The organism is Anaerostipes stercorihominis (assembly GCF_057535655.1).
The window spans coordinates 115,343-173,013 of sequence record NZ_BAAJCL010000001.1 but is presented as its reverse complement, the minus strand read 5'-3'; the positions used below and the strand labels follow the sequence as shown (position 1 = coordinate 173,013).

The window sequence follows — 57,671 nt, the reverse complement described above, 5'->3', positions numbered from 1 at the left end:
GAAGAAAATGATTTTCAGTTGGTAAAGAAACCAAGAGTGGGTCTTTATGTAAAAGAAACTCAGGAAACCAGACGGTTTATTCGGGAACTGGTGGAGCTGGATCGCAATCAGTTTGGATACTCCAAAGAGGAACGACAGGGAAGAATTATATCCAGTCTTCTGATGGCAAATGAGCCGCTGAAATATTTCTACTTTACATCCCTTTTTCACATTTCGGATGGAACCCTAACAAGTGATTTGGATGAAATCGAACAGTGGATGAGTCATTATAATTTATCCTTGCAGAGAAAACCGGGCATAGGCATTTATTGGACCGGAAAAGAAGAGGATTACCGTCAGGCAGTTACAATGGCGATGCGAAAGAAACTGGAAGGTCATTGGTTGTCGGAGCTTCTTACGAATGAGAAACTTCGGCAGGATGGTTCATTCTTGAATTTGAAGCAGGAATTTTTCGATGAAACCCTGTGGATGATTCAGGAGCTGCAAAAGCTTTTAAACATTCAATATACAGAGCGTTCCATTCGGCAGTTATCTTTGTATTTTATGGTGGCAAAAAGCAGGATTGAAAAAGGACTTGAAGTAGAGGGCAATGAGAAAAATCTTGCGTCCATGATGCATCTTCCGGAATGTCAAATGGCAAACTGGATTGGAAGCAAAATAAGTTACGCTGTGGGACATCAGATCTCAGAAGGTGAAATTTACTGCATTGCGATGCAGCTTTTGACAGCGAAGATTTGGAAAAACAAGCATGACAGCAAGTATGATGAAGAGAGTTTCAGAGTTCGGCAAATTGTGATTAAGATTACATTGAATATGGAAAAACTGCTGGATATGAATTTTCTGGGGAATACTGTTTTGATTGACAGTCTTTGCAATCATATGAAACCGGCGATGAATCGGATTCGAGCGAAGATTTTTACAGAAAATACACATATGGAAATGTTAAGAAAGAAGTATGAAGATGTTTATCAGGCAGTAAAGAGATCATGTGAGTTCTTAAAAGAGGAGCTGAAAGTTTCTGAAATCTCGGAAGAAGAACTCGGATTTATTGCGATGTACTTTTGTGCTTTTATTGAAAAGCAAAAGGAAGAGGAGAAAAAAATTCGTGTGTATGTTGCCTGTCCCCATGGGATCGGAACATCGCAGATGCTTTCTGTTTCCTTAAAAAGAGAATTTCCTCAGATAGAGATTCAGAAAGTGATTTCAAGTGCAGATATTCGGGTGGAAGAACTGTCTCGTAATGGGATTGATCTTGTAATTTCTACGACACAACTGGATCTTGATTTTCCAAATGTCTATGTGAGTTCCATGCTTACCGAAACTGATAAAGTGATGGTAAAGACAGCATTGGCAGAGGTTCAGAAATCACCTTGTCAAAAACAGGCAAAAGAGGTATTGAAGCCAAAAAAAATCGGCAAATACCATATCCAGTATATGGTAACGCTCGGGCAGGAAATTTTGCAGGTTCTGGACAATATTAAGATTTCCAATGGAGAAAATCTTCAAAGGAAAAAGGATTTGATTGACTATGCGGGGACTGTTTTTGCCAGAGATGATAAAGCTGCCAGGATCATTACGGCAGAGCTTTATCAGCGAGAAGAGATTTCCAGTACCTATATTCCCAATATGGAGGTTTTGTTTTTACACAGTGAAACCAAAGGCGTAAAACATTGTCGCTTTGGCTATATTTATTTAAAGGAACCCATTGTGGAACAGGGTTCGGTGATTCGCGGGGCACTGCTGATGCTGATTCCAAAGGTCACAGATCAGGTGATTTATCGGGAAGTGATGAGTGAGGTCAGCGGGGCTCTGGCTGAAAAAGATCAGATTATTACATATTTGTTCCATAAAAATAGAAAAGCCGTGGAGGCCGAGTTAGAGGCCAGTCTCGGCAGCTATTTTGAAAAGATTATGAAAAGAAAATGAGAAATTAAGATAAGGAGGATTTACAGCATGAAAAATGGATTACAGAAATTCGGTAAGTTTTTAAGTGCGATGGTGATGCCGAACATCGGTGCGTTTATTGCATGGGGATTTATTACGGCACTGTTTATTGCAGATGGATGGATTCCCAATGAGAAGCTGGCTTCGATTCAGCCTTATATGTTAACCTTTCTATTACCGATCCTAATTGCTTTTACAGGAGGAAGGCAAGTCGGAGGTGACCGAGGAGGTGTTATGGGTGCCATTGCAGTCATGGGATGCATTGCTGGTGTCGGCGGCTTCGACGGACAGCCGATGCTGATGGGAGCCATGGTAATGGGACCATTTGCAGGATGGGTAATTAAGAATTTTGACAAAGCAATGGACGGACATATGCCTGCAGGGTTTGAGATGCTGATCAACAACTTTTCTGTGGGGATTCTGGGGATGATCGTTGCGATTATCGGATATTTTCTGATTGGACCGTTTATGTCAGCTGTTTTGGCAGTGCTGACCGCAGGGGTCAATGTGTTAGTAGATGCCAATCTTTTGCCTCTGTCAGCAATTTTTATTGAGCCGGCAAAAGTCTTATTCTTAAATAACGCGCTGAATCATGGTATTTTTACACCAATCGGAATCGAACAGGCAAAAGAAGCCGGAAAATCAATTATGTATATGCTGGAAGCAAATCCGGGACCGGGACTTGGGGTATTAATCGCATATATGCTGTTTTCCAAAGATAAGGTTACAAAATCATCAGCTCCGGGTGCTATTATTATCCATTTCTTCGGGGGAATTCATGAGATTTATTTTCCTTATGTATTGATGAACCCGATCATCATTATTGCTCCGATTGTAGGAAATATCTGTGCAATTACGTTCTTTAGCATTACGGGATGCGGGCTGGTCGGACCATCATCCCCAGGATCAATTATTGCCTATCTATCCATGTCACCGAGAAGTCAGATGGTTTTGACAGTGATCGGTGTTATCATAGCAACAGGGGTATCTTTCCTGATTGCCGCTCCGATTGTTCGTATGGCAAACGGAAAGAGTCTTGAGGATGCTCAGAGTGATATGGCAGCTAAGAAAGCAGAATCTAAAGGTGCTGTTTTAGAAGCGGGAGAGAAAAAGAATGCGGATGAGGTCAAGAAAATCGTGTTTGCCTGTGATGCCGGAATGGGTTCTTCTGCAATGGGAGCTACAAAATTCAGGAATCGTGTAAAAGCAGAGCGTCCGGATCTTACAGTAATCAATACTTCTGTGGACAATATTCCGGCAGATTGTGATATTGCAGTTGTTCAGGCAGTATTGGTGGATCGTGCAAAAAAATCTGCTCCGCAGGCGCAGATGGTTGTGATTAATAATTTCCTTCAGGATCCGAATCTGGATGCCTTGTATCGTCAAGTAACATCAGTTTCTTCTGTTCAGAATCAGACGGCAGTTACAGCAGAGGAGATTCCGGCTGAGGAAGAAACCTCTCATAGCCAATCTAAAATTTTGGTAGAAGAGGGAATTAAGACCGGATTAAAATCTGTGGACAAATATGAAGCGATTCGCGCAGCGGGAAAATTATTAAACGAATTGGGATATGTAGAGGAAGAGTATATTGAGGCAATGGTCAAGAGGGAAGATACGGTAAGTACCTATATGGGTATGGGCGTTGCAATTCCTCACGGAACTGGAGATGCAAAAGAAAGAGTCCAGAAAACAGGAATTGTAATGCTGCAATATCCGGATGGTGTAGATTTCGGAGATGAAAAGGCGCAGCTGGTGTTTGGAATTGCAGGAATTGGAGATGAGCATTTGGGCTTGCTTGCAAAGATTACAGAAGTCATAGGGGATGAGGAAAAACTTCAGCAATTAAAAAATACAAAAAATATTGATGAAATTATGGAAATGTTTCGTTCATAAGGAACTGATAACAGGAAAGAACAATGATTTTTTAGCTTAGGAGTGAGAAAAATGAAAAAAGCAATTCAGTTTGGAGCAGGAAATATAGGACGTGGATTTATCGGAGGATTACTTTCAAAAGCAGGATATCATGTGGTATTTGCAGACGTCAATGACCAGATTATTGATAAAATCAATGAAGATGGGAAATATACCATTTATGTAAAAGATGTGGAAAGCAAAGAGATTGTCATTACAGATATCAGCGGCGTTAATTCTGCGAAAACGGAATTAATTGATGAAATGAAGGAGGCACAGCTGATTACGACAGCAGTTGGTCTTCGGATTCTTCCGATCATTGCACCGGCGATTGCAGAAGGTATCAAAGTAAGAAAAACATCAGGGGCAGAAGAATTCTTAAATATTATTGCATGTGAGAATGCCATCAAAGGAAGTTCTCAGCTTAAGGAAGCGGTTTATGGGCATCTGAATGAAGAAGAAAAGGCATATGCAGAAAAATATGTGGGATTCCCGGATTGTTCTGTTGACCGCATTGTACCTCCAGTTCGTCTTGATAATCCGATTGATGTAGTGGTAGAGAACTACTATGAGTGGAATGTAGAAGAAGCGTCCTTTAAAGGTGAGGTTCCTCAAATTGAAGGAATGAATCTTGCAGACAATCTGATGGCTTACATTGAAAGGAAACTTTTTACTTTAAATACAGGACATTGTATTACCGCTTATCTTGGCAACTATAAGGGGTATAAGACCATTGACGAAAGTATTGCAGATGAAGAAATTTTAAAAATTGTGAAGAAGGCAATGCAGCAAAGTGGAATGGCATTGGTTCACAAATATGGATTTGATAAGGAGACACATTTTCAATACATTGAGAAAATTTTAAATCGATTTAAAAATCCGTATCTGGTTGATGATACAGCGCGTGTCGGAAGAGAACCTTTGAGAAAGCTGAGCGCTGCAGATCGTCTGACCAAACCGACGATGACTGCGCTGGAATATGATTTGCCGGTGGATGCGCTGCTTACAGGAATTGCGGCGGCATTAAAATATGAGAATGTAGAAGATCCTCAGAGCGTAGAGCTTCAGGATAAAATTCAGACATTGGGCGTAAAAGAAGCGCTGAAAGAAGTTTCCGGAATTACAGAGGATAGAGTTCTTGAAAACGTCATTAAAATTTACAATGCAATGTAATGTTTTATAAAAGAAGCAGGATTTTCCGGTGAAAATGACCGGATGATCCTGCTTGCTTTTGGATAAAATGAGTCTTGAAATTCCCTTCCTTAGGATTTTATTTCTTCAATTCCCGTAATGTCCGGGATGCACATCATGGAATAATTGGTGTGATAGATGACAAACCCCGGTTTAGATTTTGGAGGTTTTTTTAATTCTTTTCGCTGTATATAGTCAATTTCGACTTTCGGAGCCTGGCGTCCTTTGGAGTAGTAAGCGGCAAGGCGTCCGGCTTCCTCAAAAGTTGCGTCCGGTAAAGTTTCCGCTTGTTCTTTTCGTACAATGACGTGAGAACCCGCCATGTTTTTTGCATGAAACCACCAGTCTCCTCCATTGGCGAATTTAAAACTCAATTCATCATTTTGGTAATTATTTTTTCCCACATACATATGAAAGCCATCGGAGGAAAGAAAGTGGAGCGGTTTAGATTTGGAATTTTTTTTGTTTCCTTTAGAACCGCGTTTTTTTATGTAGCCGAAGTCTGTCAGTTCTTCTTTGATTGCCTGTAAATCTTTTTCATTTTCGGACAGTGCCAAAGCGGTGGCGATGGAATCCAAATGATCTAAATCTGATTTTGTTTCTAAAGTTAACTGAGAAAGCGCTTCATAGGTGCGTTTCAGTTTGTTGTATTTTTCAAAAAATTTCTTTGCGTTTTCCAGAGGAGAGATGGAAGGATCCAGAGGAATGGTGATTTCTTCATCGGTGTAATAGTTAGTGCAGGTTAGCGACTTTGCATTTGGCTCTAATTGATAGCCATAGGTTTGTGTGAGTTCTCCGTAAATTCTGAATTTTTCTCTTTTTTCAGTGTCTTTTAACTGGCGAAGCTGCAAATCATATTTTTTACTGGTCCGTTCCAGAGAAGTCTGTATAATTTTGCGAAGATCAGAAGATTTTTGTTTCATTCGTGTGTATTTTTCTTTTTCACGATAATATTCTGTGAGTACGTCAAAAATGGAGTTAAATGTTTTGACGGTACAGTCAGGATACGAAGTTAAAGGAATGCAGGAGAATTCCTTTGGTTCCTCATTTTGATAGAGGATGTTGGGGATGTATGCCTGATCTTCGATGAGGGTTTTTAATTTGATCAGTTGTCCATAGAGACCTGCAGCATCAGCTTCGGACAGAGAACTGGTAGATGCATTTCCATCCAGGCCTGCCCGGTCACATAACTCATTGGCAATCAGAGGGCTCATACCAGTAATCGAAGTGTATAAAGCTTTGCAGAGATTGAGTGGTTTCGTAAGGATTTTCCCGTAAAAATCTTCTGCTGTCAGAGTCATTAGGGATTGCTTTTCCTTAGAAGGGGGATAGGCGTAGGTTCGTCCCGGCAAGACTTCGCGCACAGAGCTTATGTTGGCAGAAATGTGTTTGATGCTGTCCAGAATGATGTTATCATCGTTTACAAAAATAATATTGCTGTGCTTTCCCATAATCTCAATGATCAGCCGTTTTTGACAGACATCACCCAATTCATTGAGATGTTCGATGGTGATCTCAATAATTCGTTCAAAATTAGGCTGAGAAATTTTGAGGATACGACCGCTGCCAAGGTGTTTTCTTAACAGCATACAAAAATTAGGAGCCTGCATTGGATTTTCTTTGGACTCCATGGATAAATAAATCAGAGGAAGAGATGCGCTGGCAGATAGATGCAGCCTTGAGGTAACTCGCTCTTTTTTGATGACCAGCGTGATTTCATCTGCTTCTGGCTGATAAATTTTATAAATGCGTCCTCCGATGATTGTATCGTTTAACTCTTTTGTAATATTTGAAATGACAAATCCGTCAAATGCCATAATAGGACCTCCTGATGATGTATTGAACCGATGGATTTTTTCGGTTTGTCACACAATTATAACAGATTGTGGAAAAAGTATAAAGATAAAATCCAGGATTTAACGGCAGTTCCTTTGGATGTGGTATTGTAATTCGGGAATTTTCTATTTATAATATTGATAAACTTTTGAAAACAGGGGCAGATCATTTAAAAATGGAGGAAAGAATTTTGAGAAAAGAAGCATCCGTCAAAGCTTGGAGAGAATTGTACGATATTACGCAAAAATTAAAGGAATTAGAACCTTGGAATACTTTGGGAAATAAGGATTTAATTGCTATTGTTCCAAAAGGAAGAAAGGACCCTGTTTTCTGCAGCATCATGGGAAAATACGGCGAAGATCAGGGGATTGCAGCATTTGAAGGATATGAAGGACTTGGGGATTTTTATATGATCGCAGGATCCGACGCGTGTGATCTCCCTGCGGAATATTTGATCAATGAACATTCCAGCCTCACGTGTTTTGTTGGAAATATGATGAAGGTTCCAAAAAAACAAAAAGAGGTCATTGATCGCTTGGATCTGCGCTTTAAAAATATTGAAAGCTGGATTTACTTTTTTTCCTATAAAAAAGGATACCAGCCATATCTGTTAGACGCTGATGAAGTGGAATTGCTGACAGAGGTATATGAAAATCTGTATATGGCAGTAAAGGCAGTGCAGGAAGGGAAAGTAACAGCAGATTTTGAGCAGGGAGAGGGAATCATTCGCAAATACAAGGAAGAGACAGGAACATGGGAAATGTTTTCCACAAAATTTCCTGTGGTAGAAAAAGAATTCCCGTCGGTGATGCTGGAAGATGAAAAGCTGAGAGAAGACCTGAAAAAATCTCCGGCGCTGGATCTGACGGTTTTGCTGGATTTTGCATATCTTCCGGTTTATGTGGAAGAAGATGCGGGAGATCGTCCGAGGAATCCGTTGATGTTTATGGCGTTTGATGAGAATCATGATGAAGTGATAACGATGGATGTGCTGCAAGAAGATGACGATGAAATTGGCAGAGCACTGGGATTTTTTATAAGTTTTACACAGCAGCATGGAAGAATCCAAACCATTAAGGCAAGAAATCCGTGGATCTTTGGCGCTCTGGAAGATATTTGCAGGGAGTGCGGGGTGCAGCTGGTTTATGATCCGGTGGAAAAGCTGGATGATGTCCGGGAAGAAGTTATTCGCCGGCTTTGAGTTTTGTTTTATGCCGGCGTATAGTTGACAAATGGAACAATCCTTGGTAAAATACAGAAAGATTTCACGTGTTAGCGAAGTAGCACTTTAATTTGATGAAGTATTAAGGAGAAGATTAAGATGAATAAAAAGAGAGTTCATACACCGGAAGGAGTCCGAGACGTTTACGGCATGGAATGTGCGCAGCGAACGAAAATGAAAGAAAAATTAAATAGAGTTTTTGCCTCCTATGGATATGAGATGATTCGGACACCGGGATTTGAGTTTTTTGATGTGTTTAACAGTGAAAAAGGAACTGTCTCCTCCAGAGACATGTTTAAATTTTTTGATCGGGAGGGGAACACTCTGGTTCTTCGTCCGGATATTACTCCATCCATCGCCAGATGTGTTGCAAAATACTTTCATGAAGAGGAAATGGGAATTCGTTTGTCCTACGGAGGAAATGTATTTTTAAATAATTCCAGTTATCAGCTGAAATTAAAAGAAACCTGCCAGCTTGGAGCAGAGCTGATCAACGATGATTCCATTCAGGCGGACAGCGAAGTCATTGTCATGGCAATTGATTGTTTTTTGGCTGCAGGGCTTCGTGATTTCCGTATTTCTATTGGAGAAGTTGAATTTTTTCAGGGATTAACTGACTCTATCGAGGAAGAAGAGGTAAAAACGTCACTGAGAGAGTTTATTTTAAATAAAAATTATTTTGGGTTGATGGAATACGTGGAAACCTTGGATCTTTCAGAGAAGGTCAAAGAGGTGTTTTTAAGATTTAATGAGCTGAACGGGGATGTTGAAATTTTAGACCAGGCGGAGGAGATGGTTGACAACGAAATTTCAAAGAAAGCCATTGAGCGGCTTCGGAGAGTGTATGATATTCTGAAATTATATGACAAAGACCAATATGTAAGTTTTGATCTCGGGATGCTGAACAAACATAATTATTATACCGGAATTATTTTTAAAGGATATACTTACGGAACCGGAGATGCTGTGTTAAAAGGCGGACGTTATGATAATTTAATTGAACAATTCGGGAAAAAGGCGCCTTCCGTAGGTTTCGCCATCGTATTGGATGAATTAATGATCGCGCTTGGAAGACAGGGAATTGCCATGGAGGCAGATCATACGGACGTGATGATTTTGTATGCCGATCAATTAATGAAAGATGCAGTTGTCAAAGCAGGGGAGTTGCGAAGGCAGGGAAGATCGGTAGTTTTGGAGCGGAAAAAGAAAGAGATCAGCACAGAAGCGTATGAGCATTATGCGAAGGAGCATAAAATAGGAGAAATTTTATACTTTGTTTCGTAATAGAATCAGTGAAAGGAAGGAAAACATACATGAGATATATTACATTTGCATTAGCCAAAGGACGACTGGCAAAAAAAACTTTATCCTTGCTGGAACAGATTGGAATTACCTGTGAGGAAATGAAGGATGAAAAAACGAGAAAACTGATCTTTGTCAACGAAGAATTGAAGCTGAAATTTTTCTTGTCAAAGGCAAGTGATGTTCCGACTTACGTAGAATATGGTGCGGCAGATATTGGTGTGGTGGGAAAAGATACCATACTGGAAGAGGGAAGAAATCTCTATGAGGTACTGGATTTAAAGTTCGGTGCGTGTAAAATGTGCGTCTGTGGACCGAAAGAGGCAAAAAAATATTTAAACAGCAATGAAATGATTCGTGTAGCGTCGAAATATCCGCATATTGCGAAAGAATATTTTAATAATGAGAAATTGCAGACGGTAGAAATCGTAAAATTAAATGGTTCGGTAGAACTTGCGCCAATTGTCGGTCTCTCAGAGGTGATTGTTGATATTGTAGAAACTGGAACGACTTTGCGGGAAAACGGTTTGGAAGTGCTGGAAGAGATTTGTCCGCTGTCAGCAAGAATGGTAGTCAATCAGGTGAGTCAGAAGATGGAACAGGAGCGGATTAGTAAAATCATTGTAGAATTAAAAAAACTATTGGATGAAAAGAAATAACGGGAGAGATCAATATGAGAATTGTAAAAATCAATAAAGATTCCATTGCCAATATTTTATCGGATCTGTTAAAGAGGAATCCCAATCAGTATGCAGGATTTCAGGAACAGGTGGATGCAATCATTGAAAATGTAAAAAATCAGGGAGATTCCGCAGTTTTTGATTATACAAAAAAATTTGATGAAGCTGTGATCAGCAAAGATAATATTCTTGTGACGGAAGAGGAAATTAAAGAAGCCTATGCGCAGACGGATGACAAATTGATTGAGGTGATTCGCAAAGCAATTAAAAATATTCGTGATTTTCATGAAAAGCAAATACAAAAAAGCTGGTTTGAAACAAGGGAAGACGGGGTGATGCTCGGACAGAAAGTAACGCCGATGGAAAGCTGCGGTGTTTATGTCCCGGGCGGCAAAGCGGTGTATCCGTCCTCTGTTTTAATGAATATTGTACCGGCCCATGTGGCAGGAGTAAAAAATATTGTGATGACGACTCCTCCGGGAAAAGATGGGAAAGTGACAGCCAGTACGCTGGTTGCAGCAAAAGAAGCGGGAGCAGATAAGATTTATAAGGTCGGAGGAGCGCAGGCAATTGCGGCTTTGGCATTTGGAACAGAGTCGATTCCGAAGGTGGATAAAATTGTAGGCCCGGGAAATATTTTTGTGGCGCTGGCAAAGAAAGCTGTGTATGGAAATGTAAGTATTGATTCCATTGCCGGACCAAGCGAAATTCTTGTGTTGGCAGATGAAACTGCAAATGCCAGATATGTGGCAGCGGATTTGTTATCTCAGGCGGAACATGATGAGATGGCAAGCGCCATTCTTGTGACGACCAGTGAATCACTGGCACAGGAGGTCTCCAGAGAAATTGATGGATTTTTAAAAGAGCTTTCCAGAAAAGAAATTATGGAAAAATCACTGGACTCTTTTGGATATATTTTAGTTGCGGATGATATGAAAGAGGCGGTCGATACTGCCAATGCCATTGCTTCAGAGCATTTGGAAATTATGACGGCAAATCCTTTTGATGTGATGACAAGAATCAAAAATGCCGGAGCCATTTTCATTGGAGCTTACAGCTGTGAACCGTTGGGGGATTATTTTGCAGGTCCCAATCATGTGCTTCCGACCAATGGAACTGCCAAATTTTTCTCGCCGCTTAGTGTGGATGATTTTATAAAGAAATCCAGTGTGATATATTATTCAAGAGAAGCGTTGGAACCGGTTCATAAAGACATCGAATTTTTTGCCTGTCAGGAACAACTGACAGCACATGCAAATTCGATGAAAGTGCGATTTGAAAATAACGAGGAAGGATAGAAGGATGAGCAGAACAGTATCCATAGAACGAAATACCAGCGAAACAAAGATTTGCCTGACGTTGAATCTTGACGGCAATGGAATTACAAATATTCACACGGGAATCGGATTTTTTGATCACATGTTAAATAGCTTTGCGCGTCATGGCTTTTTTGATCTTGATGTGACAGTGGATGGAGATTTGCATGTGGATTGCCATCATACAATAGAAGATGTGGGAATTGTATTGGGAGAGGCGATTGGAAAAGCAGTGGGGGATAAAAAAGGAATCAAACGCTATGGTTCTTTTTTGCTGCCGATGGATGAAACCCTCATGCTTTGTGCTGTAGATCTGTCCGGACGTCCATATTTGGTGATGGACTGCGACTTTACGGTAGACCGTGTGGGAGAATTTGATACAGAAATGGCAAGAGAATTTTTTTATGCTGTTTCTTATAGCGCAGCGATGAATCTGCATTTGAAAAAGATGTGTGGAGAGAACAATCATCATATGCTGGAAGCCGCATTTAAAGCTTTTGCCAAGGCGCTGGATGAGGCAACCATGACAGATCCGAGAATCGGAGATGTTCTGTCTACGAAAGGAGCATTATAATGAAGTATACGACATTGATTCCATGTGTGGATGTCAGGATGCCTGTGGAATCTGCACAACAATATAACCATACCGGAGCGGATGCCATCGGATACTATGAAGAAAAGGCATCTATTGAGACGATTAAAGAGATAAAAGCAGTTATTGATGTTCCTCTTTATGTCGGCGGCGGGATTAAGGACTTAGAAGATGTAAAAAAAGTTTTATATGCGGGAGCGGATAAAGTCTGTATCGGGAAGGCAGTACAGGTGGACAAAGACATTGTGAAAAAAGCCTCCGACCGTTTTGGAAAATCTCAGGTGATGGTTTCTATGAATCCTGACAAACTCGATGATCCTCTGCATTTTGCAAAAGAAATGGAACGTTTAGGTGCAGGAGAACTGCTTATTTTAACGGAAGATGGGTATGATAAGACTGCCGGATTTATTCAAAGTCTGAAAAATCAGATTTCCATTCCTGTCATGATGAGTGTTTTGCGGAAAGAAGATGTTTTGGAGGCGGCACAGGCTGCTGATCATGCGCAAAGCATTGCGATTACAGGAGATCAACCGTTTTCCGTGCTGGAACTAAAGAAATTTTGCCGTGAACATGGAATGGATGTGTCCACGCTGAAAAGTCCGATTCCGTTTGAAGCGTTTAAATTAAACAGCGATGGAATGCTGACAACGGTTGTGCAGGATTATAAGACCAAGGAAGTGCTGATGGTTGCATATATGACAAAAGAAGCTTTTGAGCAAACGGTAGAAACTGGGGTTATGACATATTACAGCAGGAGCAGAGATGAACTTTGGGTAAAGGGAGAAACTTCAGGGCACTATCAATATGTTAAATCTTTGTCCATTGACTGTGATAAAGATACTTTGCTGGCAAAGGTTCGGCAGGTGGGAAACGCCTGTCATACGGGACATTCTTCCTGCTTTTTTACAGATCTTGTAAAAAAAGAATATAAGGATGACAATCCAATGAATGTATTTCAGGATGTTTATGATGTCATTTTGGATCGCAAGCTGCATCCTAAAGAGGGATCTTATACCAATTATCTTTTTGAGAAAGGGATTGATAAGATTCTGAAAAAAGTCGGAGAGGAATGTACAGAGATTGTGATTGCTGCGAAGAATCCGGATCCGGAAGAAATGAAATATGAAATTTCTGATTTTCTGTATCATTTGATGGTACTGATGGCAGAGCGTGGAATGACTTGGGAGCAGGTAACCCGTGAGCTTCTGGAAAGAAAATAATTGTTTTTCGGGAATTGATTTGGTATAATCGATTCTATAGGATGAAGGAGGCATGATATGACAGCGTTTTTATCAGAACTCATTTCTTACGTATTGAAGTTTGTGATTCTCATGGCATGTTCTGTGGGAGGCGTCTTTTTTGGAATGCAGCGTGCAAAGAAGAAAAAGAAATCCATTTAGACAATACGGATTTAGAAGGCGATTTTTTTAGCTGCATGGGAAAGTGATTCTTATGCAGCTAAAAAAACGCTTTGTGATATCCGAAGCTGTGCGCGCAGTGCGTGACCGCCATATTCCGATCAATCATTAGTTACATTTAGGAGGATGAAGAATTGAAAGCATATGGAGTGAATGAACTCAGAAAGATGTATCTTGATTTCTTTGAGAGCAAAGGTCATCTGGTAATGAAAAGTTTTTCCCTGGTGCCCCAAAATGATAACAGTTTGTTATTAATTAATGCGGGGATGGCGCCATTAAAACCATATTTTACAGGACAGGAAGTGCCGCCGAGGACAAGAGTTGCCACCTGTCAGAAATGTATTCGGACCGGAGATATTGAAAATGTCGGAAAAACAGCGAGACATGGAACCTTTTTTGAAATGCTTGGAAACTTCTCTTTTGGGGATTATTTTAAGCATGAAGCCATTGCCTGGTCTTGGGAATTTTTGACAGAATTTGTGGGATTAGATCCGGAGAGGCTTTATCCTTCTGTCTATTTAGAAGACGATGAAGCTTTTGAAATCTGGGAAAAAGAAATAGGAATCGCTCCGGAGCGTATTTTCCGTTTTGGAAAGGAAGATAATTTCTGGGAACACGGAGCAGGTCCCTGCGGTCCGTGTTCTGAAATTTATTATGACCGCGGAGAAAAATATGGCTGCAAAGAGCCGGGATGTACGGTGGGATGTGAATGCGACCGTTATATGGAAGTATGGAATAATGTATTTACTCAGTTCGATAATGACGGACACAATCACTACACGGAATTAGAAAATAAAAATATTGATACGGGAATGGGTCTGGAACGTCTGGCAGTGGTTGTACAAGATGTGGATTCTATTTTTGACGTTGACTCCATCAAAGCGATTCGGGATAAGGTTTGCGAAAAAGCGGGAGTGATTTACGGCAAAAACTACGATCAGGATGTTTCAGTTCGTGTGATCACTGATCACATTCGTTCTGCTTCTTTTATGATTTCCGATGGAATTATGCCGTCCAATGAAGGAAGAGGCTATGTGCTGCGCCGCTTGATCCGGCGTGCGGCAAGACACGGAAGAATGCTTGGAATGAAAGGACTGTTTTTGGCAGAATTAAGTAAGACTGTGATTGCAGAATCCAGAGACGGATATCCGGAACTGGAAGATAAGGCAGAATTTATTTTTAGAAATCTGACGCAGGAAGAAAAACAGTTTAACAAGACGATTGATCAGGGGCTTTCCATTCTTGCAGATATGGAAAAAGAAATGAAAGAAGCTGGAAAGAAGGAACTGGATGGAACAGATGCCTTTAAACTTTACGATACGTATGGTTTTCCGCTGGATCTGACGATTGAAATCCTGGAGGAAAAGGGATTTACCGTGGATCAGGCAGGATTTGAGAAGGAAATGCAGATCCAGAGAGAAACTGCCAGAGGAGCCAGAGCTGAAACAAATTATATGGGAGCAGATGCCACCGTCTATGAGCAGCTGGATCCGGCAATGACTTCGGAATTTTTGGGATATGATGAATTGACCTGCGAGGGAACGATCACGGCGATGACAACGGAGACAGAGGTTGTGAATCAGTTGATAAAAGGTCAGAAAGGCACTTTGATTGCGGACCAGACGACTTTTTATGCTACCAGCGGAGGACAGGAAGCAGACAAAGGTGTTATTTTAAGCGACAGTGCATCGTTTGAAGTCGAGGATGTGGTGAAACTTTCCGGTGGGAAAATCGGACATGTAGGATGCGTGGTGGATGGGGTCTTTGCCTTAGGAGACCGGGCAGTATTTCATGTCAATGAAAAGAACCGCAGTCAGGCACAGAAAAATCACAGCGCAACACATTTGCTTCAAAAAGCGCTCCGGGAAGTTCTTGGAACACATGTAGAGCAGGCTGGTTCTTTGAATAATGCGAAACATCTGCGCTTTGATTTTACTCATTTTTCTCCGATGACAGCCGAAGAGATCCGAAAAGTAGAAGAGATTGTAAATTCTAAGATTGCGGCAAATCTTCCGGTAGAAACAAAAGTTATGTCCATGGATGAGGCGAAGCAGACGGGAGCTATGGCATTATTTGGCGAGAAATACGGAGATGAAGTCCGCGTGGTATCCATGGGAGATTTTTCTGTGGAGCTGTGTGGAGGAACGCATGTGAAAAATACAGGAACAATTACGGCATTTAAGATTTTATCAGAGACAGGTGTGGCCTCAGGAGTTCGTCGAATTGAGGCAATTACCGATCAGGGAGTATTTGATTACTATGATCGGCTGGAGGGACAGCTCAATGAAGCGGCAGAAGCACTTAAGACCACTCCGGCAGGAATGCTTAAGAGAATTGGATCACTGTTGCAGGAAGTGAAAGAGTTGAAAAGTGAAAATGAATCATTAAAGAGCAAGCTTGCCAAGGATGCTTTAGGGGATGTTATGGATCAGGTGATAGAAGTTCAGGGCATAAAACTTCTTGCTGCTGCTGTGGAAGATGTCGATATGAATGGTCTCCGCGAGCTGGGCGATAACCTGAAAGAAAAACTGGAAGAAGGAGTTGTCGTGTTAGCTTCATCGAAAGCAGGAAAAGTATTTTTAGTTGCCATGGTAACCGAAGGTGCAATGAAAGCAGGGGCTCATGCCGGAAATCTGATCAAAGCCATTGCCGGGTGTGTCGGCGGAGGCGGAGGCGGACGTCCGAATATGGCGCAGGCAGGAGGAAAAGATCCTTCCGGGATTGCAAAAGCTGTGAAAAAGGCGAAAGAAGTCTTAGAAAGTCAAATTTCCTAGTTGACGAAATTCAAAAATATGGTATAATAGTCTAGTGCAAAAAAATAAAACCCAAACAGTCCGATGCACAAGTACAAGACTGGAGGGGAGGTCGGGAATAGAATGTCTAACGTAATCGTTAAAGAAAATGAATCTTTAGATAGCGCTCTTCGCAGATTTAAAAGAAATTGTGCGAAAGCAGGAATTCAGCAGGAGATTCGTAAAAGAGAACATTACGAGAAGCCAAGTGTAAGACGAAAGAAAAAGTCTGAAGCTGCTCGTAAGAGAAAATCAAAATAATTGAAGATAAAGCATCATCTATCTGGAAACAGGTATATGGTGCTTTTTTTCTGCATATATTAAACCAAATGCCGCCTTTGGAGGGATTTCATGAGGAAAAAACCGAAAGAAGCCATTGCAAAAGGTCTTTCGCTTCCAAGAGATGTGGTATTCGGTGATTTTATCATTACATTGACAGGGAATCAAGAAGTCTTGATTGAAAATTATCGGGGAATTCTTTCTTATGATGATCAGAAAATTTCGATTCAAGGAAATCATGTAGTGCTAAATATCTGCGGCAGTCATCTTGCCATTGACTATTATTCACAGGAAGCTATGAAGGTTCTTGGCAGGATAGAGCGGCTGGAATACATATAGGGGGAGCAAAAGGTGATAAGATTACTGCATTTTCTATTGGGAAGATTGTATTTTGAGATTCATGGCCAAAATGTGGAACGTTTTCTGAATTTGTGTGCAAAAAATAATCTTGTGCTGTGGGACTTAAAACCCTGTGATGGAGGGTATTGTTTTTTTGTCCGGAGAAAATCACGGGATATGCTGATGGCGTTGTCTGAGAAAACGAATTTGGAGCTTCATGCAATCAAAAGATCGGGACTTCCCTTTTTTTTATCGGAATATCGCAGAAGAAAGGCATTCTTTTTTTCTGTAATTCTTGCGGCGATGATGATGTTTGCATTCAGTCAGTTTATGTGGGAAATAACCATTTCCGGAAGCGAGGTTTATTCAGAAAGTGAAATTTTAAAATATGTCACAACAAATTTTTACAAGCCCGGAACACTCAAGCAAAAGATTGACTGTAATCGACTGGAAGAGCACCTGAGAGAAGATTATGATGAAATCGCATGGGTTTCCTGTTCCATACAGGGAACAAGACTTCATATTGAGCTAAAGGAGACTTTGGATCGAAAAACAAAACAAAATCCGAAAAAACCGTGTGATATTGTAGCAAATAAATCAGGAATTATTACAGGATTATCTGTGAAAAGCGGAACGCCGCTTGTGGCAGTTGGAGATAGTGTGAAAAAAGGGACCACTCTGATTTCCGGTTTGATTTATTACTATAGTGATGACTTTCAGGTGACAGAAACGGATAAGATCAAGGCAGACGGCGAGATTACCATGAGGACCAAGGAAACTTATAAAGAGGCGATTCCTGTGGAATACTATGAGAAAAAGACCGTCAAAAAGAAGACAAGAATTAAAAGCTTCTATGCAGGAACTTTAAAACTCAAACTGCCGGGAAAAGAACCAAAAGGTCACGTAGATATTGTTGAAAAAAAATATCCATTAAAGCTGGGAAGTTCTTTCTATCTTCCGGCTGGAGTTTATGTGAGAACCTATCAATCCTATCAGGCGGAGAAAAAAATACAGACAATGAAGCAGGCAAAGAAAATGCTTCGTGAAAAATTTCAACAATATTTAAAAAAGAAAAAGAGGGATGGGGTTCGGGTCGTACATCATGAAATTGAGTATCGGAAACAAGGAAATGAATATATTGCTGAGGGAAACGTTATTCAGGAAGAAAAAGTTGGGAAAATTCGCAACATTCGTTCGCTGACCAAAAAGCAGGAAACCCAGATTGCTCCGACAACGGCGCTTCCGCAATAAAAGAAAGAGGTGTTGAGTTGAAAAACTTTCTTGCAGATGTTAAAATACAAAAGAATACAGATAAAGGAGCTTCAAAGATGAATCCAGTTGAAATTGAGATGAATTTCCCGGCAGAGCATGGTGGAAATGTATTTGGCCAATTTGATGCCTATATGAAAAAGATTGAGAAAACACTGCATGTCAGTTTGATTCTGCGGGGAGACCAGTTAAAATGCATAGGGAATCAAGCAGCAGTGAACCATGCAGTTTCTGTAATCGAGGAATTGTTAGAATTATCCAAGAGAGGGAATGTGATTACGGAACAAAATGTAAATTATGCACTCTCCTTGTCAATGGAAGATCAGCCTGCAAATCTGCTGGAGCTTGATAAAGATGTTATTTGTCATACCGTCCAGGGGAAAGCAGTCAAACCCAAAACTTTGGGGCAGAAACAATATGTGGAGGAAATCCATGATAAAATGATAACGTTCGGAGTCGGGCCTGCCGGAACAGGAAAGACATATCTTGCCATGGCTATGGCAATTACTGCTTTTAAAAGTGATGAAGTAAATCGTATTATTCTGACGCGTCCTGCCATTGAGGCAGGAGAGAAGCTGGGGTTTCTTCCGGGAGATCTGCAGAGCAAAGTTGATCCGTATTTGAGACCACTGTATGATGCACTGTATGAAATTCTCGGGGCAGATGCATTTATGAAGAATATGGAAAAGGGACTCATTGAGGTGGCGCCTCTTGCCTATATGCGCGGTCGGACGCTCGATAATGCTTATATTATTTTGGATGAGGCACAAAATACAACGCCGGCACAGATGAAGATGTTTTTGACGCGGATTGGATTCGGATCAAAAGCAATTATTACCGGAGATTTAACGCAGAAGGATTTGCCGTTTGAGAGCATTTCCGGATTAGAAGAAGCCCTGAAGGTTCTTGGGAAAGTCAAAGAGATCGGAATTTGCGAACTTACAAATAAGGATGTGGTCAGACACCCGTTGGTACAAAAAATTGTTGCGGCGTATGATAAATACGAGGAGACAAAAGCTGTAAGAAAGAATAAGAGTGCGAGAAAAAACAAAAGATAAGGAATGCTATGAATATAATGATTGAAAAGGAATACGAAGGAGAGATTGGAATCTCTTATGAGAGGATTGCAAAGGAAGTCATAGAGACTGCGATTGATTATGTGCAGTGTCCCTATGAGTGCCGGGTCAATCTTCTTTTGGTAGACAATGAGACCATTCATCGAGTCAATCAGGAAACAAGACAGATCGATCGTCCCACCGATGTGCTGTCATTTCCAATGGCAGAGTATCCTCACCCGGCAGATTTTTCGGAAATTGAAAAAGATCCGATGGCATTTGATCCGGAGAGCGGAGAGTTTCTTCTCGGGGATATTATGATCTCCATGGACAAAGTATGGGAGCAGGCGAAGAACTATGGACACAGTGCAGAAAGAGAGTATGCTTTTTTGATTGCCCATAGTATGCTGCATCTTTTTGGATACGACCATATGAAAGAAGATGAACGGAAGGAGATGGAGCAAAAACAGGAAGAAATTCTGATAAGGACCAGATATACAAGAGATGAAAGAGGTTTGGTATGAGCAAAAGCAGGAAAAACTCATTTTTATTGCAGGGGATGATTCTGGCAGGAGCATCCATTTTGTGCAGAATCATTGGACTTTTGTACCGAAGTCCCCTTTTTGGGATTATCGGAAAAGCGGGTGTGGGATATTATAGTGTTGCATATAATATCTACAATATTATTTTGCTCATATCTTCTTTCAGTATTCCTCTTGCGGTATCAAAATCGATTTCAGCCAGACTTGCCAAGAAAGAATATATCAATGCCCAAAGAATTTTTTACGGGGCTTTGATCTATGCTGCGGTTGTGGGAGGAATTGCATCGCTGGTTGCATGGTTTGGTGCGCCGGTTTTTGTCGGAGAACAAAAAGGAGCAGTTCTTGCGCTGCGGTGTATTTCTCCGACTATTTTTTTCTCTGCGGTGTTAGGCGTGCTTCGAGGATATTTTCAGGGGCATAACACAATGGTTCCCACCTCGATTTCTCAGATTATAGAGCAAATCTTAAACGCAATTTTCAGTATTTTGATGGCATATGTTTTGATTCTTCCATTTCTTCCATCGGAAAAAATTACTTATGCTATAGCAAGTCATGGCGCGGCGGGAAGTGCTATCGGAACGGAAGTCGGAGTGATTACTGGTCTGATCTTCTGTTTGATTATTTACAAACTATATCATCCGAAAATAAAAATTCAGATGCGCCACGATAAGACGAAATATTTAGAATCTTATCACAGTATTTTGAAGATTCTTTTGCTGACAATTACGCCGGTGATTTTAAGTACGGCGATTTATAATTGTTGTCCAACCATTGACATGACTTTGTTCAGCTCGATTTTGGTTGATAAGGGGATGAAGTCTTTTCAGGTTTCGGAATTGTACGGTGTTTTTTCCGGACAGTACAACGTACTGATTAATATTCCGCTGGCGATGGCATCGGCATTGACCAATGCTGTGATTCCCAATATTTCCGGCGCATATGCCCTTGGTCAAAAGAAAAAGATGAATGAAAATATCCAGATGGTCATTAAATTTACAATGATGATTGCAATACCCTGTGCCGTTGGTTTGGGTGTGCTGAATGTACCGATCAACGGACTGATTTTCGGAGTTGAAAACGGCGTTGGTCTGGGAGCCGGGCTTTTACGTGCAGGGGCTGTCTCTGTAGTGTTTACTTGTATGTCCACCGTCTCCAATGGTATTTTACAGGGAATGGATAAGATGAAAGTACCGATTTATCATGCTGCAGTTTCTGTTTGCGTGAATGTGGCAATTTTATATGCATCGCTGAAACATACGAATCTGAATGCCTATACATTGGTTTTGGCAACTACTGGATTTTCGATTGCTATGAGTTTTTTGAATGCAATGTCCATTCGCAAGTACAGCGGATATCGTCAGGAATTTTCCCAAACCTTTCTAAAGCCGGCTGCCAGTGCTTTGCTGATGGGAGCTGTGGTTGGATTGATTCAGTTTGTCACATTTAAGGTTCTTCCTTTTGGAAGAATGAGTTTTGTAGTATGTTTAGTTATTGCCATTCCTCTTGGGGCATTGATCTATTTTGCAGGTGTGATCGGACTGAAAATGTTTACAGAAGAAGAACTTCGCAATATTCCAAAAGGAACAATGATTATCAGACTTGCGAAAAAATTAAGGTTATTATAAAGCAGTTCTCAAATGTGATTTGAATGATCTGAAGGACGGCAAAGGAAATTTCTTTTTTGTATAAAATACATTTCTTTGGAAATAATGAAGCCAAAGGAGTGGTTTTTGTATGAATAAAGTAAATAGATTTTTATTAATTTATATTGTGATTATTACAGTTTTGTGCGGGTATATGTATTATGCGGCTTTCTACAGGAAAGATGCAGGAAAAAATGAGCAGATTCATCAAGTGCAATCGACGGTAACAGAAACAACGACAAAGGCTGTAAAAGCGACAACGGAGAAGAAGATCACCTATGGACTGAAAATCAAAGACGGAACGCTTGTGGTGATTAATAATCAGACAAAAGAAGTATTTGAATATACCGATATGAAAAAGGAAGACCTGCCGGAAGACATTTTAAAAATGCTGCAGGACAAAACTATATTTAAAGATCAGGAGGAGGTATATCATTTTCTAGAGTCTTATAGTAGCTAGCATTTGGAAGATGTCGTGCAGCTGGATATTGGGAGGATAAAAATGAGATATGATGCGATAGTGGTTGGCGGCGGAGCTTCCGGAATGATGGCAGCAATCACGGCAGCGGAAAATGGAAAAAAGATTCTTTTGCTGGAACGGATGGATAAATTAGGGAAAAAAATTCTTGCAACCGGAAACGGGAGATGCAATTTATCCAATGAAGTTTTGGATGAAACGTCGTATCGAGGGACACTTCCCCATTTTCCGTATCGGCTGATTGAAAAATTCGGACTTTCGGAACTGATTCAATTTTTTGAAGCTCTCGGGATGTTGGTAACCCAGCAAAATGGATATTATTATCCGGCATCGTTTCAGGCATCGACGGTAGTGGATGTGTTGAGTCAAAAAATACGAAGTCTGCCAGTTGATGTTATAACAGGTTTTGAAGTCGAGAGCGCGCAAAAAAGAAAGGATTGTTTTTATGTTTACGGAAATGGGAAGAGGTATCAGGGAAACCATTTGATTTTGTCAACAGGAGGCTGTGCCCAGGAAAAACTCGGAAGCAATGGAAGCGGCTACCGTCTGGCGAAAGGATTTCATCATAAGATTACAGATATCTTTCCCGCGCTTGTAGCTCTGGAAGCCAGAGAAAATGATTTAAAACAGACGGCAGGGGTCCGTAACGTTTGTGATCTGACGGTATGTGTGAATGGAGAAGTTCTTGTCACGGAACGGGGGGAAGTCCAGTTTACAAAGTATGGGATTTCCGGAATTCCGGTGTTTCAAATCAGCCGCTTTGTGATAGACGAGATTCGTAAAAAGAAAAAAGTAACGATTTTTTTAAATCTCATGCCGGATATGCTGACGCTGGAGGAAACGGCAAGAGACTTTTTAAAAAAGTGCAGATATAAGACAATCGAAGAATTTTTTCAGGGATTTTTAAACAAAAAGCTGGTATTTTGTTTATTGAAACGATTAAAAATAAAGCCGGAACAATCAATCAAAGAGCTGCAGGAAAAAGATTTTCTCAAAATACTTGGGTTGATACAGAGATTTCCGGTGGAAATTAGCGGATACAAGGGATATGATATGGCACAGGTAACTGCCGGCGGAGTGTCAACGAAGGAGATCATTCCTGAAAGCTTAGAATCGAAAATTCTTCCGGGTTTGTATATGACAGGAGAATTGCTGGATGTGGATGGAACCTGCGGCGGATATAATCTCCAGTGGGCTTTTACCTCCGGATATATTGCCGGAAGTCAGATATAGAAAAAGAAATCATAAGATTCATATATAGAAAAAAGAAATCCGGCGTGATATAATGAGCGTTAAAGATAAGATGTTTGTCAAAAATGTTTTGGGAAGGATGAGCGGGATGCCCGCAGATAATAGAAATTTATGATTAGAATCAATCAGTTAAAACTGCCTGTGAATCACAGGGAAGGGCAGTTGGAGAGAAAAATAAAAAAGAATGTAAAAAATGCGTCGATTCGGACATGGAAGATAGCAAAAAGATCAATTGATGCAAGAAAGAAGGAAAATTTATCTTATGTATATGCCATTGATGTGGAGCTTGAGAAGGGACAGGAGGAACAGCTCTTAAAAAAGATAAAAAATCGTAATATTCAGAAAATTACGAAACAAGAGTATCATTTTCCAAAAAACAAAAGGCAATGGCAGCATTCTCCTATTGTCGTCGGTATGGGTCCCGCAGGTCTGTTTGCAGCGCTGATGCTTGCGCGGGCAGGTGTTTGCCCGCTTGTATTAGAGAGGGGAAAGGATGTACTGGAACGGACGAAAGACGTAGAACATTTTTGGAAAACAGGAGAGCTGAATCCGGAATCCAATGTTCAATTTGGAGAGGGAGGCGCGGGAACGTTTTCTGATGGGAAATTAAATACTCTGGTCAAGGATAAGCTTGGAAGGAACCGCTTTGTTTTGGAAACGTTTGTAGAGTTTGGAGCCCCCAGCGAAATTTTGTATGAAAGTAAACCTCATATCGGAACAGATCTCCTGCGGGATGTTGTTTTTCGGATGAGAGAAGAAATCCAAAGGCTGGGAGGAGTCGTGAGATTTGAGACGAAGGTAACGGATGTTGAGATTCGGAATCATGCGGTGTGTGGCGTGATGGTCAACGGGAAAGAGAGGATTCCCTGTGAGACTGTAATTTTAGCGCCGGGGCACAGTGCAAGAGATACTTTTGAGATGCTGCATCGCAGGGAAATTATGATGAATGCCAAAGCGTTTGCAGTCGGACTGCGTGTAGAGCATCCCAGAGAGATGATTGATCGGTCTCAATATGGCAGGGAAGCGGAAATATACCATCTTCCTGCCGCACCCTATAAATTGACCTACCATACAAAAGCAGGTAGAAGCGTTTATTCTTTCTGCATGTGTCCTGGCGGGTTTGTCGTCAATGCTTCTTCGGAGCCGGACAGGCTGACGGTGAATGGAATGAGCAACTATGACCGGGCAGAAAAAAATTCCAATAGTGCGATTATTGTAGGGGTGACACCGGATGATTTTATCCAGGACGGTCCGCTGGCTGGAATTTATTTTCAGCAGTTTTGGGAGGAGAAAGCCTATCAGGAAGGGAGAGGCAAAATTCCGGTACAGCTTCTTTGTGATTTCCGGAAAAATCAAAGATCGAAAAAATATGGAAAAATTGAGCCCAATACAAAAGGAGAAACATCCTTTGGAAATCTCAGGAATTGTCTTCCGTCGGCTGTATGTGACGCAATTTGCGAAGGAATGGAGTTCTTTGAAGGAAAGATTCAGGGATTCAATCGGGAAGATACGATCTTGTGCGGGATCGAGGCAAGGACTTCTTCTCCGGTTCGGATTGAGAGAGATAAGAGTTTCCAGAGCAGTGTCACCGGGATCTATCCCTGTGGAGAGGGCGCCGGGTACGCAGGAGGCATTACTTCTGCGGCAATGGATGGAATCAAGGTGGCAGAGGCTGTCGTCACAGAGCAAAAACTATGAGGAGAAAGAAAATAAAATGCTACATAATCGTGAAAAACTAAAAGATAAAAAGAGAGTCATAATTAAGGTTGGAACTTCATCGTTGATTCATAAATCGACCGGAAATCTTAACTTATTTCGACTGGAAAAGCTGGTAAGGGTACTGACGGATCTTCATAATAGCGGAAAAGAAGTGATTTTAGTATCCTCCGGAGCCATTGGTGTGGGATTTAAATCTCTGGGACTTTCAGGAAGACCCCAGTCGCTGCCATTGAAGCAGGCATGTTCTGCGGTCGGACAAGGGCAGCTTATGATGATTTATCAAAAGCTGTTTGCGGAATATAATCAGGGATCGGCTCAAATTTTGATCACAAAAGAAACAATGTTAAATGATGAACGACGCTTTAATGCAAAGAATACATTTGATCAGCTTTTGGAGTTGGGGGTCATTCCAATCGTAAATGAAAATGATACAGTATCCACAGAGGAGATTGAATTTGGTGATAACGATACATTATCGGCAGTGGTGACGGCGGTGGTCGGCGGAGATCTCTTGATCTTATTGACCGATATCGACGGATTGTATACCGATGATCCTCACAAAAATCCAGGCGCCAAATTAATTTCAGAGGTTGAGGAAATCAATGAAAAGATTGAGGAGATGGGAAAAGGTGCTGTAACAAAGGTAGGTACCGGAGGAATGGCTACGAAAATTGCCGCAGCCAACATTGTAACAGATGCAGGGGCGGATATGGTGATTGTCAATAGTGAGCACCTGGAAAATGTAAACAGAGTAATGAGCGGAGAAGAAATCGGTACTTTGTTTTTAGCCCACAAACGTCCTGATTTTGATTTTAAGCAATATTTAACGGAGCGCCCATATTTTAAGAAAGGTTAAGCAATGAACGAGAAGAAAATAAAAAGAATTAATGAGCTGTATCATTTGCAGAAGTCTGTAGGATTGACGAAGGAGCAGGAAAAAGAACAAAAAAAACTGCGTCAGGAATATATTCAGGCAGTGAGAGCAAATTTGAGAGGACAGCTGAATCATATCAGCATTCAAAATGAAGATGGTTCCATTACACCATTGAAACCAAAAGGACTGAATTAAAAGGAGGTTTTTATGTTAGAACAAATGGGAAAGCAGGCAAAAGAAGCGTCCGTAATTCTCGGCCATGCTCAGATTGAGGAAAAAAATGCGGTTTTGCGGGAAGCGGCAAAATGTTTGATTCAAAATCAGGAATACATATTAACAGAAAATGCCAAGGATGTGGAGAATGCCAAGGATCAGGGGATGACGGAGGCTTTGATTGACCGGCTGTCCTTAAACACGGATCGAATTGAAGGGATGGCAGAAGGTCTTCGACAGGTGGCAGAATTAAATGACCCGATTGGAGCAGTGCAGCACATGAATAAGACGCCCAATGGACTGCTGATTGGAAAGAAAGTGGTTCCGCTGGGCGTTGTGGGAATTATTTACGAATCCCGTCCAAATGTTACGGCAGATGCCTTTGCTCTTTGCTTTAAAACGGGAAATGCTTGTCTTCTTCGAGGTGGAAGCGATGCAATTTATTCTAATATGGCAATCACAAATGTGATCCAAAGCGCACTGGAGTCTCTTCATATGCCAAAATACAGTATCCAATTATTGACAGATACCAGCCGGGAGACTGCTACAAAGATGATGCAGATGAATGAGTATTTGGATGTGCTGATACCGAGAGGAGGAGCCGGGTTAATTCAGAGTGTCGTGAAAAACAGTACGGTTCCGGTCATTGAAACTGGAACAGGAAACTGTCATGTTTATGTGGATGAGTTTGCAGAGAAGGATATGGCAGTCCAGATTATTGTAAATGCGAAAACACAGCGGCTCGGAACATGCAATACTTGTGAATCCGTTGTTCTGCACCAGGGGATTGTAAAAAGTCACGGTCCTGCAATTATAGAAGCTCTTTTGGAGAAGGGAGTTCAGGTTCGCGCAGACCAGGAGGTTTGCGCATTGAATGAAAACGTTATTCCTGCCACAGAAGAGGATTGGGGAACGGAATATCTGGATGCTGTAATTTCTGTGAAGACAGTGAACAGTTTTGATGAAGCGGTTGCTCACATCAATCGGTATAACACCGGGCATTCAGAGGCGATTGTTACCAATTCTTATCAGAATGCACAGGAATTTTTAGATCGGATTGATGCTGCGGCAGTTTACGTCAATGCCTCCACCAGATTTACGGATGGATTTGAGTTTGGATTTGGTGCGGAAATTGGAATCAGCACACAAAAGATCCATGCGAGAGGTCCGATGGGATTGGATGCATTGACAACAACAAAATTCATCATTTACGGAAACGGACAGATCCGCAAATAGGAAATAGATGGGATGCGAAATGTTTTTTACAAAAATTTAAAAAAACATTGAAAAAAAAAGCGGATTATGTTATATTAGGAATGTGTTCAGAGGAGTTTTCATTTTGCGTGGAAACTCTTTTTTTACGCGATGGGAAAAAATGTAAAAGAGAAAGGAAGGCTTAAAATGGCATTGTTTACATTCAGTGGCGGAGTTCATCCGGATGATGGTAAAGAATATGCAAAAGATTCACCGATTTCCGAATATCTGCCAAAAGGAGATGTTGTTTTACCTTTGGGCCAGCACATTGGCGCCCCTGCAAAACCAGTAGTGAGCAAAGGGGATCATGTCCTTGCAGGTCAGAAGGTTGCAGAAGCTGGAGGGTTTGTATCTGCAAATATTTTCAGCTCTGTATCAGGAACTGTAAAAGCGATTGAGCCAAGACTGACTCCTGCGGGAGCAAAAGTCAACTCAATTATCATTGAAAATGATGGAGAATTCAAAGAGGCTGAGTTTCAGTCTGCGCCTTATGAATCCATGACAAAGGATGATGTTTTGGCGGCGATTAAGGAAGCCGGCATTGTCGGATTGGGAGGCGCCGGATTCCCAACTCATGTAAAATTAACACCAAAAGATCCGGATGCGATTGATTATATTATTGTAAACGGAGCCGAGTGTGAGCCTTATATTACCGGTGATTACCGTATTATGATGGAAACACCGGAATTATTGATCGAGGGATTGAAAATCGTGCTTGACTTGTTCCCGAAAGCAAAAGGAATTATCGGTGTTGAAGATAATAAGAAGGATGCGATTGCAAAGGTGGAAAGCCTGGTAAAAAATGAGGAGCGAATTAGTGTGGCATCTCTGAAAACAAAGTATCCACAGGGAGCAGAGCGTTCTTTGATCTATGCCACTACCGGAAGAAGTATTAATTCCAGTATGCTTCCGGCAGATGCAGGATGTATTGTAGATAACGTAGCGACCATTGTGGCAGTTAAAGAGGCTGTAAAGGATGGGAAACCGTTATTTCAGCGTCTTGTGACGGTGACGGGAGATGCGATTAAGAATCCGAGCAATTTCATGGTGCGTACCGGTACCAACGTAAATGAATTGATTGAGGCAGCCGGCGGATTCAAAGAGCAGCCGGAAAAAATTATTTCAGGCGGACCGATGATGGGAATGGCAATGTTTACTACAGATGTTCCGGCAGTTAAAACATTTTCATCATTTTTAGCGCTGACAAAAGATGAAGTTTCCGCAAACGAACCAAGTAATTGTATTCGCTGCGGAAGATGCGTCAGTGTCTGTCCTCAAAAATTAATGCCTGCGAAATTATCTGTATTGGCAGATCATAACCAGTTTGATGAGTTTGAACAGCTTTATGGAGCTGAGTGTGTAGAATGCGGATGCTGTTCTTATATTTGTCCGGCAAAGCGGAATCTTGCGCAGTCTATGAAGACAGGTCGGAAACAGGTATTAGCAAACCGTAGAAAGAAATAAAGGAGAGAGATACATATGAGCGAATCATTATATCATGTGTCAGCCAATCCTCATGTGAGAGATAAAGGCTCAACACAGAAGATTATGCTGGATGTCATAATCGCATTATTACCTGCTACGATTTTTGGTATCTATATCTTTGGTGCGCCTGCGGCAGTAACAATTGCGGTTTCGATTGTGACTTGTGTTGCAGCAGAGTATATCTATCAGAAATTAATGAAACAGCCGATTACAATTCATGATTTGAGTGCGGTGCTGACAGGACTGCTTCTGGCGCTTAACTTGCCTTCAGAAGTTCCGTTCTGGCTTCCGGTTATCGGAGGATTGTTTGCAATTATTGTTGTAAAACAGTTATTTGGCGGACTGGGACAAAACTTCATGAACCCTGCATTGGCAGCAAGATGTTTTTTAATGATTTCTTTTGCAGCAAGAATGACAACTTTTACTTATGACGGTGTTACCACTGCGACTCCCCTTGCTGTGATGGAACAGGGAAAAGCTGTAGATGTTATGAAGTCTTTCTTAGGATTTATTCCGGGAACAATTGGAGAAACTTCTGCTTTACTATTGATTCTTGGAGGCGTTTATCTGGTAATTAAGAAAGTAATTTCACCGTTAATTCCATGCATTTATGTTGCTGTGGTTGCTATTTTTGTACTGATTTTCGGAAATCAGGGATTTGATCTTTCTTACATGGCTGCGCAGATCTTCAGCGGCGGATTAATGCTGGGTGCTATTTTTATGGCGACGGATTATGTAACTTCTCCGATTACCAGAAATGGAAAAATTATTTACGCGGTAATTCTTGGAATTCTGACCGGATTGTTCCGTCTGTTTGGACCGATGGCAGAGGGAGTTTCTTATTCCATTATTATTGCGAACTTACTGGTACCTTTGATTGAAAGAGTCACAGCGCCGACTCCGTTTGGAATTGTGAAGAAAAAAGGGGGAAAAGGCAATGAATAAGAGTATTATTTCAGATTGTATTAAATTGTGCTTGATCACAGTAATTGCCGGATTTCTTCTGGGACTGGTATATAATGTGACAAAGGAGCCGATTGCAGCACAGCAGGAAAAGACAAAGCAGGAAGCTTATAAAGCAGTTTTTCAAGATGCGGCAAAGTTTGAGACGGTAAAGCTAAATCAAAAAGATGTAGCGAAGGTTTTGAAGGCAAACGATCTTGGACAGAATACAATTACCGAAGCTGCAAAAGCAGTGGATGCAGACGGGAAACAGCTGGGGTATGTTTTCTCTGTGACGAATCCGGAGGGATACGGCGGAGATATTTCGCTGTCTGTGGGCGTCAGAGATGACGGAACCGTCAATGGATACGAGACTTTGACAATCAGTGAAACTGCCGGTCTTGGTATGAAAGCATCGGAAGATGAATTTAAAAATAATTTTAAAAATAAAAAGGCTGATAAATTTGAGGTTGTAAAAGATGGCTCCGGCAAAGATGATGATACAAAAATCGATGCGATCAGTGGTGCAACAATCACAAGCCGTGCGGTAACAAGCGGCGTCAACAGTTGCGTTGTATATGCAAAAAGCCTGAAGGGAGGGAAATAAAAATGAAGATAAATCCGATCGAACGTTTGATGAACGGTATTGTGAAAGAAAATCCTACCTTCGTTTTGACTCTTGGTATGTGTCCGACATTGGCTGTTACAACCTCTGCCGTCAACGGAGTGGGGATGGGATTGTCAACGACCGTCGTTTTGATGTTTTCCAATATGGTAATTTCAGCACTTCGAAAAGTAATCCCTGATAGAGCCAGAATCCCGGGATATATTGTTGTGATTGCTTCTCTGGTAACGATTGTACAGTTTTTATTGGAGGGCTACGTGCCTTCGGTATATTCTGCGTTAGGGCTTTATATCCCGCTGATCGTAGTAAACTGTATCATTCTTGGTCGTGCAGAAGCCTTTGCAGCAAAGAATGGTCCGGTGACCTCGTTCTTTGACGGGCTGGGAATGGGACTTGGATTTACCATTGCACTGACCCTAATCGGCGCTTTTCGCGAACTTTTGGGAGCAGGACAGATTTTCGGTCAGCAGATTATGCCGTCTTCTTATGAACCGATTACGATCTTTATTCTGGCACCGGGCGCTTTCTTTGTTCTGGCATGCCTGATTGCCGCACAGAATAAAATTAGAAATAAAAAGAGAAAAAAGGGTCTGCCGGTACATCCGTCTGCCGGATGCGGAGATTGTGCATCCTGTGGAAACCATGCCTGCGGTACCAGATTTTTCAATCTTGATGCAGATATGAAACAAGAAAAAGAAGGGGGAAGATAGAAATGAAAGATTTATTGTTAATTGCTATCGGTTCAGCCCTGGTAAATAACGTTGTATTGAGCCAGTTCCTGGGATTATGTCCATTCCTTGGAGTCTCAAAAAAAGTAGACACTGCCGCGGGGATGGGAGTAGCGGTTATTTTCGTTATTACCATTGCATCTGCTGTAACGAATTTAATTTATTCCTTTATTTTAATACCAACGAATCTGGAATATTTGCAGACCATTGTTTTCATTCTGGTTATTGCTGCACTGGTACAGTTTGTAGAGCTGGTGTTAAAAAAATCTATGCCGTCACTTTATGAAGCTTTGGGAGTATATCTTCCGCTGATTACAACAAACTGTGCGGTACTTGGAGTTGCTTTGACAAACGTTCAGAATGATTATGGATTTGCAGCCAGTATTGTAAACGGAATTGGTATTTCAGTCGGATTTACCATTGCCATTGTGATTCTGGCAGGAATTCGTGAGAGAAATGAACACAATAATATTCCGGAATCCTTTCAGGGAATGCCGATCACTCTTGTTACTGCGGGGCTGATGGCAATTGCCTTTTTTGGATTCTCAGGAATTATATAGGAGGTAGTAAGAATGGATATAACAGCAATTATTCTTGCGGCCGTGATCGTTGGAGGAACCGGATTGGTCATTGCAGTTTTGCTTGGAATTGCATCTGAGAAGTTTAAGGTTCCGGTTGATGAAAAAGAAGTCGCTGTCAGAGCCGAACTTCCGGGAAATAACTGCGGAGGCTGCGGATTTGCAGGCTGTGACGGACTTGCAGCGGCAATTGCGGCAGGCGATGCACCGGTAAATGCATGTCCGGTGGGAGGTGCGCCGGTGGCGGAGAAAATCAGCGCTATTATGGGTGTAGAAGCAGGAGATTTTGTGAAACAGGTTGCGTTTGTAAAATGTGCGGGAACCTGTGAGAAAGCAGCGGATAAATATCAGTACGACGGAGCTCTCAGCTGTGTTGAAGCGGTGAATGTGCCGGGTGCGGGACCAAAGGGCTGTGAGTACGGCTGTATGGGATTTGGGAGTTGTGCCAATGTTTGTCCGGAAGACGCTATTGAGATTATAAACGGCATTGCCTGCGTTGATCAGGAGGCATGTGTAGCCTGCGGAAAATGTGTAGATATTTGTCCAAAGGGATTGATTGAATTAGTGCCATATGATAAAAAATGTAAGGTTCAGTGTAATTCCAAAGATTTTGGAAAAGCCGTAATGTCTGTCTGCAAAGCCGGATGTATTGGATGTCGTGCCTGTGAGAAGGCTTGTAAGCTTGGAGCCATTACCGTGGAAAATAACATTGCTCAGATTGATTATGATAAATGTGTGGGTTGCGGATTATGCGCGAACAAATGTCCAAAAGGAATTATTACAGGGAAAAAAGAAAATTCATAAGTTGTCGAAACGCAAAGGCAGGAGCAAAGCAAATGTTTGCTCCTGCCTTTTCGCATAATTTTCAGGGAAATAGAATATAACAGAAAAAAGGATATTTTTATGAAATTTCTTGAATTGAGACAGAAGGATGTTATAAACTGCAACACCGGAGAAAAATTAGGTTTTGTCATTGATCTTGACTTCGAGGTGAAAACGGGATTAATTTGTTATCTTTTGGTTCCGAGAGCAACGAAGATGCTCAATTGTTTCGGGAAAAATCAGATTTATAAGATTCCTTATAAATGTGTGGTGCGAATTGGGAGAGATGCCGTTTTGGTGGATATCAATGAAAAAGAATGTCTGAAATAGAAGAAAGTCTTTTCATTGATTCTAAAAAATGTTATACTGCAAGCAGAAAAAAACGGAGGTAACAGAAGAAAATGAAATGTCCATACTGTGGAAGTGAGAATTCCAGAGTTGTTGACTCGAGACCGGCTGAAGACAATAATGCCATTCGCCGGCGGAGGCAGTGTGATGACTGCAGCAAACGGTTTACAACTTATGAGAAAATTGAGACAGAGCCGTTAAGTGTGATCAAGAAAGATAAAACGAGACAATTATATAACCGCAACAAAATTCGGCATGGAATTGTACAATCCTGTCATAAATTGCCGATCTCAATGGATCAAATTGAAAAATCGGTGGACGAGATTGAGACAAAGATTTTTAATCTGGGCAAACGGGAGGTAGAGACATCTTTGATCGGTGAGATTGTGATGGATAAATTAAAGGAATTAGATGAAGTTGCCTATGTACGTTTTGCCGCAATCTATCGAGAATTTAAAGATGTAAATACTTTTATGAATGAATTAAAAAAATTGTTGAAATAATTGTAAAAAAATTACAATTATGATAAGATAATACTATCATTTTGGGAAACCTTTCGTCGCGGAAGGAGTGAATGATCGTGTATCAAGAGGTAATCAGCGGTATCGTCTTCGGCGTTACCGGTCAGCTAATTCATGTAGAAGTTCAAATCAGAAATGGCCTGCCATATTTCTCTATGGTGGGCTATTTGTCAAAAGAATCTATGGAAGCAAAGGAACGGGTTGCATCTGCCCTGCGTTCCATTGGACATCCTTTGCCGTCTATGAAGATTACAGTCAATTTATCCCCGGCAAAAATTCGGAAAAGCGGAACTGCCTTTGACTTTGCCATTGCTGCGGCTTTTTTAGGGTGTCTTGGGATGATTCCGTCAGATCAGCTTCAGGAAATATGTATTCTCGGAGAATTGGGATTGGACGGGAGAATTCGAGGGGTAGGAAATTGTCTGCCGATTATTTTGTCAGCAAGAAAACAGGGAATCCATCGTTTTTTTGTGGCGGAGGAGGATCGCAAGTCCTTAGAAGCTATGAAAGGAGTGGAAATTGTTTTTATGGATCACCTGGAAGATGTTCTGAACTATTTTGGCGGCACATTTCGCAAAAAATCAAAGATCTTTCCACAGAAATTTCAATGGGACCAAAGAGAGGAAGATTTTGCTGATCTGAAAGGAATGGAGCATCTGAAACGCTCCATTGAAATTGCGATAACAGGACGTCATCATCTATTGATCGCAGGGGCGCCCGGATCAGGGAAAAGCATGGCGGTAAAACGAATCCCCACGATTCTTCCGGAGTTGTCAGCAGAACACCGGCTGGAAGTTCAAAGTATTTATGATGCTTCCGGTATTTCCAGACACCTTATGGACCCAAGACCGCCCTTTCGCACACCGCATTCTACGATTACGAGGGCAGCACTGCTTGGTGGCGGAAAGATTCCCGGAGCCGGAGAAATTACCCTGGCACATCATGGAATTATGTTTATGGACGAGCTTATAGATTTTCGGACGGAATGTTTGGAAGGGCTTCGGATTCCGCTGGAGGAAAAGCAATTGGAGCTTCATCGAGCGGGATCGCAAATAATTTTTCCGGCGGATTTTTTGCTGATTGCAGCCATGAATCCATGTCCTTGTGGCTATGCGCTGGAGGATGGAAAGTGCCGATGCAGTTATTATGAAAAGAAACGATATTTAAAAAAATTATCAGGCCCCCTTGTGGACCGTTTTGATTTGATTCTCGGAGTGAAAGAGCAAAGGGATGATACAAAGATTTTGTCTGAGATTTATAAGGAGCGAGAGACTGCGGCAGAGACTTCAAAACAGATGAAAAGTCGGATGGAAGAATCCATAGCAATGGAGCAGAAGCTTTTGGCAGGCAGCGGATATCAGTATTTTGGCGAAGTTTTGCCGCAGCATATGGATGTATATTGTCCAATGGAAGAGGAAGGCATCAATTTTCTGAATGCGGCATATGATATGGGGAAAATTACAAGACGAGGAGCCGATAAAATTAGAAGAGTTGCAATGACAATTGCAGTTATGGAACATCAAACAAAGATTCTTCCAATTTATTTAATGGAGGCTATGACCTTCCGAAATGCTGATTTTATAAAAGAGGTGTTGGAATATGGAGGATAAGCTTTATTGGTATTGGTTTTGTGCGAAATTGTGCCTGCCTTTGAAAAAACAAAAGCGATGGATGCATCTGTTGGGGCATCCGAAAGAACTGTTTCATCTTAACCCCAGTGGAATCGAAGAAAAGTTTACAAAACAGGAATTGAAAAGATTTTCTCAATGGAAAGATGAAGACCGTATTCAAAAATCCTATGAAGATCTTCAAAAACAACAAATTCATTTTTATACTTATAAAGAAGCTGGTTATCCCAGACGACTTAAAAAACTTTATGATTTTCCGTTTGGAATCTTTCAAAAGGGGCGGCCCTATAGAGAGAAAGCGCTGGCGATTGCAATTGTAGGATCAAGAAATTCTACAGTTTATGGAATGGAAATTTCCCGAATATTCGCGAGAGAGTTGGCAAAAAACGGAGTGCAGATTGTTAGTGGTCTGGCAAAGGGGATTGATGGATCAGCACACCGGGAAATCGCGGATATGAAGGAAAGTGCTGTTGGTGTTCTCGGGTGTGGAATTGATCAGATTTATCCAAGAGATAATTTTAAATTGTTTTATAAAATGTATGAAAATCAAACGATATTTTCCGAATATCCTCCGGGGATCCCTCCCTATTCCCGCAATTTTCCACAGCGAAACCGCATCATCAGCGGGTTAAGTGACGGAGTCCTTGTGGTGGAGGCGAAGAAAAGAAGCGGGTCTTTGATTACTGCAGACTGTGCATTGGAGCAAAATAAGGAAGTATTTGCAGTTCCGGGTCCGATTACAGATCAGAATCATGCAGGGTGCCACGGTCTGATAAAAGAGGGTGCAAAACTTACAGAAACAATGGAAGATATTCTGTCAGAATTTCCGAAATTCAGAAAGAAATCAGAGAATTTTAAGACGGGAGAGAGGAAATCTCTTGCGTACCCAGAGAAAAAGGTGTATGATATCTTAAGTTTAAATCCCAAGCACCTGGATGAGATTCTTCATTTATCGGGATGTGCTTATAAAGAAGTGATTCAGTCATTATTTTTTTTAGAAGCAAACGGTTACATCCGACAGATTCATCAGAATCTGTATATCAAATGTGAAAAGATTCCCACCTGACAGTAAAATTTAGAGGTGGTGAACAAGAAAATTTTATGGAACGGAGAAAGTTTCTTTTGTTCGATGCAGCCTATGGCAGAGACTGCAGACGGCGTTCTTGAAAAAATATAAATAAGGGGTAATTTAATATGCCGAAATATCTGGTTATCGTCGAGTCACCGGCGAAAGCAAAAACAATTAAAAAATTCCTTGGTAAGAACTATGAGGTGATTGCCTCCAATGGACATGTTCGTGATCTTCCCAAAAGTACGCTGGGAATTGACCTTGAACATGACTTTGAGCCTAAATATATTACCATTCGGGGAAAAGGAGAGGTTCTGGCTGCGCTTAGAAAAGCTGTAAAAAAGGCGGATAAAGTTTATCTGGCAACGGACCCAGACCGTGAGGGAGAAGCAATTTCATGGCATCTTTATCATGCATTAAAATTGGAAAATAAAAAATGCAGTCGTATTACATTCAATGAGATCACAAAGACTGCAGTCAAGGATTCCATAAAGAATGCAAGGGAAATTGATATGAATTTGGTTGATGCCCAGCAAGCCAGAAGAGTCCTGGATCGAATTGTCGGATACCAGATCAGTCCGATTTTGTGGGCTAAGATCAAACGCGGTTTGAGCGCCGGGCGTGTGCAGTCAGTTGCCCTGCGTTTAATTTGTGACAGAGAAGAAGAAATCAGCCTGTTTATTCCACAGGAGTATTGGTCTTTAGATGCCATGCTGCATGTAAAGGGCAGCAAAAAGCCGCTTGCTGCGAAATTTATCGGAGATCAGGATCAGAAACTTGAAATTCACAGTAAAGAGGAAATGGATCGTCTGTTAAAGGAATTGGAAGGAAAGGAATTCAAAGTGGATTCGGTCAAGGTTGGGGAACGACTGAAAAAGGGACCTCTTCCATTTACAACCAGTACGCTGCAGCAGGATGCATCCAGTAAATTAAACTTTGCTCCTCAGAAAACAATGCGCATTGCACAGCAGCTGTATGAAGGTGTGAATATTAAAGGAAAAGGAAATGTCGGTTTAATCACTTATCTCCGTACGGATTCCACGAGAATTTCTGTGGAGGCAGATACGGCAGCCAAGGAGTATATTGCTGAGCATTACGGAAAAGAATACGTTGGGGCAGGAAATACGGCGAAAAAAGACGATAAAAAAGTGCAGGATGCCCACGAGGCAATTCGCCCGACCTATATGGAGAATTCTCCGGTTAGTATTAAAGAAGAACTATCAAGAGATCAGTTCCGTTTGTATCAGCTGATTTGGAACCGTTTTATGGCAAGTCGTATGGCTTCTGCAAAATATGAGAATACATCTGTAAAGATTGCGGCAGGAGATTATCGCTTTACGGCTTCGGCTTCTAAAATTGTATTCGATGGGTTTTTGTCAGTGTATAATATTAATAATGAAAAGTCAGAGGGAAATGTGATATTAAAATCCATTGATCAGGACACGGAGCTTTCTTTAGGCGAATTTGATCCAAAACAGCATTTTACACAACCTCCGGCACATTATACAGAAGCATCTTTAGTGAAGACGTTGGAAGAATTCGGAATTGGAAGACCGAGTACCTATGCTCCGACGATTTCCACAATCGTTGCCCGACGGTATGTTGTAAAAGAAAAGAAAAATCTTTATGTTACAGAACTTGGAGAGTCGGTAAATCAGATGATGAAAAAAGGGTTTGAGACAATCGTCGATGTGAATTTTACGGCGATGATGGAAGGACTGCTTGATATGGTGGAAGAGGGGAAAGTTCGATGGAAATCTGTCATCGAAAATTTCTATCCGGATTTTGAAATTGCCGTAAAAAATGCAGAAGAAGAACTCGAAAAAATTAAAATTGAAGATGAGGTAACCGACGTAATCTGTGATCAGTGCGGGCGTAATATGGTAGTAAAATACGGACCGTACGGAAAATTTTTGGCTTGTCCCGGATTCCCGGAATGCCGAAATACAAAGCCTCATTTTGAGAAAGTGGGAATTCCATGTCCGATTTGCGGTGGAGAAGTAGTTCTGAAAAAGACAAAAAAAGGACGTAAATATTATGGATGTGAAAATAATCCCGAATGTGAGTTTATGTCATGGCAGAAGCCTTCTACTGTGAAATGTGAAAAATGTGGAAGTTATATGATTGAAAAAGGCAAAAAATTGGTATGTTCAAATAAGGAATGTGGTTTTGTTTGCAGTCTGCCGGAAGAAAAAGAGGAGATTTCCGAGAATGCAGCTGCGGAATAAGGAGAAAGAAAGGACATGAGTAGTATACAGTTATTAGATAAAACAAGAAAAATTAATAAATTGCTGCATAACAATAATTCGCAGAAAGTCGTATTTAATGATATTTGTAAAGTACTGACGGAGGTAATGAAATCCAATGTACTGGTCATTAGCAAAAAAGGAAAAATCCTTGGAAAAAATGAAGCAGATCATATTCAAATTGTTCATCAGCTGATTTCCGGTAATGTGAAAGATTATGTTGATTTCTCTCTGAACGAGAGACTGCTGGCAATTTTGTCTACCAATGAAAATGTCAGCCTCTCAACCTTAGGGTTTGATTCGGAAATGGAAGATTATTTTGTTATAATTGCTCCGATAGACATTGCAGGGGAACGCTTTGGAACGCTGTTTATGTACCGCCAGGATGAAGCGTATTCCATTGATGACATTATCCTGGCAGAGTACGGAACAACCGTGGTCGGGCTGGAAATGCTTCGATCTGTCAGCGAAGAGGTGGAGCTGGAAAGAAGGAAAAAAGATATTGTAGATTCAGCAATCAGTACGTTATCCTTTACAGAACATAAGGCGGTTGTTCATATTTTGGAAGAGTTGGATGGAAATGAGGGGATCTTAGTTGCCAGTAAAATTGCGGATCGGTTTAGTATTACACGATCTGTCGTTGTAAATGCACTGCGCAAGCTGGAAAGCGCTGGAGTGGTGGAAACCCGTTCCTCCGGTATGAAGGGAACTTATATTAAAGTAATCAATGACTTTATATTTGACGAAATCGGGAAGCTTGATTAGAAAAAACTTGCAATCAAAAACAAGATTTGGTATACTGTCATAGGTAAAAATAAACACGCCATTGGAATTTTGGTAAGTGCCGAAAGGTTTGCTGAAACGTTGAAAATGGCGGAAGCACAAACTAAAGGAGATTTTATAATGAGCGTAATTTCAATGAAACAGTTACTGGAAGCAGGTGTTCATTTCGGACATCAGACAAGAAGATGGAACCCTAAAATGGCACCGTATATCTATACAGAGCGTAATGGCATCCATATTATTGACTTACAGAAATCTGTAGGAATGGTGGATGACGCATACAATGCAGTAAAAGACTGTGTAGCTCAGGGCGGAAAAATTCTGTTTGTCGGAACAAAAAAACAGGCTCAGGATTCAATTCAGGCAGAGGCAGAACGCTGCGGAATGTTCTACGTAAATCAGAGATGGTTAGGTGGAATGATGACAAACTTCAAGACAATTGAGTCTAGAATTGCAAGACTGAAAAAGATCAAAGAGATGGAAGAAGACGGAACATTTGATGTACTTCCAAAGAAAGAAGTTTTAGAGCTGAACAAAGAAAAGGATAAACTTCAGAAAAACTTAGGTGGAATCGAAGAAATGGGCGGACTTCCGGATATGATCTTTGTCGTAGATCCTAAGAAAGAAAGCATCTGTGTTCAGGAAGCACATACTTTAGGAATTCCTCTTGTTGGAATCGCAGATACAAACAGCGATCCTGAAGAATTAGATTATATCATCCCGGGAAATGATGATGCAATCCGTGCAGTAAAACTGATTACATCTGCAATGGCGGATGCTGTTATCGAAGCAAATCAGGGAATCGATGCAGAGTCTGAAGCAGAGGAAGCTGCAGAAGACGAAGAGTAATCATAAGTTATTTTAGGAGGAAGAAATCATGGCTATTACAGCAGCAATGGTAAAAGAATTAAGAGAAATGACCGGTGCAGGGATGATGGATTGTAAGAAGGCTCTTACAAAGACAGAAGGAGATATGGATGCAGCGGTAGAATTTTTAAGAGAGAATGGTCTTGCAAAAGCAGCGAAAAAAGCGGGTCGTATTGCAGCAGAAGGTTTAGTTGCAGCAACAATCTCTGATGATGCGAAAACAGCAGCAATTGTTGAAGTAAACTCTGAGACTGATTTCGTTGCTAAAAATGATACATTTAAAGAATATGTAGCGGAAGTTGCAGAACAAGCGCTGACAACAGAGGCAGAAGACATTGAAGCTTTTCTTGCAGAAGAATCTAAGGCGGAAGCCGGTAAGACTGTAAAAGAAGTTTTAGATGGAAAAATTGCGGTAATCGGAGAGAACCTGAATATCCGAAGATTCCATAAAGTTTCTGCGGAAGATGGATTCGTTGCTTCCTATATTCATGCCGGCGGAAAAATTGGTGTATTGGTAGAAGTTGCCACTGACGTCGTAAATGATGAAATCAAAGAGATGGCAAAGAACGTAGCAATGCAAGTTGCAGCTATTTCTCCAAAATATACAAGCAGAGATGAAGTTTCAAAAGAGTATATCGATCATGAAACAGAAATCTTAAAAGTTCAGGCTATGAATGAAAATCCGGACAAACCAGAAAATATCATTGAAAAGATGATCATTGGTCGTCTGAATAAAGAGTTAAAAGAAGTATGTCTGTTAGATCAGGTTTATGTAAAAGCTGAAGACGGAAAACAGGCAGTTGGCAAATATGTAGAGCAGGTTGCGAAAGCAAATAATGCCAACGTAACAATCAAAGGATTCGTTCGTTTCGAGACTGGAGAAGGAATCGAGAAAAAAGAAGAGAACTTTGCAGAAGAAGTAGCAAAACAGATGGGAAACTAATCTGAAATTGAATAAAGTCTGGAAATGTGCTTAAAGTCAAGCAACTATGCATGATTGAAGCAGTTTTGAACCTTTCGTAAATTATTAAAATCTATCATAAAATATCGGGTAGATTTTCGTAAAAGTTTCGTCGGGAAATTCGTCAGGAGATTTGACGAAACAGAGTGTGCGAAGTTTGCGTAGTTTTTAATTTATCGGAAAGGAACAGATGATATTGAGTGTTGAGGGTATATTACGAAAGTAATATACCCTCTTTTTTGAAAATAACTGGTGTTAGATGTTAAAGAATATGGCAATATAAAAAATATATAAATGAGAAGTTGTAGGAGTGAAGCTATTGATTGAGATAAAAGAAGTTTGCAAACAAGATTACAAAAAAGCTCAGAAATTTGCAATTTAGGGAATGCATTTAGATTGGTATATGGATAGCAAAGTTATTTTGGATTTGTACGCAAAATATTTCTGGTATATGGAACTAAATCGTGCAACAAAAGTTTATGGTGCTTATGCTGATGATATTTTTGTGGGTGTTTTACTTGCAGAAATAAAGAATGAGCCAAAACGTTATTACAGCGTGTCAAAAGCGATTTATGTGAAGATATTTGATTGGCTTCAGCATCTTGTGGCGGGAAAAGGTGTTGAAGAATATGATGAAGCGAATAAAGATATGTATAAGTCTTTTTGTCAAAAGAATAGACCTGATGGAGAGATAATTTTTCTTGCCGCTGACCCTGATTGCAAAATTAAAGGTATTGGAACAGCATTATTGTCTGCATTTGAAAAAGATGAAAGCGGAAAACTTATTTATTTATACACAGATAATGCTTGCACTTATCAATTTTATGAGCATAGAGGTTTTGCACGGGCAGAAGAACGACAAGTTGTGCTTGACTTGGATAAAAAGCAAGTCCCTTTAACTTGTCTGTTTTATATAAAGACAATTACTGAACAGTAATAAACTAGCAAATTGGAAGTTAAAGAGGCGAGGAAATGCTGGAAATCAGATATGTTCAATTAGAAGATAAAGAGTTTTGGTATAGTCTTGATAAGCATTTGCCAGAACAGGAATTTGACAGTAAAGTTGGAGAAAAAAGAGGATATGTTTTATTAGATGATAATAAGCCGATAGGCTTGTTGAGATATAATCTTTTTTGGGATAATACGCCATTTTGTACAATGTTGTTTGTTGATTGGAATTATCAAGGAAAAGGTTATAGGAAAAAACTTATGGAGCATTGGGAAGCTGACATGAAATCACAAGGATATGGTATGCTTCTGACTTTTACACAGGTTGATGAAGAAGCACAGCATTTTTATAGAAAATTAGGATATAAAGATTGTGGTGGTTTTGTTATAGATATTCCAAGATATGAGCAACCAATGGAAATGTTTCTTATTAAGAGAATTTAGCAAATTTGAAAGTTGCGGAGGCAGATATGAAAGAATTTACCTATGTTACTTTAAGACAAAAGCCAGAATTAAAAGAAGCTGCTGCAGCATGGTTTCATGATAAATGGGAAGTGCCACAAGAAGCGTATCTTGAATGTATGGAAGCATATCTCAATCATGAAACAGAGTATGGTTGGTATCTTTGCTTAGATAAAGAACGGATTGTAGGGGGTCTTGGAGTAATCGAAAATGATTTTCATAACAGGAAAGACCTTGCGCCGAATGTATGTGCAGTATATACAGACAAGGAATATCGCTGTCAAGGAATTGTGGGAAAAGTGAACCGTCCCCTGAAAGCGTATCATTACTTTGAGAAATCTCCTGCTTTGCTTTTCTGATAAATTTATAATTTCCTGCGCGCGTCTGCGAAAAAGCATTCCCTCTGCGGTTAGATAAACACTGTATTTGATTCGTTCAAATAGTTTTACACCTAATGTTTCTGGTGGCTGCTCACAATGTTTCCTGATACATTATGTACAAGTAAAGAAACAGCTGTGGCATGATTTGAATTTAGAGGAGATTTTTTTATGATAATTCAGCAAAAAGAGTCGGAACTGCTTTGGTGAAAAAAGGGCATGAAATCGCAGAAGAATTAGGGTATCAATATTCTGTTGTTTTTGGAAGTGAAACATACTATCCTCGAATGGGATGCGTGGAGGCAGAGAAATTTGGCATAGAGCCGCCATTTGATGTTCCGGGAGAAAATTTTATGGCTTGCAGATTCAGTGAAACTGCATCAGATCTTTCCGGAATGATAAAATGTGCAAAAGAATTCGGAATTTGAAGATCCTATTCTTTTATTCCATCATTAGAGAAAGGGATTCACATGAATCATAATGTGTTTGATTTCTTTAAAATTTTGTTCTACGGTCTGATGAATTTGATCTGCGATTTCGTGTGCTTCCCATAAAGATTTTGTACCATCAACTTGAATTTCTAAATCAATATATATTTTATTTCCAAACATTCTGCTTTGAAGGAGATCAATACAAATTACATCGGGATGTGCGGTAATATAACTTCGGAGATTTTTTTCATAATCTTCTCCACAGGAAGTATCCAGCATTTTTTGAATGGCGTCATGACATATATGGAGTGCAACTTTCAGAATAAAGAAACAAATGACTACGCTTGCGATAGGATCTAACGCTGGAAATCCTAGCATAGATCCGGCAATTCCGATCAGAGAGCCGATGGATGCAAGAGCATCGGAACGATGATGCCATGCGTCTGCCATAAAGGCAGTAGAATTTAAAATCTTAGCATAATGCCGGGCGTACCAGTACATTCCTTCTTTGCAAAGAATTGAGATAACGGCGGCCGCCAGAGCAATTGGACCCGGAATAGGCAAAGAGGTATAATTTCCGAAAAAAATGCAGGAAAGTCCGGTTTTGCCGATGCCCAATCCAGTTGCAAAAAGAATCATTGATAGAAGCAAGGAAGCGACACACTCCATTCGTTCGTGTCCATAAGGATGCTGGCGGTCCGCTGATTTTTTGGAAAGCTTCACTCCAATCAATGCAACGAAAGTAGCAAATACATCGGAAAGGGAGTGGACGGCATCGGAAGTCATGGCTGCGGAATGTCCATAAATGCCGGCAAATAATTTGAATACAGATAAAAAGATATTTCCTGCTGTATCCACCACAGATATTTTTTTTAGGATGGTATTTTGATGATTCATAACAGATCCTGTTCATTTTCAACGTTCATATTAGAATATGATCATTTCTTAGTTTGGTGCAGGATATTATAAGCAATGAGCAGCCGTGCAAGACCAATTAGAATACGAAGTTAAATGAATGTCTTTTAAGCATAAAAGCTTATTCAAACTAAGTATTAGATATATCACTGATAGAGCCGAGACATAGGATACCTGTGGAACGAAAGATATTTTCTAACAGAGTGCTAAAAGAGTTGATGGTTCCGCTGTTTCGCTTGTCAATATGTTCAACACTGTATTTATTTTTTTTGTTCTCGGCATTGGCGGGAGGTGGAGCTGTGGTGATCAGTCGGTATATCGGGAACTGGGATCGAAAGAAAGGAAATCTTTCCGCGGGCCAGCTTCTGATAATTTCTCTGCCGTTGTCCTGCCTTCTGACAGCCTTGGTTTTCATATGGAACAGATGTGTGTCGGAGTATGGGAAAGACCAAGGTTACTATGTACCTTTCTGTGGCTTCCAACGGAATCAATGTGATAGGAAATGCGATTGGGATTTTTGTACTTCGCGCAGGAGCTGTTCCTAATGGAATTGAAAACGGAATGTTTCAGCTGGTCAAAGTCGCCTTAAGCAGTATTACGGCGTTGTTTGGAACGATACAGATTGCAGCAAATAGAGTGGAGCAGAGCTTCTGGTCAGTGGCAGCTTTGATGGGAACAGCGATGGGACTGGGATTTATCACCGTGATCGGACAGTGCATGGGAGCGGGGGATTGGGAGGCCGCTCAATATTACATGCGAAAACTGCTACGGATTACGCTGCCGCTGTCGATCGTATGGAATGGTCTGATATTTTTTAAGCACCCCTATGATTTTAAAAGGCTATGCTTTGTCAGGAGGAGCAAGGGGGCTGGTTATCAAGCTTGTGTTGATACATAATATTTTTAATGCGCTTTTTTATCCGTTTTCCGGTGCGCTCTCCAATGGGCTGCGTTCAGTGGGAGATGTTCGATTTACAATATATGTAAGTATTGCATCCACCATAGGCTGCAAAGTTCTTTTTTCTTTGATGTTTGGCATCTGGATGAATCTGGATGTGATAGGAGTTGCGTTTGCTATGTGTCTGGATTGGATGATATATTCAGTTTGCTTTTTTAGACGATTCGAGAGAGGAAAATGGTTCAGATTAAGCGGGAAGTGCAAGAGAAAAGTCTGGAGAAGCAGGTGGAGATTTATCAGAATGAATTGAAGAGATTACAGGAAGAAAACGAACGATTGAAAAAAGAAAATCTAAGGATGGCGAAAAAACTGGAACAGATGTCAAAAAAATAGAGGTTTGACAGAACGGATGGACAGTTAAGCAAAATAATTTGTCAGGGAAACATATTGTATTGTTCTGCACCCATGGAACCAGAGGCGTGGCAGGCAGCGCTGAAGATATGACAGAGGCTTTGCCGGATGACTGCAGTGTGGAAGATCACATACTGGGCGTACGGATATGACTGTGCAGAAACTTCTGGATCAGAGCAAAAAAAGAGTACAGATTTTATTGGGGATGTGATAGAATGGAAAGCAAAAGGCAGAAAGGAAGAAAAAAATGAAACTTAATTTAAGAAAGCTGACAATTGCCGCAATGCTGACTGCCGTTGCTGTAATTTTATCTTCTTTTTCCATTCCCGTTGGAGCATCCAGGTGTTTTCCCATTCAGCATCTGGTGAATGTGATCGCAGCAGTATTTCTTGGACCGATTTATGGTGTGAGTATGGCATTTTGTACGGCGCTGATTCGGAATCTTTTCGGAACAGGAACACTTTTAGCATTTCCAGGCAGTATGGTTGGAGCTCTGGTCAGTGGAATCGTTTTCTATTATACCAAATCCCGGTGGGGAGCTTATATAGGAGAAGTTTTTGGAACTGGAATTTTAGGAGGCATACTCTGTTATCCCATTGCCTCTCTTATAATGGGACAGACCGCGGCGTTATTTACCTTTGTGGGACCATTCCTTTTGAGCACTGTCTGCGGTACGCTGATGGCGGCAGTGATCCTGATGGCGTTATGCAAATCCAAGGCAATTTCAGTAATTGAGCAGATGCTCCAAGAATAAAGGCAGGCAGAGAATTTCGATTCCGAATTTCTCTGATATTTTTGTTTGATGATGCGGCGTTAAAATGGATACGTCCGCCTTAGTTTGAAAGATAAGTAAATTTGCAGATATTGAAATCTAATAGGGTTTTGTGATAAAATCTAAAAAGACATTCAATTGAAAGGAAAGATTACAGTGGGGAGCATGAGCAGGAAAAAAACACAAATTATGGGCGTTGTCGTTTTATGTACGATTTTACTCATCATTCATGCTTTTGTGCGATTTAACAAGACTCTATTTCGTTCAGAACTAAAGAGTCAGCAGGATGAACTGGAAAGAACTGCAAAACTGGGTATTTCTAATGCGCAGGATAGATATTCAGATATGTTGGAATCTTTAGAGATCCTGGCAGACACAATCTCCGGATCTTCATCTATTTATGATTCGTCTGTTTCTAAGCAGATTCAATTATTGAAACAAACAGGTTATTTTGATAATGTGGGAGTCAGTGACCAAACGGGAAATTCCATTGATTCTAAGACACGGAAAAATAATATTGCTGATAGAGAATATTTTAAGGAGGCTATGAAGGGAACGCCGACAATTTCTGATACATTGGTATCAAAACTGATTCCGGGAAAAGAGATCCAGGTGATGGCAGTGCCGATCAAAGAAGATGGCAAAAACAAAGGCATTGTGTTCGGTATTTTAAATTTATACACAATTCATAAGGTTTTAGGAAATGAGACAAGCGGAGATATTTATGTTCAGATTGTAGATTCAGAAGGAGATTATGTTACCAGATTCAAAACGCAGGATGTGCTAATGAAGTACAAAAATTTATGGCAGGATGTCTCAGAATATGAATTTTTAGAAGGAAATCAGAAGAAATTAAAGCAGGATATGAAAAATCGTAAATCCGGGTATTTTACGTTTCGATTGGGAAAAGAAGAGCGGGTTTCTTATTATGCTCCGTTGGGATTAAAAGACTATTATATCTTTTCTACGATCAACAGCAAATATTTAAAAGAAGATACAAAAAAGACAAGGCAAAATATGCTGATGATGTCCTTAGAGATCATCGCTGCATTTTTGATTTTGATTTCAGGATTATACTGGTACAATAAAAAGGTAAAAGAAGAGTTAAAGCAATCTCATGATGAAGCGTTAAGCAGTGAAGAAATGATGCAGATAGCTATTCAGCAGACAGAGCAAATTGTTTTTGAGTATAATTATAAAACAAAAGTGCTTCGTACAAGAGCAGGTGTAAAAAATATCTTATTTTCATCCGATTTTATAGAAAGGGTTCCGGAATCTATTTTAAACCAGGGCGTGATTGAACAGGAATCCCTGACAGATTTTCGTGATTTGTTTGACAAAATTCCGGAATTGGATTTTTGTGAAGCTGTTATTAAAACGAGGGGGGAGCGAAAACCCAAATGGATGAAGGTGATGATGAAAAATCTTTATGATGAAAATCATCGAATTGCAAACACAGTGGGGATTGTGGAGGATGTCAGCGAGAAAAAATATCAGGAAGAATTATTAAAAGAGAAACAGCAGATTCAAGATGCTTTGAACGCGGATGCATTTTTAACATGTAAAGTGGATCTGGGAATTGGAAGGGTGCTGGAGGAAGATGGAGATATTTTGCCGGAGTCCATTTCATATCAACAGTATCTAAAGGAACACATTTTCTGTGGTATGGCGGAAAACGATCGGAAAAGAGTGATTTCAGAATTGTCGGAAGAAAATTTAGTCAATGAGTATCATCGGGAAAAAGAGGCTACAGAGGTTCAGTTTAAGATGAAAAGCCAATCTGGGGAGATCTGGGTTTCCTGCATGATTTATTTGATGCAGGATGAGCAAAGCGGTCATATAGAAGCCCTGATGATTTTTAACGATATTGATGAAAAAAAGAGACAGGAATTGAGTTTGCAGGAACGGGCAGAAAAAGACGGTTTGACCGGATTATACAATGCAGCTACGTTTCAGCAGAAAGCAGATGGTTTTCTGGAATCATCTTTGTGGGCGTTGGAAGGCAGCCATATGTTTTTATTGTTGGATTTAGATAATTTTAAAGAAGTCAATGATACGTTCGGACATCAATATGGGGATCGGGTGCTGAAGGATGTGGCTGAGATTTTAAAGACAAAGTTCCGGCAGAATGATTTGATTGGAAGGCTGGGAGGAGATGAATTTGTTGTAATGGCGTTTCATACCCCGGGATTTTCCAGAATGGAACATATTTTTTGCGAATTATGTGAGATTTTAAACAAGACGTATTGCCAAGATGGAAAAACGGTGAAGATATCAGCTTCTCTTGGGATTGCTATTGCTCCTCAGCACGGTGCAACTTTTGAAGAATTATATCAAAAAGCGGATAAAATGCTGTATCAGGTGAAAAGAAACCAGAAGAACGGTTATGCCGTCTATGAGGATGAAAGATAGAATCAGGGGAGAAGCGTACGGAGAAAATGGATTTGTAAAAAACAGTGGGATGTGGTAAAGTGATAACAGATCAAAGCCTGTATGATTGCAGGTTTTTTAGGAAAATATAATAAAGAAGGGATGCAGTATATGATGGAGTATAAGATTACAGGATACAAACCACAAAGATTATTTAAGTTTTTTGAAGAGATTTGTGCAATTCCCAGAGGATCCAAAAATGAAAAGGAAATCAGTGATTACCTTGTTCAATTTGCCGAGAATAGAAATCTTTGGCATTATCAGGATGAACTGCACAATGTGATAATTAAAAAAGAGGGAAGCAGCGGCGCTGAGGATCTTCCTCCGGTTATGCTTCAGGGACATACGGATATTGTGTGCGAAAAGTTATCCAGTGTAGAACATGATTTTACAACAGAAGGACTGAATCTGATAGTTAAGGACGGTGTTGTCACCGCAGACGGAACGACGTTAGGAGCTGATAACGGAGTGGCAGTGGCGCTGATGCTCATGGTGCTGGACGACGATGCTTTGGTACATCCTCCGCTGGAATGTGTATTCACAACTCAGGAAGAGATTGGACTATTCGGTGCGAAAGCGCTGGATAAATCATTGATTCAGGCGCGGACTATGATTAATATGGATTCAGAAGAAGAGGGAATTGCCACAGTAAGTTGCGCAGGCGGAATGCGGATTGCATGTACCAGAAATATACAAAGAGAGAAGATCCACGGAACAACATTACGGATTGAGATTTCTAATCTTTTGGGGGGGCATTCCGGAACAGATATTGATCAGGGACGCCAAAACGCCAATTTGCTGATGGCGAGAATGGTCTATGATCTTTTTCAAAATACGGATGGAAGGCTTGTGGAATTTCGCGGGGGAACCAAGGATAATGCCATTACCAGAGAATGTGAAGCTCTTTTGATTTATGAAGATGCAGAAGAAGCAGTAAGGGCCAAAAAAGAAGCAGAGGATCTGGCCGAGAAGATAAAACAGGAAATTATCCCGCAGGAACCGGATGTTACCTGCTGTATTTCTCTGGAGAATGGCAGTGCGGCAGCGATGAGCAAAGCAGATGGAGAGGCAATCATTCATGCAATGTATCTGGCGCCGAATGGAGTACAGAAACGAAATATGAAAATGGACGGTTTTGTTGTGACCTCCTGTAATATGGGAGTAGCGGAAACCAGAGAAGATCACATGCTGATTACGTTTTCTCCAAGATCCTCAGTGGCATCTTTAATGGAAGATTTGAAAGCGCGAATTTGTCTGCTTGCCCAGACGTTCGGTTTTACCTGTGATTTCAGTGGAGAGTATCCAGGATGGAGCTATGCGGAGGAATCCAAGATTCGTGAGGTATTTAAGGACAGCTATCAGAGATTGTTTGGACAAGAGCTGAAGATTGAAGCTCTCCATGCGGGACTGGAGTGCGGATTATTTTCCGATGCGTTGCCTGGAATGGATGCGATTGCAGTCGGACCTACGATTTGCGGATGTCATACTCCAGATGAATATCTTCCGCTGGATTCTTTTGAACGGTTTTATCAGCTTCTCAAAGATGTGTTAAAGGCATTGACGGCTAAATAAAAATTACTTTTCAAATTTATTTGAAGCAGACTTCTTAAACTATAAGAAATCTGCTTCTTTTTGTTGTGCAACACAAAGATTTATTTTTGAGGACCTTAAATTACTGTTTACCCGATGGCAGGTTAAGGTTACTTTATTTTAAATTTAATTTTGTGATGTTCTTTTACTTCTGTGATCATTTGCTGTTTGATCATGTAGGGAAGAATCGAATCTAAAAATTGTTTTGGATCTGTGACACCGATTTGTTGCCTGCCAAACGGCTGGCGGGCCGTCAGATGTTTTACAAAAGGTTCCAGTTCCCTGCGAGTCATCGGACCATGTTTTTTTAAAGCTTTTTTTACTGCGGAAACGCCCTTGGAAGAAAGAAGGTTTGATAAACTTTGTGTCTGTTTTAGACTTCGCCACAGTCCCCAACCATAAATCGCTGCGGTAGCAGCAGCAAAGAGCAAAACATATGGAAGATATTTCAACATTTTAGGCGTCATCTCCTTTCCAAGATATGAGATGATGATCCCGCATAATCTCTAAAAATTTGATTAATCTGGAAATAGATTTTTCCATACCGGGAAATTGCCGGTCCATTTCTCTGGAAAGTTGGTGAACATCTTTTTGATTGTCAATGGAAAGCCATACAAAACTTCCATAATGATCCAGTTTTACTTCGCTGATTTTAGGACGGTGGAAAAATTTTTGAGCAATTTTATGATAAAAGCCATTCCACTCGATCAGAACAGTCACGATATTTTCTGAATCCGTCTCATATTCTATGGAAGGATTTTTTACGGGAACAAGATCCAGATAATTTTTCCGGTCTATCTTCTTTTTTGACATATAAGAGTTCCTTTCAAAAGATACAGCCTGCACAGGGCAGGCTGCAGATTCATTATTTTTCTTTTTTATTGCATATGCGATACAGGGAGAAAAGGAGAATTACAAAGATGATCAAACTTGCAATTTGAGGAAGTGCCACTGGAGATACAATTTTGTCGCTTAGTTTTGCCACTGCGAGAATTGCCAGAATAACACCCATTAATCCTTCACCGGCAATTAAACCGGATGTATATAAAATACCGCGGTCAATTGCTTTCTTCTTTTCCTTTTCATCACCTTTGCGGCGTTCCATAATGAAACGAACAACGCCTCCTGCCATGATTCCAGCACTCAGGCTGAATGGAAGATACATACCGACAGCAAATGGGAGAACCGGGATCTGTAAAATCTCGATGACAATTGCGATACAGACACCGATCAGGATCAGAGCCCAAGGAAGTTTCGCACTCATAATTCCTTCAACCAGCATTTTCATCATGGTTGCCTGAGGCGCAGGAATATCTGCAGAGCCATATCCCCATGCTTCGTTTAAAAGGATCAGCACGTATCCGATGGAAATGGCAGAAGCCAGAACACCAATCATCTCACCGATCTGCTGTTTCTTCGGAGTAGCGCCGAGGATAAAGCCGGTTTTTAAATCCTGAGAACAGTCTCCGGCAATCGCCGCAATGACACAAATAATACCGCCAATTGCAATCGCGCCGACCATACCAGTTGTTCCGGTTGTTCCGGTAGCTTTTAAGAGTAAGGTTGCAATAATTAAAGTTGCGATAGCCATTCCGGAAACCGGATTGTTGGAAGAACCGATCAAACCAACCATGCGGGAAGAGACCGTAGCAAAGAAGAAACCGAAAATGACAACGATAACGGCTCCGACCGGACTAACCGGGAAAGCCGGAAGCAGCCAGATTGCAATTGCAATAACAGCTACGATCAAAAGCAGAATCGGCATCGGAAGATCTTGTTGTGTTCGCAATGTATGGGTTGTGTTATGATTCTTTTTCATGCTGCTCATTGCCTGTTTAAAGGTCCGAATGATCAGCGGAAAGCTTTTAATCAGACTGATGATTCCGCCGGCGGCAACGGCTCCGGCTCCGATATACTTGATATAAGTTCCCCACAAATCTCCCGGAGCAAGAGCGCTGATGACTTTGGTTCCAGGAAATACGGTTGCGTCAGCACCGAACAGTGCAATCATTGGCATTAATACAAACCAGCTTAAAGTTCCTCCGGCAAGCATATAGCTGGAAATTTTCGGTCCGCAGATATATCCTACACCGGCAAGAGCAGGGAGTACCTGGATTCCAATATGAGAGCCGGCGTATCCTTTGAAATCATAGCCAATTTCACTTGGGAATAATTTTATTCCGTCAGCGATAAATTTATAAACCGCAGCAATTCCGAGACCTGTAAATACCGTTCCTGCTTTGCTTCCGCCTTCTTCTCCTGCAAGAAGAACTTCTGCGCATGCGGTACCCTCCGGAAATGGAAGCGTTCCGTGTTCCTCAACGATCAGAGCCTGACGAAGAGGCACCATAAAGCAGACACCCAGAATACCTCCGACGAAGGCAACCAGGAAAATAGTTAAAATGCTCGGAGTATCAATTTTTCCCTCTTCTGCCCATAAGAATAATGCAGGTAAAGTAAAAATTGCTCCTGCGGCAACAGATTCACCGGCAGATCCGATGGTCTGTACCAAGTTGTTCTCCAAAATGGAATCCTTGCGCAAAACCAGCCGGATTATTCCCATAGAAATAACGGCTGCTGGGATTGATGCAGAAATTGTCATACCGACACGAAGCCCCAAATAGGCATTGGCTGCACCAAAAATGACTGCCAAAAGAATACCAATCAAGAGTGATGTCACCGTAAATTCCGGCACAATGCGATCGGCTGGAATATATGGTTTAAATTCGTTCTTGTTGTGTTCCATTGAATTCATTCCTCTCTTTGTAAAATTTGTTTTGATAACATCTTTTCCATTATACCATTGAATGAATGTAAAAGAAAGTATGAACTTGATTATTTTGCGCATAGTAATTGTGAGGTGAAAAGTGAATGGAGAATTTATTAAAATATGAAACAAGTCCTTATTTGCTGCAGCATGCTAAAAATCCTGTTGATTGGTATCCATGGGGAGAGGACGCCTTTCAAAAAGCAAAGAAAGAAGATAAACCAGTTTTTTTAAGTATCGGCTATTCTACTTGCCATTGGTGTCATGTGATGGCACATGAGAGCTTTGAAAATTTGCAGGTGGCGGATATTTTAAATGATAAATTTATTGCGATCAAAGTGGATAAAGAAGAACGCCCGGATATCGACAGTACGTATATGAAAGTTTGTCAAATGTTAACCGGAAGCGGTGGCTGGCCATTGAGCATCTTTTTAACTCCGGAGCAAAAGCCTTTTTATGCCGGCACTTATTTTCCCAGAGATTCTCAAAGAGGAATGACAGGGTTTCTTGATCTTCTTTCTGCAATTGCAGTTCAGTGGAAAAAAAACCGGACAAACATTACAGAGTCTGCCGAAACCATTTTGTCATATTTGCATCAAAAAGAAGATGTCCCGGAAATTTCTGAGGATGCCTTCATCTTTGAGACAGCATTTTCACAGTATCTGGAAAGTTTTGATTCCCGGTATGGAGGATTTGGATCAGCGCCGAAATTTCCCAGTCTTCAAAATTATTTGTTTCTGCTGGAATACCATCGAGTATATCAAGAGGAAATGGCTTTGGAAATGGTAAAAAAGTCTTTGATTCAGATGTACAAAGGCGGAATTTTCGATCATATTGGATTCGGTTTTTCCAGATATTCCACAGATCCATGGTTTTTAATTCCGCATTTTGAAAAAATGCTGTATGACAATGCGCTTTTTCTTTTGACTTACGCAAAGGTATTTATGGTAACAAAGGCACCGATTTTTTTGGAAATTGCTGAAAAAACGGCGGTTTATTTGTTAAGAGACATGACGGGACCGGAAGGAGAATTTTATTCGGCACAGGACGCAGACAGCCAAGGAGAAGAAGGAAAATATTATACATTTGGTTATCATGAAGTGGAAAAGATTCTTGGTACAAAAGCGGCGGATGCTTTTCGGTCTTGTTATGGAATTTCACCGGGAGGGAATTTTGGAAAAACAGCAGAGGTTTCTGTCAGGACATATCAAGACATCTTATATGGGATCTGCGTTCTTTATGACGGCACTGCTGATGAAACAAGAACCGCCTCAGACCATCACTGTGGTGCTCGGTAACGAAACGGCGGAAGAAGTGCGGGAAGCGCTTCCTGTGAATGCCAATATCATAGTGATGGAGCATCCCACAAAAGAATACCCTTTGCTGAATTCCAAAACTACGTTTTATGTTTGCAGGGATCATCAGTGCTTTCCGCCGATGAATCAGCTGAATTTATAATACAATAGAATCTCCGGCTTGTGAAATGCCGGAGATTCGGTTGATTTTTATGTCATTGCGGCTCCGTCTACAGATAAGATTACTCCGGTTACATAAGATGCCATGTCGCTTGCAAGATATAAAAACGCATTGGCGATATCCTCCGGTTCTCCGATTCTGCGCAGCGGGATGGATTGAATTAACGGATCAATGATTTCTTTTGGAACAGCCTGCATCATATCCGTATTTGTAATTCCCGGGGCAACTGCATTGACGCGAATATGATCTGGGCCCAGCTCCCTTGCAAGAGATTTTGTAAGACCATTTACGGCAAATTTTGATGCCGGATATCCAACTCCTGAAGGCTGACCGTAAATACTGACCATAGAGCTGGTGTTGAGAATGACACCGCTTTTTTGTGCTTTCATAATTCTGGCGGCAGCCTGTGCACATATAAAAACAGAGTTGACATTCAAGTCAAGAATTTTTTTAAACTGAGATGGTTCATAATCATAAATAGATTCTCTGGCAGAGATTCCGGCATTATTGACCAAGATATCCAGAGAGCCAAAGGTTTTTTTCACTGTTTTCATGGCTTCTTCTACAGATTTTGGATCATTTAAATCCGGAGAGAGTGCGAGAAGTTTCGCTTCTGGATACGATGCTGCCAATTGGTGATAGGCTTTTTGCGCTGTCTCAGGTCTGGAACCGCAGATGGCAACGCAGGCGCCATTTTGAAGAAATTTTTCAGCAATGGCGTATCCAATTCCTCTGGTTGATCCCGTTATCATTGCGCATTTGTCTTTTAAAAGCATAAGACTCCTTTCTGTGAGGTGTTTGGTTAGATTCTAAAACTATTATAAACAAAAATCGAAGGAAAAGCTACTGCATTCTTTTTGTCATAAAAATGGGAAAAATTACTTCTTGAGTCAGAACGTTTGTTCTTGTACTATGTTTTTAGGAGGTGAGTTTATTGAAAAGAAACAGATCTTATCTTTGCATTGATTTAAAATCCTTTTATGCCTCTGTGGAATGCCGGGAGCGGGGATTAAATCCAGAAAAAACAAATCTTGTTGTGGCAGATCCCAAACGGTCATTACAGACACTTTGTCTTGCCGTTTCCCCTGCGATGAAGAGGCTGGGAGTTCCCGGCAGGTGCAGAGTTTTTCAAATTCCCGATAACATCCAATATATTATGGCTCCGCCGAGAATGGCGCTTTACATAAAATATTCTGCTGAGATTTATGGAATCTATTTGAACTATATTTCCAAAGAAGATATACATGTTTATTCCATTGACGAAGTATTTATGGACGTAACCGATTATCTTTCTATGTATCGGATGTCTCCGGAAGAACTGGGAAGATTGATCCAAAAAGATATTTATGATTCCAAGGGAATCATTGCATCGGTAGGTGTCGGCAGTAACCTCTATCTTGCCAAAATTGCAATGGATCTTATTGCAAAACACACCGAGAGTTCAATCGGAAGTCTGGACGAAGAATCTTATCGAAAGCGGATGTGGGACCACAGACCTCTGACAGATTTCTGGCGCATTGGAGAGGGAACGGCAAGAAAATTGAATGCTGTCGGTATTATGACAATGAGAGATCTTACCTGTGCAGATGAAAAAATGCTGTATCGTCTGTTTGGGATTGATGCAGAATTGCTGATTGATCATGCGTGGGGCAGGGAATCTGTGACCATGGCTGACATTAAAGCGTATGCGCCGAAAACGAATTCTATTTCCAGCAGTCAGATACTTCCATGTAATTATACCTTTGAACATGCCCGTCTGATTGTGAAGGAAATGGCAGATACGCTTTGTCTGGAATTGGTGGAAAAACATCTGGCGGCAGATGCTCTGACACTGCATGTGGCGTACAGCAGACAATTCCCCAAAAAACCTGCTCATGGAACTGCCACAATGAATGTTCCAACCAATTCTTCAAAACAAATGATTCAGGCAGTTTCCGATCTCTATGAGCAACTGGTTGATCAGCACACGCCGATACGCCGGATTCATCTCACATATCTTCGCCTTTCGCAAAAGGAGTACCAGCAATACGATATATTTACAGACCCTGCGGAAGCTGAGAAGGAACAGCGACTGCAGGAAGCTGTATTAAAAATGAAAAAGAAATATGGGAAAAATGCGCTCTTAAAAGGAATGAACCTTCAAAAATATGCAACTGGAATGGAAAGGAATCAGCAAATTGGAGGACACAGCAGTGGGGAATAAAAAACGTATGCACCAACGGCAGAGAGCAAAGCAATTTATACCGTTTGCTGCGCTAAAGGGGTATCAGGAAGCTCTCAGAAACCAGGAACTGGCTCATGCTCTGAACGCAGATATGCCGTCAGAGTATGTATGGGATTGGGATTGTAAGTTGAAACGGATTCCCGAAACACTCCCATCTTTCAAAATATGAAAGGATTTTCTCATTGAAAATACATTTTTTATGTATTAAAATGGGAAAATGGAAGGAGAGAGGATTGATGCAAAAGAATTTAACTTCGGGAAGTGTGTTTCAAAATATTGTTTACTTTTCTCTGCCGTTCCTATTGTCGTATTTTTTGCAGACATTATATGGGATGGCAGATTTGTTTATTATTGGTCAATTTTATGGAGTGGAAAGTACTACAGCGGTTTCGGTTGGAAGTCAGGTCATGCATATGCTGACGGTGATGATTGTGGGGCTTGCCATGGGAACGACCGTTACCATTGGAAAAGCAATCGGTGCACAGGACAAAAAAAAGGCATCCAAAGTCATCGGAAATACCATAACACTGTTTATGGGAATTTCAATACTTCTTATGATCGTTTTCTTATGGTCTGTAGATCCCATCGTATCGGTAATGTCAACACCAGACGAGGCGGCAGCTGGAACCAGACTTTATTTAATGATTTGTTTTTCCGGGATTCCTTTTATTACAGCTTATAATTTAATCAGCGCCATTTTCCGGGGCATGGGAGACTCAAAAAGTCCAATGTACTTTATTGCCGTTGCCTGCGGTGTCAATATTGTATTGGATTATTTGTTCATTGGGGGATTTCATTTTGGAGCTGCCGGGGCGGCATGGGGTACGATGTTATCTCAGACAATCAGTGTTCTCTTGGCTCTTGGTATAATCCGAAAGAAGAAAATGGGATGGGCGCTTAAGAAAGAAGATTTCAAACCAGAATCCCGGACAATTGGTGAAATTTTGCAGATTGGAGTTCCGGTTTCCCTTCAGGACGGATGCATTCAGATTTCTTTTATCCTGATTACAATCATTGCCAATCGCAGAGGACTCAACGATGCTGCTGCCGTTGGGATTGTGGAAAAAATTATCAGCGGTTTGTTTTTAGTGCCGTCGACGATGCTCTCCGCAGTGTCCGCACTGGCAGCACAAAACATTGGTGCGGGAAAGCATCAAAGAGCAGCTTTGACTCTGCGTTACGCAATTTTTATTTCTGCCGGATTTGGGCTGGCAATTTCCACTTTAATTCAGTTTTTTTCCGGCTGGG

At 40.9% G+C, this 57,671-nt stretch carries 58 protein-coding genes (2 of these 58 running past the window's edge); 52 read left to right on the top strand and 6 right to left on the bottom strand.

Annotation, left to right across the window (positions count from 1 at the left end):
- The 3 genes in view from AC27EF_RS00835 to AC27EF_RS00825 are tightly spaced (at most 51 nt apart) and all read left to right on the top strand, a layout consistent with a single transcriptional unit that may run on beyond the window.
- Window positions 1-1,926: the 3' portion of a PRD domain-containing protein gene (locus AC27EF_RS00835; protein WP_487108275.1), read on the top strand. Its footprint begins 162 nt before the window's first position; the window shows 1,926 of its 2,088 coding nt (coding positions 163-2,088); the start codon falls outside the window, past its left edge; it ends in the stop codon at window positions 1,924-1,926.
- Between the two features lie 27 nt (window positions 1,927-1,953).
- A complete protein-coding gene (locus AC27EF_RS00830; protein WP_487108274.1) occupies window positions 1,954-3,837 on the top strand; it encodes a PTS mannitol transporter subunit IICBA in 1,884 nt (627 codons plus the stop codon).
- 51 nt (window positions 3,838-3,888) lie between these two features.
- On the top strand, window positions 3,889-5,028 hold the full coding sequence (locus AC27EF_RS00825; RefSeq protein WP_487108273.1) for a mannitol-1-phosphate 5-dehydrogenase: 1,140 nt from the start codon (window positions 3,889-3,891) through the stop codon (window positions 5,026-5,028).
- An 89-nt stretch (window positions 5,029-5,117) separates the two neighbouring features.
- Here AC27EF_RS00825 and AC27EF_RS00820 read toward each other — a convergent pair whose 3' ends face one another.
- On the bottom strand, window positions 5,118-6,863 hold the full coding sequence (locus AC27EF_RS00820; RefSeq protein ID WP_487108272.1) for an Rqc2 family fibronectin-binding protein: 1,746 nt from the start codon (window positions 6,861-6,863) through the stop codon (window positions 5,118-5,120).
- Between the two features lie 209 nt (window positions 6,864-7,072).
- Here AC27EF_RS00820 and AC27EF_RS00815 point away from each other — a divergent pair, with 209 nt between their 5' ends.
- The 38 genes from AC27EF_RS00815 to AC27EF_RS00630 all read left to right on the top strand — a co-directional run bounded on the left by AC27EF_RS00815 (window position 7,073) and on the right by AC27EF_RS00630 (window position 42,938).
- The gene (locus tag AC27EF_RS00815) at window positions 7,073-8,083 is read left to right on the top strand and encodes a DUF7309 domain-containing protein (RefSeq protein ID WP_487108271.1); all 1,011 of its coding nucleotides are present in this window, start codon (window positions 7,073-7,075) and stop codon (window positions 8,081-8,083) included.
- A gap of 120 nt (window positions 8,084-8,203) precedes the next feature.
- Window positions 8,204-9,388 carry an ATP phosphoribosyltransferase regulatory subunit gene (gene hisZ, locus AC27EF_RS00810; RefSeq protein WP_487108270.1) on the top strand — a complete coding sequence of 395 codons (1,185 nt, stop codon included), beginning with the start codon at window positions 8,204-8,206 and terminating at the stop codon, window positions 9,386-9,388.
- A gap of 29 nt (window positions 9,389-9,417) precedes the next feature.
- The gene (gene hisG, locus AC27EF_RS00805; protein WP_487108269.1) at window positions 9,418-10,065 is read left to right on the top strand and encodes an ATP phosphoribosyltransferase; all 648 of its coding nucleotides are present in this window, start codon (window positions 9,418-9,420) and stop codon (window positions 10,063-10,065) included.
- Between the two features lie 14 nt (window positions 10,066-10,079).
- Window positions 10,080-11,384: a histidinol dehydrogenase gene (hisD, locus tag AC27EF_RS00800; protein ID WP_487108268.1), complete on the top strand. Its 1,305-nt coding sequence runs from the start codon at window positions 10,080-10,082 to the stop codon at window positions 11,382-11,384.
- A gap of 4 nt (window positions 11,385-11,388) precedes the next feature.
- A complete protein-coding gene (gene hisB / locus AC27EF_RS00795; RefSeq protein ID WP_487108267.1) occupies window positions 11,389-11,976 on the top strand; it encodes an imidazoleglycerol-phosphate dehydratase HisB in 588 nt (195 codons plus the stop codon).
- Window positions 11,976-13,214 carry a bifunctional phosphoribosyl-AMP cyclohydrolase/phosphoribosyl-ATP diphosphatase HisIE gene (gene hisIE / locus AC27EF_RS00790; protein ID WP_487108266.1) on the top strand — a complete coding sequence of 413 codons (1,239 nt, stop codon included), beginning with the start codon at window positions 11,976-11,978 and terminating at the stop codon, window positions 13,212-13,214. The genes hisB and hisIE overlap by 1 nt, the downstream gene beginning before the upstream one ends.
- Before the next feature lie 57 nt (window positions 13,215-13,271).
- On the top strand, window positions 13,272-13,394 hold the full coding sequence (locus AC27EF_RS00785) for a hypothetical protein (RefSeq protein ID WP_487108265.1): 123 nt from the start codon (window positions 13,272-13,274) through the stop codon (window positions 13,392-13,394).
- A 152-nt stretch (window positions 13,395-13,546) separates the two neighbouring features.
- The gene (gene alaS / locus AC27EF_RS00780; RefSeq protein WP_487108264.1) at window positions 13,547-16,186 is read left to right on the top strand and encodes an alanine--tRNA ligase; all 2,640 of its coding nucleotides are present in this window, start codon (window positions 13,547-13,549) and stop codon (window positions 16,184-16,186) included.
- Window positions 16,187-16,288: 102 nt separating this feature from the next.
- Complete coding sequence (gene rpsU / locus AC27EF_RS00775) at window positions 16,289-16,465, top strand: 30S ribosomal protein S21 (RefSeq protein WP_015530429.1); 177 nt, start codon at window positions 16,289-16,291, stop codon at window positions 16,463-16,465.
- A gap of 90 nt (window positions 16,466-16,555) precedes the next feature.
- The gene (locus tag AC27EF_RS00770) at window positions 16,556-16,822 is read left to right on the top strand and encodes a YabP/YqfC family sporulation protein (protein WP_487108263.1); all 267 of its coding nucleotides are present in this window, start codon (window positions 16,556-16,558) and stop codon (window positions 16,820-16,822) included.
- 12 nt (window positions 16,823-16,834) lie between these two features.
- A complete protein-coding gene (locus AC27EF_RS00765) occupies window positions 16,835-18,073 on the top strand; it encodes a sporulation protein YqfD (protein ID WP_487108262.1) in 1,239 nt (412 codons plus the stop codon).
- Between the two features lie 77 nt (window positions 18,074-18,150).
- A complete protein-coding gene (locus tag AC27EF_RS00760; protein WP_487108261.1) occupies window positions 18,151-19,149 on the top strand; it encodes a PhoH family protein in 999 nt (332 codons plus the stop codon).
- A gap of 8 nt (window positions 19,150-19,157) precedes the next feature.
- Window positions 19,158-19,670 carry an rRNA maturation RNase YbeY gene (gene ybeY, locus AC27EF_RS00755; RefSeq protein WP_487108260.1) on the top strand — a complete coding sequence of 171 codons (513 nt, stop codon included), beginning with the start codon at window positions 19,158-19,160 and terminating at the stop codon, window positions 19,668-19,670.
- Complete coding sequence (locus AC27EF_RS00750; protein ID WP_487108259.1) at window positions 19,667-21,313, top strand: putative polysaccharide biosynthesis protein; 1,647 nt, start codon at window positions 19,667-19,669, stop codon at window positions 21,311-21,313. The genes ybeY and AC27EF_RS00750 overlap by 4 nt, the downstream gene beginning before the upstream one ends.
- Window positions 21,314-21,422: 109 nt before the next feature.
- On the top strand, window positions 21,423-21,791 hold the full coding sequence (locus AC27EF_RS00745) for a hypothetical protein (protein WP_487108258.1): 369 nt from the start codon (window positions 21,423-21,425) through the stop codon (window positions 21,789-21,791).
- Window positions 21,792-21,833: 42 nt separating this feature from the next.
- Window positions 21,834-23,042: a BaiN/RdsA family NAD(P)/FAD-dependent oxidoreductase gene (locus AC27EF_RS00740; protein WP_487108257.1), complete on the top strand. Its 1,209-nt coding sequence runs from the start codon at window positions 21,834-21,836 to the stop codon at window positions 23,040-23,042.
- Window positions 23,043-23,171: 129 nt separating this feature from the next.
- Window positions 23,172-24,758, top strand: coding sequence for an NAD(P)/FAD-dependent oxidoreductase (locus tag AC27EF_RS00735; RefSeq protein ID WP_487108256.1), 1,587 nt, complete (start codon window positions 23,172-23,174; stop codon window positions 24,756-24,758).
- Window positions 24,759-24,774: 16 nt separating this feature from the next.
- Window positions 24,775-25,635 (top strand): glutamate 5-kinase, encoded by an 861-nt coding sequence (gene proB / locus AC27EF_RS00730; RefSeq protein WP_487108255.1) that lies wholly within the window; start codon window positions 24,775-24,777, stop codon window positions 25,633-25,635.
- Window positions 25,636-25,638: 3 nt separating this feature from the next.
- The gene (locus tag AC27EF_RS00725; protein WP_487108254.1) at window positions 25,639-25,848 is read left to right on the top strand and encodes a DUF896 domain-containing protein; all 210 of its coding nucleotides are present in this window, start codon (window positions 25,639-25,641) and stop codon (window positions 25,846-25,848) included.
- Between the two features lie 12 nt (window positions 25,849-25,860).
- On the top strand, window positions 25,861-27,102 hold the full coding sequence (locus tag AC27EF_RS00720; protein ID WP_487108253.1) for a glutamate-5-semialdehyde dehydrogenase: 1,242 nt from the start codon (window positions 25,861-25,863) through the stop codon (window positions 27,100-27,102).
- Between the two features lie 165 nt (window positions 27,103-27,267).
- Window positions 27,268-28,584: an electron transport complex subunit RsxC gene (rsxC, locus tag AC27EF_RS00715; protein ID WP_487108252.1), complete on the top strand. Its 1,317-nt coding sequence runs from the start codon at window positions 27,268-27,270 to the stop codon at window positions 28,582-28,584.
- A gap of 15 nt (window positions 28,585-28,599) precedes the next feature.
- Entirely contained in the window at window positions 28,600-29,550 is a 951-nt protein-coding gene (locus AC27EF_RS00710; protein WP_487108251.1) for an RnfABCDGE type electron transport complex subunit D, read from the top strand.
- Complete coding sequence (locus tag AC27EF_RS00705) at window positions 29,543-30,154, top strand: RnfABCDGE type electron transport complex subunit G (RefSeq protein WP_487108250.1); 612 nt, start codon at window positions 29,543-29,545, stop codon at window positions 30,152-30,154. The genes AC27EF_RS00710 and AC27EF_RS00705 overlap by 8 nt, the downstream gene beginning before the upstream one ends.
- A gap of 2 nt (window positions 30,155-30,156) precedes the next feature.
- Window positions 30,157-30,882, top strand: coding sequence for an electron transport complex subunit RsxE (gene rsxE, locus AC27EF_RS00700; RefSeq protein WP_487108249.1), 726 nt, complete (start codon window positions 30,157-30,159; stop codon window positions 30,880-30,882).
- 2 nt (window positions 30,883-30,884) lie between these two features.
- Entirely contained in the window at window positions 30,885-31,460 is a 576-nt protein-coding gene (gene rsxA / locus AC27EF_RS00695) for an electron transport complex subunit RsxA (RefSeq protein WP_487108248.1), read from the top strand.
- Window positions 31,461-31,472: 12 nt separating this feature from the next.
- The gene (locus AC27EF_RS00690; RefSeq protein WP_487108247.1) at window positions 31,473-32,282 is read left to right on the top strand and encodes an RnfABCDGE type electron transport complex subunit B; all 810 of its coding nucleotides are present in this window, start codon (window positions 31,473-31,475) and stop codon (window positions 32,280-32,282) included.
- 99 nt (window positions 32,283-32,381) lie between these two features.
- Window positions 32,382-32,630, top strand: a complete 249-nt coding sequence (locus AC27EF_RS00685; RefSeq protein WP_487108246.1) for a YlmC/YmxH family sporulation protein — start codon at window positions 32,382-32,384, stop codon at window positions 32,628-32,630.
- A gap of 71 nt (window positions 32,631-32,701) precedes the next feature.
- Complete coding sequence (gene nrdR / locus AC27EF_RS00680) at window positions 32,702-33,151, top strand: transcriptional regulator NrdR (RefSeq protein WP_487108245.1); 450 nt, start codon at window positions 32,702-32,704, stop codon at window positions 33,149-33,151.
- Between the two features lie 71 nt (window positions 33,152-33,222).
- Window positions 33,223-34,779: a YifB family Mg chelatase-like AAA ATPase gene (locus AC27EF_RS00675; RefSeq protein WP_487108244.1), complete on the top strand. Its 1,557-nt coding sequence runs from the start codon at window positions 33,223-33,225 to the stop codon at window positions 34,777-34,779.
- Window positions 34,769-35,863, top strand: coding sequence for a DNA-processing protein DprA (gene dprA / locus AC27EF_RS00670; RefSeq protein ID WP_487108243.1), 1,095 nt, complete (start codon window positions 34,769-34,771; stop codon window positions 35,861-35,863). Before AC27EF_RS00675 ends, dprA begins: the two co-directional genes overlap by 11 nt.
- Window positions 35,864-35,991: 128 nt before the next feature.
- On the top strand, window positions 35,992-38,094 hold the full coding sequence (topA, locus tag AC27EF_RS00665) for a type I DNA topoisomerase (protein WP_487108242.1): 2,103 nt from the start codon (window positions 35,992-35,994) through the stop codon (window positions 38,092-38,094).
- A gap of 15 nt (window positions 38,095-38,109) precedes the next feature.
- On the top strand, window positions 38,110-38,877 hold the full coding sequence (gene codY, locus AC27EF_RS00660) for a GTP-sensing pleiotropic transcriptional regulator CodY (RefSeq protein ID WP_487108241.1): 768 nt from the start codon (window positions 38,110-38,112) through the stop codon (window positions 38,875-38,877).
- A 138-nt stretch (window positions 38,878-39,015) separates the two neighbouring features.
- A complete protein-coding gene (gene rpsB, locus AC27EF_RS00655; protein ID WP_487108240.1) occupies window positions 39,016-39,744 on the top strand; it encodes a 30S ribosomal protein S2 in 729 nt (242 codons plus the stop codon).
- Window positions 39,745-39,772: 28 nt separating this feature from the next.
- Window positions 39,773-40,705, top strand: coding sequence for a translation elongation factor Ts (gene tsf, locus AC27EF_RS00650; RefSeq protein WP_487108239.1), 933 nt, complete (start codon window positions 39,773-39,775; stop codon window positions 40,703-40,705).
- 421 nt (window positions 40,706-41,126) lie between these two features.
- On the top strand, window positions 41,127-41,660 hold the full coding sequence (locus AC27EF_RS00645) for a GNAT family N-acetyltransferase (RefSeq protein ID WP_487108238.1): 534 nt from the start codon (window positions 41,127-41,129) through the stop codon (window positions 41,658-41,660).
- 35 nt (window positions 41,661-41,695) lie between these two features.
- A complete protein-coding gene (locus tag AC27EF_RS00640; RefSeq protein WP_487108237.1) occupies window positions 41,696-42,115 on the top strand; it encodes a GNAT family N-acetyltransferase in 420 nt (139 codons plus the stop codon).
- A 26-nt stretch (window positions 42,116-42,141) separates the two neighbouring features.
- The gene (locus tag AC27EF_RS00635; RefSeq protein ID WP_487108236.1) at window positions 42,142-42,492 is read left to right on the top strand and encodes a GNAT family N-acetyltransferase; all 351 of its coding nucleotides are present in this window, start codon (window positions 42,142-42,144) and stop codon (window positions 42,490-42,492) included.
- A 221-nt stretch (window positions 42,493-42,713) separates the two neighbouring features.
- A complete protein-coding gene (locus AC27EF_RS00630) occupies window positions 42,714-42,938 on the top strand; it encodes a GNAT family N-acetyltransferase (protein WP_487108235.1) in 225 nt (74 codons plus the stop codon).
- A gap of 24 nt (window positions 42,939-42,962) precedes the next feature.
- On the opposite strand, the gene AC27EF_RS00625 is transcribed toward AC27EF_RS00630, so the two are convergent.
- Window positions 42,963-43,838: a cation diffusion facilitator family transporter gene (locus tag AC27EF_RS00625; protein ID WP_487108234.1), complete on the bottom strand. Its 876-nt coding sequence runs from the start codon at window positions 43,836-43,838 to the stop codon at window positions 42,963-42,965.
- A gap of 456 nt (window positions 43,839-44,294) precedes the next feature.
- Here AC27EF_RS00625 and AC27EF_RS00620 point away from each other — a divergent pair, with 456 nt between their 5' ends.
- The 6 genes from AC27EF_RS00620 to AC27EF_RS00595 all read left to right on the top strand — a co-directional run bounded on the left by AC27EF_RS00620 (window position 44,295) and on the right by AC27EF_RS00595 (window position 49,938).
- Window positions 44,295-44,753: an MATE family efflux transporter gene (locus AC27EF_RS00620; RefSeq protein WP_487108233.1), complete on the top strand. Its 459-nt coding sequence runs from the start codon at window positions 44,295-44,297 to the stop codon at window positions 44,751-44,753.
- A 237-nt stretch (window positions 44,754-44,990) separates the two neighbouring features.
- Window positions 44,991-45,146 carry a hypothetical protein gene (locus AC27EF_RS00615; protein ID WP_487108232.1) on the top strand — a complete coding sequence of 52 codons (156 nt, stop codon included), beginning with the start codon at window positions 44,991-44,993 and terminating at the stop codon, window positions 45,144-45,146.
- Window positions 45,147-45,184: 38 nt separating this feature from the next.
- Window positions 45,185-45,316 carry a hypothetical protein gene (locus tag AC27EF_RS00610; RefSeq protein ID WP_487108231.1) on the top strand — a complete coding sequence of 44 codons (132 nt, stop codon included), beginning with the start codon at window positions 45,185-45,187 and terminating at the stop codon, window positions 45,314-45,316.
- A gap of 95 nt (window positions 45,317-45,411) precedes the next feature.
- On the top strand, window positions 45,412-45,918 hold the full coding sequence (gene thiW / locus AC27EF_RS00605) for an energy coupling factor transporter S component ThiW (RefSeq protein ID WP_487108230.1): 507 nt from the start codon (window positions 45,412-45,414) through the stop codon (window positions 45,916-45,918).
- Between the two features lie 183 nt (window positions 45,919-46,101).
- Window positions 46,102-48,348 carry a diguanylate cyclase gene (locus tag AC27EF_RS00600; RefSeq protein WP_487108229.1) on the top strand — a complete coding sequence of 749 codons (2,247 nt, stop codon included), beginning with the start codon at window positions 46,102-46,104 and terminating at the stop codon, window positions 48,346-48,348.
- A 129-nt stretch (window positions 48,349-48,477) separates the two neighbouring features.
- On the top strand, window positions 48,478-49,938 hold the full coding sequence (locus tag AC27EF_RS00595) for an aminoacyl-histidine dipeptidase (protein WP_487108228.1): 1,461 nt from the start codon (window positions 48,478-48,480) through the stop codon (window positions 49,936-49,938).
- A gap of 128 nt (window positions 49,939-50,066) precedes the next feature.
- Here the strand turns inward: AC27EF_RS00595 and AC27EF_RS00590 are convergent, their stop codons facing one another.
- Genes AC27EF_RS00590 through AC27EF_RS00580 form a run of 3 tightly spaced genes read right to left on the bottom strand, consistent with a single transcriptional unit; the run spans window position 50,067 to window position 52,702 of the window.
- Window positions 50,067-50,411 (bottom strand): hypothetical protein, encoded by a 345-nt coding sequence (locus AC27EF_RS00590; protein WP_487108227.1) that lies wholly within the window; start codon window positions 50,409-50,411, stop codon window positions 50,067-50,069.
- 1 nt (window position 50,412) lies between these two features.
- A complete protein-coding gene (locus AC27EF_RS00585; RefSeq protein ID WP_487108226.1) occupies window positions 50,413-50,769 on the bottom strand; it encodes a PqqD family protein in 357 nt (118 codons plus the stop codon).
- Window positions 50,770-50,821: 52 nt separating this feature from the next.
- Window positions 50,822-52,702 carry an OPT family oligopeptide transporter gene (locus AC27EF_RS00580; RefSeq protein ID WP_487108225.1) on the bottom strand — a complete coding sequence of 627 codons (1,881 nt, stop codon included), beginning with the start codon at window positions 52,700-52,702 and terminating at the stop codon, window positions 50,822-50,824.
- A gap of 125 nt (window positions 52,703-52,827) precedes the next feature.
- Between AC27EF_RS00580 and AC27EF_RS00575 the strand changes: the two genes are divergently transcribed.
- Both AC27EF_RS00575 and AC27EF_RS00570 read left to right on the top strand, forming a co-directional pair.
- Complete coding sequence (locus AC27EF_RS00575; protein WP_487108224.1) at window positions 52,828-54,021, top strand: thioredoxin domain-containing protein; 1,194 nt, start codon at window positions 52,828-52,830, stop codon at window positions 54,019-54,021.
- Entirely contained in the window at window positions 53,978-54,181 is a 204-nt protein-coding gene (locus AC27EF_RS00570; RefSeq protein ID WP_487108223.1) for a hypothetical protein, read from the top strand. Before AC27EF_RS00575 ends, AC27EF_RS00570 begins: the two co-directional genes overlap by 44 nt.
- Before the next feature lie 47 nt (window positions 54,182-54,228).
- Here the strand turns inward: AC27EF_RS00570 and AC27EF_RS00565 are convergent, their stop codons facing one another.
- Entirely contained in the window at window positions 54,229-54,975 is a 747-nt protein-coding gene (locus AC27EF_RS00565) for an SDR family NAD(P)-dependent oxidoreductase (protein WP_487108222.1), read from the bottom strand.
- Between the two features lie 149 nt (window positions 54,976-55,124).
- On the opposite strand from AC27EF_RS00565, the gene AC27EF_RS00560 reads away from it, so the two are divergent.
- From AC27EF_RS00560 to AC27EF_RS00550, 3 genes are all read left to right on the top strand, one after another.
- On the top strand, window positions 55,125-56,402 hold the full coding sequence (locus tag AC27EF_RS00560; RefSeq protein WP_487108221.1) for a Y-family DNA polymerase: 1,278 nt from the start codon (window positions 55,125-55,127) through the stop codon (window positions 56,400-56,402).
- On the top strand, window positions 56,392-56,592 hold the full coding sequence (locus AC27EF_RS00555; protein WP_487108220.1) for a hypothetical protein: 201 nt from the start codon (window positions 56,392-56,394) through the stop codon (window positions 56,590-56,592). The genes AC27EF_RS00560 and AC27EF_RS00555 overlap by 11 nt, the downstream gene beginning before the upstream one ends.
- Window positions 56,593-56,659: 67 nt before the next feature.
- Window positions 56,660-57,671: the 5' portion of an MATE family efflux transporter gene (locus AC27EF_RS00550; RefSeq protein WP_487108219.1), read on the top strand. It continues 335 nt past the right edge of the window; the window shows 1,012 of its 1,347 coding nt (coding positions 1-1,012); it begins with the start codon at window positions 56,660-56,662; the stop codon falls past the right edge of the window.

What these genes read in the sequence shown, in the direction of transcription:
- AC27EF_RS00830 (WP_487108274.1), top strand. Translation starts at nt 1,954, where the DNA reads ATGAAAAATGGATTACAGAAATTCGGTAAGTTTTTAAGTGCGATGGTG.
- AC27EF_RS00685 (WP_487108246.1), top strand. Translation starts at nt 32,382, where the DNA reads ATGAAATTTCTTGAATTGAGACAGAAGGATGTTATAAACTGCAACACC.
- AC27EF_RS00750 (WP_487108259.1), top strand. Translation starts at nt 19,667, where the DNA reads ATGAGCAAAAGCAGGAAAAACTCATTTTTATTGCAGGGGATGATTCTG.
- AC27EF_RS00710 (WP_487108251.1), top strand. Translation starts at nt 28,600, where the DNA reads ATGAGCGAATCATTATATCATGTGTCAGCCAATCCTCATGTGAGAGAT.
- rsxE (WP_487108249.1), top strand. Translation starts at nt 30,157, where the DNA reads ATGAAGATAAATCCGATCGAACGTTTGATGAACGGTATTGTGAAAGAA.
- AC27EF_RS00585 (WP_487108226.1), bottom strand. Translation starts at nt 50,769, where the DNA reads ATGTCAAAAAAGAAGATAGACCGGAAAAATTATCTGGATCTTGTTCCC.
- hisZ (WP_487108270.1), top strand. Translation starts at nt 8,204, where the DNA reads ATGAATAAAAAGAGAGTTCATACACCGGAAGGAGTCCGAGACGTTTAC.
- AC27EF_RS00575 (WP_487108224.1), top strand. Translation starts at nt 52,828, where the DNA reads ATGGAGAATTTATTAAAATATGAAACAAGTCCTTATTTGCTGCAGCAT.
- hisIE (WP_487108266.1), top strand. Translation starts at nt 11,976, where the DNA reads ATGAAGTATACGACATTGATTCCATGTGTGGATGTCAGGATGCCTGTG.
- AC27EF_RS00570 (WP_487108223.1), top strand. Translation starts at nt 53,978, where the DNA reads ATGAAACAAGAACCGCCTCAGACCATCACTGTGGTGCTCGGTAACGAA.
- hisG (WP_487108269.1), top strand. Translation starts at nt 9,418, where the DNA reads ATGAGATATATTACATTTGCATTAGCCAAAGGACGACTGGCAAAAAAA.
- AC27EF_RS00595 (WP_487108228.1), top strand. Translation starts at nt 48,478, where the DNA reads ATGATGGAGTATAAGATTACAGGATACAAACCACAAAGATTATTTAAG.
- nrdR (WP_487108245.1), top strand. Translation starts at nt 32,702, where the DNA reads ATGAAATGTCCATACTGTGGAAGTGAGAATTCCAGAGTTGTTGACTCG.
- AC27EF_RS00565 (WP_487108222.1), bottom strand. Translation starts at nt 54,975, where the DNA reads ATGCTTTTAAAAGACAAATGCGCAATGATAACGGGATCAACCAGAGGA.
- codY (WP_487108241.1), top strand. Translation starts at nt 38,110, where the DNA reads ATGAGTAGTATACAGTTATTAGATAAAACAAGAAAAATTAATAAATTG.
- AC27EF_RS00645 (WP_487108238.1), top strand. Translation starts at nt 41,127, where the DNA reads ATGGATAGCAAAGTTATTTTGGATTTGTACGCAAAATATTTCTGGTAT.
- AC27EF_RS00675 (WP_487108244.1), top strand. Translation starts at nt 33,223, where the DNA reads ATGATCGTGTATCAAGAGGTAATCAGCGGTATCGTCTTCGGCGTTACC.
- AC27EF_RS00760 (WP_487108261.1), top strand. Translation starts at nt 18,151, where the DNA reads ATGAATCCAGTTGAAATTGAGATGAATTTCCCGGCAGAGCATGGTGGA.
- rpsB (WP_487108240.1), top strand. Translation starts at nt 39,016, where the DNA reads ATGAGCGTAATTTCAATGAAACAGTTACTGGAAGCAGGTGTTCATTTC.
- AC27EF_RS00590 (WP_487108227.1), bottom strand. Translation starts at nt 50,411, where the DNA reads ATGTTGAAATATCTTCCATATGTTTTGCTCTTTGCTGCTGCTACCGCA.
- rsxA (WP_487108248.1), top strand. Translation starts at nt 30,885, where the DNA reads ATGAAAGATTTATTGTTAATTGCTATCGGTTCAGCCCTGGTAAATAAC.
- AC27EF_RS00825 (WP_487108273.1), top strand. Translation starts at nt 3,889, where the DNA reads ATGAAAAAAGCAATTCAGTTTGGAGCAGGAAATATAGGACGTGGATTT.
- AC27EF_RS00620 (WP_487108233.1), top strand. Translation starts at nt 44,295, where the DNA reads ATGGGAAAGACCAAGGTTACTATGTACCTTTCTGTGGCTTCCAACGGA.
- hisB (WP_487108267.1), top strand. Translation starts at nt 11,389, where the DNA reads ATGAGCAGAACAGTATCCATAGAACGAAATACCAGCGAAACAAAGATT.
- AC27EF_RS00580 (WP_487108225.1), bottom strand. Translation starts at nt 52,702, where the DNA reads ATGGAACACAACAAGAACGAATTTAAACCATATATTCCAGCCGATCGC.
- thiW (WP_487108230.1), top strand. Translation starts at nt 45,412, where the DNA reads ATGAAACTTAATTTAAGAAAGCTGACAATTGCCGCAATGCTGACTGCC.
- dprA (WP_487108243.1), top strand. Translation starts at nt 34,769, where the DNA reads ATGGAGGATAAGCTTTATTGGTATTGGTTTTGTGCGAAATTGTGCCTG.
- AC27EF_RS00625 (WP_487108234.1), bottom strand. Translation starts at nt 43,838, where the DNA reads ATGAATCATCAAAATACCATCCTAAAAAAAATATCTGTGGTGGATACA.
- ybeY (WP_487108260.1), top strand. Translation starts at nt 19,158, where the DNA reads ATGAATATAATGATTGAAAAGGAATACGAAGGAGAGATTGGAATCTCT.
- proB (WP_487108255.1), top strand. Translation starts at nt 24,775, where the DNA reads ATGCTACATAATCGTGAAAAACTAAAAGATAAAAAGAGAGTCATAATT.
- AC27EF_RS00690 (WP_487108247.1), top strand. Translation starts at nt 31,473, where the DNA reads ATGGATATAACAGCAATTATTCTTGCGGCCGTGATCGTTGGAGGAACC.
- AC27EF_RS00725 (WP_487108254.1), top strand. Translation starts at nt 25,639, where the DNA reads ATGAACGAGAAGAAAATAAAAAGAATTAATGAGCTGTATCATTTGCAG.
- AC27EF_RS00705 (WP_487108250.1), top strand. Translation starts at nt 29,543, where the DNA reads ATGAATAAGAGTATTATTTCAGATTGTATTAAATTGTGCTTGATCACA.
- rsxC (WP_487108252.1), top strand. Translation starts at nt 27,268, where the DNA reads ATGGCATTGTTTACATTCAGTGGCGGAGTTCATCCGGATGATGGTAAA.
- AC27EF_RS00735 (WP_487108256.1), top strand. Translation starts at nt 23,172, where the DNA reads ATGATTAGAATCAATCAGTTAAAACTGCCTGTGAATCACAGGGAAGGG.
- AC27EF_RS00615 (WP_487108232.1), top strand. Translation starts at nt 44,991, where the DNA reads ATGGTTCAGATTAAGCGGGAAGTGCAAGAGAAAAGTCTGGAGAAGCAG.
- AC27EF_RS00635 (WP_487108236.1), top strand. Translation starts at nt 42,142, where the DNA reads ATGAAAGAATTTACCTATGTTACTTTAAGACAAAAGCCAGAATTAAAA.
- rpsU (WP_015530429.1), top strand. Translation starts at nt 16,289, where the DNA reads ATGTCTAACGTAATCGTTAAAGAAAATGAATCTTTAGATAGCGCTCTT.
- topA (WP_487108242.1), top strand. Translation starts at nt 35,992, where the DNA reads ATGCCGAAATATCTGGTTATCGTCGAGTCACCGGCGAAAGCAAAAACA.
- tsf (WP_487108239.1), top strand. Translation starts at nt 39,773, where the DNA reads ATGGCTATTACAGCAGCAATGGTAAAAGAATTAAGAGAAATGACCGGT.
- AC27EF_RS00770 (WP_487108263.1), top strand. Translation starts at nt 16,556, where the DNA reads ATGAGGAAAAAACCGAAAGAAGCCATTGCAAAAGGTCTTTCGCTTCCA.
- AC27EF_RS00820 (WP_487108272.1), bottom strand. Translation starts at nt 6,863, where the DNA reads ATGGCATTTGACGGATTTGTCATTTCAAATATTACAAAAGAGTTAAAC.
- AC27EF_RS00785 (WP_487108265.1), top strand. Translation starts at nt 13,272, where the DNA reads ATGACAGCGTTTTTATCAGAACTCATTTCTTACGTATTGAAGTTTGTG.
- AC27EF_RS00745 (WP_487108258.1), top strand. Translation starts at nt 21,423, where the DNA reads ATGAATAAAGTAAATAGATTTTTATTAATTTATATTGTGATTATTACA.
- AC27EF_RS00720 (WP_487108253.1), top strand. Translation starts at nt 25,861, where the DNA reads ATGTTAGAACAAATGGGAAAGCAGGCAAAAGAAGCGTCCGTAATTCTC.
- AC27EF_RS00740 (WP_487108257.1), top strand. Translation starts at nt 21,834, where the DNA reads ATGAGATATGATGCGATAGTGGTTGGCGGCGGAGCTTCCGGAATGATG.
- AC27EF_RS00640 (WP_487108237.1), top strand. Translation starts at nt 41,696, where the DNA reads ATGCTGGAAATCAGATATGTTCAATTAGAAGATAAAGAGTTTTGGTAT.
- AC27EF_RS00600 (WP_487108229.1), top strand. Translation starts at nt 46,102, where the DNA reads ATGAGCAGGAAAAAAACACAAATTATGGGCGTTGTCGTTTTATGTACG.
- hisD (WP_487108268.1), top strand. Translation starts at nt 10,080, where the DNA reads ATGAGAATTGTAAAAATCAATAAAGATTCCATTGCCAATATTTTATCG.